Source organism: Faecalibacillus sp. TM498, from assembly GCF_020589955.1.
Lineage (GTDB): Bacteria > Bacillota_I > Bacilli_A > Erysipelotrichales > Coprobacillaceae > Faecalibacillus > Faecalibacillus intestinalis.
Genome location: NZ_JAJDKB010000003.1, coordinates 1 through 57,671, shown reverse-complemented (window position 1 = coordinate 57,671; position 57,671 = coordinate 1). Strand labels below are relative to the sequence as shown.

Sequence of the window (57,671 nt, the reverse complement as noted above, 5' to 3'; positions counted from 1 at the left end):
GTAAATGCCCGATATTTTCTCTAATTCTTTTAATATGGACATCTACTGTACGATCAAACCCATCGTAATCCATACCCCAAATCTTTTCAATCAACTGTTCCCTTGAAAAAATTTGGTTAGGATGTTTAGCAAGTTCAAATAATAATTCAAATTGTTTTAGTGGCAAATGAATACATTCATCTTTATATCTGATTTCATATTTATCCCCATCCAATTCAACTTCATTTAAACGTACAATATGCGATGTATTAATATCATATCTTTTCATAATTGCTTTAACTCTAGCCATTAATTCATTAGGATCAAAAGGTTTAACAACATAGTCATCAACCCCTGAAGAAAAGCCACGTAACTTATCCTTGCTTTCCCCCTTGGCAGTAAGCATAATACAAGGAACATCTTTAAATTCTTTCATACTTTCAACAAGTTCAAAGCCATCCATTTTAGGCATCATGACATCGATAATTCCTAAATCAATATATTCATTTTCAAAAATGGTCAATGCTTCTTCACCATTGGCCGCTTCAATCACTTCATAGCCTTCTTTATTTAAATAAAATTTAAGCAACTCTCTAATATCTTGTTCATCATCAACAACTAAAATCCTTGGTTTCATCTTATACACCTCAATTCAATTCAAAATTATATCATAAAACAATAAAATAATACAATCTACTAGGATTTACTTTCTAAGAAGTTTGTCGATAAAGATACACAAAAAAAATATTTATTGTATAATATATCAGGATTAAAGGAGATGTAAAAATGATATTAGAAAAAATAGACCAAGATTTATTAGCTTTAGCTAAACAATCAGATAATGATTTAAAAGACATTTATGCCCAAGTAGATGAACTTTGCCTTGTTAATTCAAATAAAGTTTTATCTGCTTTTATAGAAAATCAAGTTTCTTATAGTGATTTTACCGATATTAATGGTTATGGTAACTATGATGAAGGAAGAGATAAACTAGAAAGAATTTTTGCTTCTATTTTAGGATGTGAAGATGCTTTAGTAAGACCTCAAATCATGTCAGGAACAAATGCATTATATTTAACTCTTTCTGCTTTATTAAAACATGGTGATACCATGATTTCTATAAGTGGTGAACCTTATGATTCTTTACAAGAAATGATTGGTATAAGTGGTGATTCAAATCAATCATTAAAAGCCTATGGTGTAAATTACGAACAAATCGATTTAATTGATAATGAATTTGATGAAGAAAGTATTGTTGAAAGACTCCAACAAAAAAATGTAAAACTTGTTGAAATTCAACGTTCTCGTGGATATAGTCAACGTTTATCACTTACAATCGATAAAATAGAATCAATTATTCATAAAATTAGAGAAGTTAATCAAGAAGTCATCATTATGGTTGATAACTGTTATGGTGAACTTGTAGAAACAAAAGAACCTGGAGATATTGGCGCTGACATTGTTGTAGGATCATTAATGAAAAACTTAGGTGGTGGAATTGCTCCAACAGGTGGTTATGTTGCCGGTAAAAAAGATTTAGTTTACGAAGTCGCACAAAGACTTACTGCCCCTGGTATTGGTAAAGACTTAGGCGCTAACTTTAATCTTAACAATGCTTTCTTTAAAGGTGTGTTCATGGCTCCTAATGCTGTAAAAAATGCTTTAAAAACAGCTATTTTTACTTCATACATGTTAGAAAAATTAGGATATGAACATGTATCACCACGTTATAACGAAAAAAGAACAGACCTTATCCAAACATTAGATTTACATAGTAAGGAAAAATTAGTGAATTTCACTCAAGGAATCCAATCATCAAGTCCAATTGATTCCTTTGTACGTGTTCTTCCTGCCCCAATGCCTGGTTATCCTTTTGATGAAGTTATGGCTAGTGGAAGTTTTACTCAAGGAAGTACTATTGAATTAAGTGCGGATGCCCCTGTAAAAGAACCTTATACTTTATATATGCAAGGTGGTTTATCAATCGAATATGGTAAGCTTTCTATTTTACTTGCCTTAACGCAAATGAAAAACAAATAAAAAAAAGACTCAATTGTTGATTCAACAATTGAGTCTTTTTTACATACTTCCTATTTGTCCACCATCAATTCGAATAATCGAATTATTGATAAAATTAGCTTCATCACTAATCAAAAACTTCACTAAATAAGCCACTTCTTCAGGTTTGCCATAGCGTTTAACCATAATTTTTTCTTGTTCTTCTTTTAAAAATTCTTCATCATAGCCATCAAGTTCATTTTCTGTACCAATAAATCCTGGAGCAATACAATTTACATGAATATAGGGTCCAAACTCAAACGCCAAATTGTGTGTTAAAGAAATAAGCGCCGCTTTAGAAGCATCATAATCAATACACATAGGATAATATGTATTCATGCCATTTGTCGAGGAGATATTGATAATACGTCCATAGTCTTGTTTAAGCATATGTGCTGAAACACTTTTACTACAATTATAAGCCCCCACAACATTAACATCTAAAGTCTTTCTAAATTCATCCGCCGTTTTTAAATGAAACAAATTAGACAAATCAATTCCTGCATTATTGATTAAAATATCAACACCACCTAATCGTTCATCAATTTCTTGAATCATTTTTTCAACTTGATCTTCTTTAGAAACATCTGCTTTTAAAGCCAAACAACGTACACGATATTGTTGAATAATATGTTCTTTTAAACATTCTGCTTCTTGATTTGACGTTAAATAATTAATAACAATATCATATTGATTCTTCGCTAACTCTAAAGCAATGGCTCTACCAATACCTTTGGCCCCACCTGTAATTAATACAACTTTACCCATGATAAAAAAGAGCTTTATTAAGCTCTTCCTGCGTATTTTCCATCAGCTGAAAAAACAACGATTTTTTCACCTTGTTCAATAAATTGAGGAACTCTAAGAGTTAAACCTGTTTCAGTTTTAGCGTCTTTTGTTTGGTTAGATGGTGCCCCTTTGATAGCTGGATCTGTTTCTACAATAGTTAATTCTACTTTTTCAGAAACAGAAACGTTTAATAATAATCCTTCAAAGAATACTAAATAAACTTCAGTTCCTTCGACAATAAAGTATTTATTATAACCAACTTGTTCTTCAGATAATTCATATGTATCATATGTTTCCATATCCATGAAGTAGAAAGTATTGTCTGCTTCATAAGAAAATTGAGCTGCTTTTTTAGAAATATTAGCTTGATCAAATTTAGTTGAAGCATTGAAGTTCTTTTCTTGAATAGCTCCTGTTTTCAAGTTTCTCATTTTAGTTTTTAAAATAGCTGCTCCTTTACCAGGTTTAACATGTTGGAAATCCAACACTTGGCAAGGATCACCATCAATAATTAAAGTTAATCCTGTTCTAAAATCTCCTGCACTAATTGCCATACATTATCTCTCCTATTAATAATTTTTTACACATCCTATTGTAACAGTTTCAATCAACATTCTCAAGTACTCCTGAAAAACTCTTAGTACTTTGAAAATATTTTATTTTAAATTAATTTTTTAAAACAAAGATACTTTTTCTTTATTTTGATGTTCTTTGATATATCTACTCCATTTAATATATCCATAAGTTGTATTTGTAAAATAACCCAGTTTTAAAGGAAGTAAAACATATTGTCCTGACATTATGTTAATAACTGCTTCTAAAAATGCACATATATACCAAGCAATCCATTGTTCTCTTAATCTAAAGAAAATAAAGAGACCGTTGGCGATTCCAACTGCTGATGCACAAGCGTCAATATAAATAATAGCTGTTTCTAATGTTTTATTGTTATAAAAATCAGTAGCGATATCTAAACCACTAATAAAATAACCTACAACAACTGTCCAAACAATAATACCAATAATAACTAAAACTTCTTGATATCCTTTTAATTTTCTTACCATTGTAAGTTCATCTTCTTCATCATCGCGATGTTTAGACCAGTTAATATAACTAATAATATCAATAGGTAACCAGAAAAATAAAGTTGTTGCCATTGTTGCAAAACGATACATTAAAACAACACAAGAAACAATTTCCACAATTTCTACCAAGACAGAAACCAAGAAATTATACCTTGATTGTTTAGATATCAGTAGTTCACATAAAATATTTAAGAATGTATCTAATAAATAAAGAATCATAATGATAATACCGTTTACACCATTGGCACTATCTTCTGGGAATAACACAGATAAAATCGTAGCTAACACCATAATTGAGATAAACCATGATTTTTCATATGTTGTAAATTGTTTAGAGAATAACATCATAATCGCAACAGATAACATTAAAATAAATGTTGCACTCGCTAAATTGAAAACAGATAATGTTTCTTCTGCCATCATTTCTTTATAAGTATGACTTGCTTCTTGACGACTTACATCTTTATGATCAAAATAAAGATTTTGTCCATTTTCTGTTTTGAATTCATATGCTTTGATTGAATTTTTATTTAATTTAACATAATCTTCATAATCATAAGATACCACAAGTTTTTGATTACCTTTTCGATAAATGACATCACAAACTTTGTTATCCGAATCATAATCTTCTTCATCTTTATCTCTATCCATCATGACAGATTGAACATATTGCAGATCTCCTACGTCTTTATGAATTTGCATCAAACCATAAAAAACTGAACCAATTGAAGTAAAAACAAGTAAACATAAAACAATTATTTCAAATGTTCTTAGTTTTTTATTAGATTCGATATTTTTTTTGAAAAATTGAATCATTATTTAAACCTCTCCCTTATCTTAAAATGCTTTATCATTATAATAAATATTTATAAAAAATACACTCTTTTTTTTCTATTTATTATAATTATTTCATAAAATTACAAAAAATAGGAATAACTCGTATTCCTATTTTAAATTATTTAGCTTTAAATTGACTAATAACCACACTTTGATGTTCATTCGAAATAAATTGAATTTCAACTTCATCGCCAGCTTGTACAAGCGGTAACGAATTAGAAAGGGACAGATCCGCAATATAAATATGATCATCACCCTCTAGTTTAAAATAATAGACACTATTGCCTTCTTTAACAGCACTATTAATTGAAGAAATTTTGCCAGTTAAAGTATTTTCTTCAAATTCTTCATGACTTTTACCATTTTGAGATAAAACCTCATAATAAGCTTTTTCAGCCTCAGATACACTACTTCCTGTTGCTACAATTTGATAATTTTTAACACTGACAAAAGCATACATCTTAACAAGATTACTACTATCTTTTAAAGAAAGGAAATAAGTAGGCTCTCCTCCTGCATTGACTAAAATTGGAAATGTTGCTTTATATTTTAAGTTTTGTACCTTTCCTTCTGCCGAAGACATTGCTGAATATTCTTCTGCTCCAGAAATATGATAATATTTGCCTTCTTTTGTACGTAAATTAATTAATGCAAATCCAACATTACTTGCATCTTTAGAAACACTTGTAAGACCTGTGTACAAATAAACATCATCATCAATAACAATATAATTATATCCATCCGTTGATTGTAACACACCTTTTTGTGAGAAAACAGAATTAATATAACCATGTGTATATTTTCCATAATTTTCTAACTGTTGAATAACTAACTCTGCTGGATAAACACGATCTACCCAATTAGGAATATCTTTAATATCATAATATTTATGCTTACCATCAACAGCATTTACTAAAACTGCTCCTACAATATCTTTTCCACCAAAGGGACCTATTTTATATTCAAATACAGGAGCAATCCAATAAGGAATACCTTCATCGTTAATTTCAAAAGCTAATTCTTCAAACATTTTCGTAGGATAATTCATCCTTAAATGACGATTAATATTTCTACCAAAATGTTCAGATTTTGAATATTTCATGCCTTCTTTCAATTCAACAACTTCAGATTCTTGACTTACCATATTCACTTTAACATAAGCTGGTAAGCCTTCTTTTCGATTTGTTATCCATTTAATTAAATCACTATATTCTAATGGTGTAACTCGATAAGGAGTATCTTGATAATTAATTTGTTCATAAGATTCATCTACTTCAAACTGTGAAACATAATCTATCATTTGTCCCATTTTTCGATCACCTAGTTTAATAGCACTTTCACGATCTACAACAGGAATTGATTGATAAGAAATCGTCTCATTATCTTTATAAAAATCAGCTTTTTTATTTAATTGTAATTGATTTTGATATGTTTTTGCATGAAAAATAGGCAAACTATATACCGAACCAACACCTATATAAACAAATAAGGCAACGACTACAAACATTAAATATTTAGATGTTTTATCAAATGTACCTAATAATATCGCATGTAAAATAACAAAGATAACAATTAAAAAAATCAAATGGAAAATAAATGTTTGAGATTGATAATGAATTGGTAGTAATAAAACATACTCTCCTATAATACCTAAAAGACAAATGACAATCAATGGAATTAAATAGCTCCATTTTTTAGTTGTTTGTATTTTAGATGAAGAAAAATGTCTTTTTATTTCGTCAATGATACTTTGTATAAAATCATTCATTTATTCTCTCCTTGATATCATTTAATAATAAAGGTAATTCATCTAAAGATAAAAGTGTTGCCCCCGAAGCAAACGCATGTCCGCCACCTCGATATTTATTCGCAATTTTATTAACAGGAATATGTCTCGATCTCATTGAAACACGCCAATTATGATCTTTTGTATTTTCTGTTATAGCTAACCATACTTTATATTCATCAACTGAACTTAATAAATTAACAAAATCAGAGCCTCTTTCTCTTGAAATATTTAAATGTTTTAAATCTTCATCTTTTAAAACATAGTAAGCAACACCCTCATCTTCAATATAATGATTTAGGATAAAAGCATTCACTTTTAAATCTTTCACATGTTTCATATACATTCTTTCATAAAGTGCTTGCATATCAAAATCATAATTATATAAATACATTGCCGCTTCAAAAGTACGCTCATCAGTAGCTGAATACATAAATCTATTTGTATCCCCTATAATTCCCATATAAAGAGCCGCAGCTCCAAAGCTTGAAAGTTTTACACGTTTATTTTTTAAAAACAAAGCCACTATTTGACTACATGAAGAAGCTGTACTATCTTCTAAATTTAAATTTCCATAAGAATCAACAACAATATGGTGATCAATTTTTATAATTTCTTTACATAAACTAATATTACCATCAATTCTTTCTTGATTAGCTGTATCTAAAACAATTCCTAAAGTTGGTTTTTCAAAATTCGGTTCATTTATTTCTCCATTAAATTGATATTTAGCCACTAAATCAGAAGAAAAATCACCTGCAAAATAGACTTCTTTATTTTCAAAAGTATTTTGAATTAAATCATACATTCCAAATTGACTCCCAAAAGCATCATAATCCGGATTAACATGACGATATAAACAAATACATTCATATTCTTCTATTTTATTTAAAATCTTTTCTATCATAATTTTCACCCTATTTTATAATAACATACCTTAGACAAAGAAAAAACCTGTTTGCACAGGTTTATAAATCTAACAAACGAACTGTATCTCTTGCAATCATGACTTCTTCATTTGTTGGAATGACCATCACTTTAATTTGAGAATACTGATGTGAAATCACACGATTTTCATCACTTCTAATGCTGTTGAGCTCTTCATCTAAGAAAACACCAAATGCTCTTGAGACATTGTCAATAATTAAACGTCTTAAATAAGCAGCGTTTTCACCAACTCCCGCTGTAAAGCAAATAGCGTCACAACCACCTAATTCAGCGTAATATTGTCCAATATATTTTGAAACAATACGTGCATATAATAAACCAGTTAATAAAGCACGTTCATTTCCTTCGTTAAATAAGGCATTTTCAATATCTCTAGAATCAGAAGAAATGCCTGAAATTCCTAACATTCCAGATTTTTTATTATAGATTTCTAAAACTTCATCTGCTGTTTTATTTAATTTTTTACATAAATAAGGCATAACTGAAGGATCAACATCTCCAGAACGTGTTCCCATCATTACACCTGCAAGTGGTGTAAATCCCATAGATGTATCAATACATTTACCATCTTGAACAGCTGAAACACTTGCTCCATTTCCTAAATGACAAACGATAATTCTTGATTCTTTAGGATTTCCTAACATTTCAATAGCTTGTTGAGAAACATATTTATGACTTGTCCCATGTGCTCCATATTTTCTTACTTTTAAATCTGTATAATATTCAAGTGGTAAAGGATATAAATATCTTTCTTTATCTAATGTTTGATGGAATGCCGTATCAAAAACAAAAACATATCCTACATGATCAGGCAAAGCTTCTTTAAATGCTTTATAACCAATGATATTTGCTGGATTATGTAAAGGAGCTAACTCTGCTAAATCTGCAACTTTTTTTACTGCTTCTTCGTCAACGACTACAGAATCATCAAAATCTTCTCCTCCATGTACAACACGATGTCCCACTGCATCTATTTCTTCCAAACTTTCAACAATATGATGATCAACAAGAGCATTTAATAACAAGTCAACTGCCACTTGATGATCAGGAATTGGTGTTTGTGTTTGTATTTTTTCTCCATTTACTTTAATTACAAAATTTCCAACTTCTTGTCCAATTCTTTCAACTAATCCCAAAGTGATAACTTCTTCACTTGGCATATTGATCAATTGGAATTTTAAAGAGGAACTTCCTGCGTTTACCGCCATTACTTTTACCATAATTTACCTCCTAGCAATATAACTATATTGTACATAATTTAGTACACAAAAACAATATTTCTAAGTGAAATTATCTAAAAAATGTAAGCTCTTTCAATGCTCGTAAAAAAAGAATAGTCCTCTTTTATTAAGAAAACTATTCTCATATTACTATTTGTTATTATATGAAGAACGAGACATTTGTTCTTGTCCCATTTTAACTAATCTTTTAGTAATTTCTCCACCAACAGAGCCATTCGCTCTAGCAGTTGTATCAGGACCTAAATTAACACCAAATTCATTTGCAATTTCATATTTCATTTGGTCGATCGCATTTTGAGCTCCTGGTACAACTAATCTATTGCTATTATTACTTTGTGCCATGTTGTGTCACCTCCTGACACTTTTATTTTGCATCAGGAATAAAAAACTATACGCTTTTTTTAAAAAATATCTTCATCATTTTTATAATTTGCATCAACAACAATTGTTTCAACATTTTCTACACATTCATTAACATATGTTTCATAATCAAAAGTTACTTCAAAAGCTTCAGCCTTATAACTTTTTGGTTTTGTAGCAGGTGCTTTAGGTGTGAAAATTGTACAACAATCCTCATGTGGTCTAATAGAAATATCATAAGTATCTATTTTTTGAGCAATATCAATAATTTCTAATTTATCAAGACATAACACAGGTCTTAATACCGGAATTGAAATAACTTGATTGATTACATTCATACTATCTAATGTTTGTGAAGCCACTTGTCCAATACTTTCACCGTTAACAAGTGCTAAACAATGATTTTTTATAGCAAGTTTTTCTCCAATACGATACATCATTCTACGCATAACTGTCATGGCATAACTTTCATCACAATGATCATAAACTGCAAGTTGTAATTTTGTAAAATTAACAACATGAACTGTAATTTGACCATGTGTATAATGTCTTAATTTATCTACTAAATCAAAAACTTTTTCTCTAGCAAATTCATTTGTGTATGGTGGCGCTGCAAAGTGAACACATTCAATATCGACACCACGTTTTAAAGTTAAGTATCCTGCTACAGGAGAATCAATTCCACCCGATAACATTAACAATGCCTTTCCACCAATACCAACAGGATATCCACCTGCACCTTTGATAATATTTGTCATAACGTAAATAGCGTCATGTCTAATCTCAACTGTAACCAACATTTCTGGATGATGAACATCTACTTTTAACTGTCTATCTACATGATGAAAAACATGTCCTGCAATTTCTCTATTAATGTCTTGTGACTTTTTAGGAAATGTTTTATCACTACGTTTTGTGTTGATTTTAAATGTTGTTTTGGTATCTTCGTTGATCATTTTAGCAATTGCATCTTTAACAACATCTAGATCTTTTTCAAATTTATAGGCATTTGAAAAAGAATGAATACCAAAAACTGTTTTTAATTTTTCATTGACTAACAAATGATTTGCACCATTTAGATAAATGTATAAACGATCATATTGTAATTGATATTGTAATTGTGGAAATTCAAAAAGAATTTCTTTTGTGTTTTTTAATAATTTTTGTGTAAATAATTTTCTATTTTTACCTTTTGTTGTAAGTTCTCCAAAACGAACGACAATATAATTTGCTTCCATATCTTACCTCTGTTTTTTTATTGAATCTAATACTTCTTTCAAACAATAAATAAATTTATCAATTTCTTCTTCTTTTGTCAAATCACTTATACTTACTCTCAAAGCACTTTTTGCAACTTCATCAGGCAAATGCAATTGTTGCATCACCCTAGAAACATCACTTGTTTTAGAACTACACGCACTTCTTGTAGAAATAAGAATATCTTTTTCCTCCAAAGCATGCAAAATAACTTCTGGTTTATAACCAATACATGAAAAATTAACAATATGACTTGACACTTTACCCCCAGTGTTAATAATAACATCTGGAATTGTCTGTAATTCTTTTATTAAATATTTACTTAATTTCGAAACATATTTTTCTTTTTGATCAAAATTTTCTAATGCTAATCTTAAAGTTTTAGCAAGAACAATATACGTACAAGCATTACTAGTTCCTCCACGTAAACCAAACTCTTGCTGTCCTCCATTAATAAGTGGTACTAAAGTAGTAGATTTTCTTTTAAAAAGCAATCCGCTCCCCTTTAAACCATTTATTTTATGTGCAGAAAACGATGCACAGTCGATACCTTTTAAATCTATCTTTATCTTACCTAAAGCTTGCACCATATCAACATGAAACTTAACAAGCGGATGATCTTTGAGTACATTTTTTATTTCCTCAATGGGTTGAATAGATCCAACTTCATTATTAATACACATGACACTCACTAAAATCGTATCATTTCGAAGACTTTTCTTTAAATCATCAATTTGAATATGTCCCGTATGATCAACAGGTAAATAAGTTACTTCAAATCCAAATACTTCTTCTAATTCTTTACATGTTTCATACACTGAAGAATGTTCTATCGAAGTTGTGATAATATGTTTCCCTCTATTTTGATATTGAAAAGCAATTCCTTTAATAGCCATATTGTTTGCTTCACTTCCACAACTTGTAAAAATCATTTCTTCTTCATCAACATCTAACATTTTAGCAAGTAAACCTCTCGATTTTTCTAATAAGCGATTCACTTCAATTCCTTGGCTATAAATACTATCAGCATTATAAAAATATTTTTCTAACAATTGTGTATATGTTTTTAAAACATCCTTATTATAAGGTGTTGTCGCAGCATAATCTAGATATACCATATTTCCCTCCATATTTTATTTTTATTCAATTTTCGATAACATATGACCCTCATGAAAAAAGTCCTATTCAGCCTTAGGACTTTTTTTATTAACCAACATTTCATAAGAATCCGGTTTTATTTTTTCAATAATATCAACAGCTGTTGATAATGCTTTAGTATATTCCCCATTTCTATAAAGTAATTCCGCTTTTGTAAGCTCTGTATTAACTTCTAAAAATGAAGAACGATATCTATTTCCAAAAACAATTGCATCCTCTACCATTTCAGCAGTAACAATCAAATTATGCACATTATCATACAATTTATAAATAACATCTCTTGCAGCATCTACTTGAAGTGATAAACTCTTTAAATCAATTGGTCTTTTTCTAATAAAATTTAAGATGGAATCTGCTTTTTGATAAGAGTCATCAATATAATCTTGATAAGATTCACTAATCATTGGTAAATGTTTATTTCTAATTTCAGATTTAATTTCTAATAAAACAATATTAATATTGTCTAACTCATCCAAAGCTCTCTTTTCTTGAATACGTAATGTTTCTGCTAATTCAATATGTTTAATCAAAGAATCATTATATGGTTTACTTTGTTCAACAATTCTTGAAAAATCATCAATCATTTCTATATAAGAAAAATCCTTAGTTTCAATAATCTTTGTAATTTCCGCTAAATCATCAACAATTGATTGAAATTGATTATAATCATCTTCTATTGTAATCGTATAATCATCTAAAATATAGTTTTTTTCTAACTCATGAATACTTTCTTTAGCCTCTAAAAGTCCACTTTCTATCTTATTAACGAATTTATAACATTCATTTCGTTTTTCTTCGTAGAGTGCATATGCATTCTTTTCTTTTTCAAAATCAGAATACAATAGATTTAACTCATCCGTCATGACTTCTATATTTTGTCCAACGTTTTCCAATTTTAAATTCTTTATATTTTTTTCTGTCTCGTGTAAATCATTATCAATCTTAGAAATACGGATCGTAGCATTCATTCTTTCAACAGAAAAATCTTTTTCTTGCATATCTTGCATAATTGACTTTAGTTCATTTAAGCGTTTTGGTAAATATTGACGAACAACAGAAATATATGTAGGTAAATCACTTAACTGTTGATCTAAAGCATCGATATATTTTGAAATATCTTCTGTATATGTCTTAGCTTCTTCAAATTGTTGATTATTCATATAATTTTCTAATTCAACAAAGCGTTCATCAATATCATGAAATACATCTTGTACTTTAGGAACGTAGTCCTCAACTTTAAAACGAATCTGTGCATAGTTATCATTTGTAGCACGATATTTTTCTTTAACTTTGATAATTTCTAATCTTTGAATATTTTCAATTTCTGTAATAACTTCTATATCTTTTAAAAGTTGTTTTGATTCCTTTGCATAATGAATCACTTTTTCCTCTAAAGAGTTCATCTTTTTTTGAACACCTCGTAATTTTCGATAATAAAGTGCTTCATCAATATCATTAACAAGCGGAATGATTTCATCATTTTGAAGATCTGTTAATTCAGCAAATTTTGCATCATAAGTTTCATATTTTTCTTGCAATTCTGGCATATTTTTAGCAATTCCTTTTACCCTTCCTAGTCGATATTGAATAGGTAAGGATTTAATTGCATTCATTTTATTTTCTAAATCAACAATTTCATTACGATAATGTTTTAATTTTAACAAGCGATATGTCAAAATAATCAATATCAAAACTAAAATACTTACCGAAATAATAATAATTGTTTTCATTCCTAATACATTTATAATTTCATTCAAATATTTCATGTTAACAACCTCTTTTAATCACATTTCTACATATAAGTATATCATGAAGTCATATACTTGTCTAAATCTAATTTTCTTTCTTTGAGATAAAATAAAACGAAGCTGTAAAAATCACTAGAAATCCAATTAAAACAAAAAAATCAAATTTTTCTTTTAATAAAATCAAAGAGAAAAAATAGGTAAAAGCAGGACTAAATGCCATAAAAAAACTTGTTTTTAAAGGACCTATTGAATGAATTGATAAAAAATAAACACATTGAATATAGGCATATCCAATTCCAGAAGTTAAAATAAATAACCATAAAGAAAAAGTGTTTACTGTTTTAAATAAATCATTCTTTTGAAACAACAAAATAACAATAAATTCAAAAAAAGCTATTAATAACATATATAAGTTATAAATGAATGGATTATGTGTAATATCTTTTAATCGATAATTACCAAAATTGTAAATAAACAATGCCGTTATTAAAAAAAAGATTCCCTTTCCTATATTAAAAAGTCGAAAATGAATGGCTATTAAAAATCCTAAAAAACTTATCATAAATGAGATCAGAATTTTCCAATTCCATTTGCACAAAGAAACAGATACAATAAACATCATAACTGGTGCTAAACAATTAATCGTTGCTGTCATCGTCCCTTCTACATATTGCATACCATAATATGTCAACAAAAAATTAATAACATTAATTAAATTTGTTTGCACTATTAATTTTTTTATAGATACTTTTTCAAAAGAAATTTTTTTATAATAAATATAAAACAGCAACGCTAATACAGAAAAAAGTATCTTTAACATTGCTAAAAAAAGAGGATGAAAAGAATCATAATTTAATTTTGTAACAATCACATTTAATCCCCATATTAAATTTGCTAGAAATAAATGAATATAAAGCAATTTTCTTCACCTCTTATATTTTAGACAAAAGAAAAACATATTAATCCAGAAATTGATCAATATGTTTTTTATCTTTTTGTAATTGTTCTTTTAAATGATTTAAAGATTTAAATTTCTTTTCATCTCTTACCCTAAACACAAAATCCACATCCACATCTTCACCATAAATATCTTGATCAAAATCAAAAATATTGACTTCTAAAGATAAGTTATCAATAAGCCCTACTGTAGGATTATAACCAATATTAGCCATTCCTTTATATTGCTTTCCTTTAATAGTTATATAGACCCCATAAACACCTTTTTTTAAAACAACATAGTGTCCATAATCAATATTGGCCGTAGGAAAACCAATCTTTCTCCCATTTTGCAAACCATAAATAACTTGTCCAGAGACACGATAAAATCGTGTCAATAAATGATTTGCTTTTTCAATATTTCCTTCATTTAACAACTTCTTTATGTACGATGAAGATACTTTTAATGCATCCTCACTGTACTCTTCTATGACAGTTACATCAAATGATTTATTTTCTTGTAAAACATGTACATCGCCCATTCCTTTTTTTCCAAAATGAAAATCAAAACCACATACAACATGTTTTATTTGATGATTTATAATATAATTTTGTAAAAAAGTATTGGGTTTTAAATTTGCAACAGTTTGATCAAAATCAATAATATAAAAATAGTCAAATTGCCATTGTTTTAAAATATTTATTTTTTCAGATAATGACATCAAATAATGATAATTATTATTTTCTAAAATTTGTTTAGGATGTACAGAAAATGTCATTATTGCTTTTTTTAGTTCCTTTTCTTTAGCAATATGTTCAACCTCTTTTAAAAGTTGTTGATGTCCTAAATGAACACCATCAAAAAAGCCTAGTGCACAAACAGAATCATGAACTTGCATGGGAGTATCAACTGACAAATGAATGATTTCCATCACCATAGACCTCTAACATTTTTCAAATAGCCTTGTCCCGTACTTTCGTAAATGGCTAATAAATGACTCTGATTATCATAAATCGCTACTTGACCAGTCAAATCACTTTTAATTTGTTTACCATGATAAACTGGCGTTGGATCATCTAATTTTAATTGAGGAAAACCACACAAAGCGTCATCTATTGAATGTAAAGAATAATCATCATTTTCTAACTGTTCTAAAGTAATACAATCAGTAATTAAAAAGCGCCCTGCCTGTCTTCTTTCTAGATGAGACATATGTCCTGGATACCCTAGTTTTTTAGCAATATCAACACATAAAGAACGAATATAGGTTCCTTTAGAACATTTGACATCGAAAACAATCTCATTATTTGAAAAATCAATTAATTCAATCATCATAATCTCTATATCACGTTCTTTAATTTCTACTTTTTCACCATTTCTTGCATACTCATAAAGCTTTTTACCATTTACTTTAATTGCTGAATAAATTGGCGGTTTTTGCTTAGATTTTCCTAAAAATGAATTTAAAACATCAATAACTTGTGCTTTTGATATTTGTCCAACTTCTTTTTCTTCTAATATTTTTCCACTGGCATCATATGTATCTGTACTTTTCCCTAGTGATAAAGTTGCCCTGTATACTTTTGTATCGCTCATCAAAAATTGAATTGCTTTTGTTGCTTTATTGACACATACAACAAGTACACCCGTTGCATCAGGATCTAATGTTCCACAATGTCCTACTTTTTTTGTATGTAATTTTTTTCTTACTATTCCTACAATATCATGGCTTGTATAGCCTGCAGGTTTATTTATTAATAATATTCCATCCATTTATAATCACCTCGTATATTTTAACAAAATCCTTTCTTTTTGAAAAGAAAGGATTTTCAATCACTTATTTAAATATTGAAATTATCCAATTAATAATAAAGATCATAATATTAATAAAAACTACAGTTGCTCCAACAGGAGTTGAAAACAATATTGATAATATAATTCCTACAAATGCTCCAATAACTGATAAAATTGCAGAATAAATAACGACTCCTTTAAAACTATTCATTATTTTCATTGCTGACAAAGCTGGAAAAATAAGTAAAGCTGTAATTAATAATGAACCTACTAAATTCATCGCAAGAACAATAATTACGGCTGTTAAAACAGCAATAATCAAATTATATAATTCTACTTTTTTGCCCGTTGCCTTCATAAATTCTTCATCAAAAGTAACTGCAAAGATTCGATTATAAAATAAAACATAAAACAACACAACAAGCAACGACATAACAATACAAACGACTACTTCAAAATGTGTCAAAGTTAAAATTGTTGTTGACCCAAAAAGCGTTGAACAAACATCTCCAGAAACATTAGCTGAAGTTGAAAAAATGTTCATTACTAAATAACCGATAGCTAAAGCCCCTACAGATAGCATAGCAATAGCCGAATCTCCTTTTATTTTAGTATTTTGCCCCGTCCTTAAAAGAAAAATAGCTGCAATAACTGTAACAATCATGATAAATAAAGTTTGTGATGTAAACTGTAAAACCGTCGCCACAGCCATTGCCCCAAAGGCAACATGTGAAAGACCATCCCCAATAAATGAAAAACGTTTTAAAACAAGTGTTACTCCTAATAATGAAGAACATAAAGCAATTAAAACTCCAACAATTAAAGCATACTGTACAAAAGGATAAGAAAAATAATATTGTAATGTTGCAATAAAATTAGTCATTATAAATCTCCTTTCCATACCTTTCAATAAACATTTCTTTTTCCATAAAAATGGGAACTTTTTTCTTTAAATATAAAACATGTGTTGCATATTTTAATACAGATAAGTCATGAGAAACCATGACAATAGTCATTCCTTGTTCATTTAATGATTTTAATAAGCCATAAAATTCTTGTGTAACCTGAGGATCCAAACCAGTTACTGGTTCATCTAATAATATAATTTTATCTGAAGCACATAAAGCTCTTGCTAATAAAACACGTTGTTGTTGTCCACCAGATAACTGGCGATAACTTTTATTTTGTAAATGCGTAATTCCCAATTTTTCCATTTCTTGTTTTGCATGTTTTTTTTCTTTTTTTGTATAAAAAGGGCGATATTTTAATTGTGACAACATACCTGATAAAACAACTTCATAGACAGTGGCTGGAAAATCTTTTTGAACAACTGTTTGTTGAGGAAGATACCCTATTTCTGATTTTTTTAAATTTTCAGAAAATAAAATCTTACCTGCTTTTTTTTCTTTTAAATCTAAAATTGTCTTGATCAAGGTACTTTTCCCTGCCCCATTTTCTCCTATAATACATAAATAGTCATTTTTATTAATTTCAAAATTTATATTTGAACAAACAATTTCACTATCATATCCCAATGATAAATCTTCTACCTTTATATATGACATAATATCTCCTTATTTTATAATGCCTTTTTAAGCACTTTTAAATTATATTTCATTGCCTTTAAATAACTATAACCATCCTTGATTTTCTGATCATCAACTGACTGTAAAGAATCTAAATACATGATTTTTTGATTTTTCTTTTTTGTATTATCTTTAACTGTTTGTGCAATTTTTAAATTTGTTTGATCAATAACAAAAATACTTTTTAAATCCAATTGATCTATTTTATTTGCTAGAAAAGTAATCGTATAAAAACTTGCTTCGACATCTGCAGAACATCCAGGAAAAGCTGCATAATAATTAAGATCATAATCATCCAGTAAATATCTAAATGGAAAACGATCTGCAAAAAGTAATGTTTTAGTAGTGGCATTTTCTACCACTTGTTCATATTGATGATTTAAATCATCAATATCATTTAAATAGCGTATCGTATTTTCTTCATATGTTTTTTTGTGGACATCATCTAATTTTTGTACTTCATTTGATAGATAGCGAACCACTTCATGTGCATTAATAAGTGAAAGCCAAACATGTTCATCATATTCACTTTCATCTTCATTTTCGTCGTGATCTTCTTTCATTCCTTCCACATGTTCTTCTTCCTTGATTCTCTCTTTTAAAACATCCATCATATCAACAACTAACATATTTTTATTTTTTGCTTCTTTTAACGCATCACTTACCCATTGTTCGGATTCTCCACCAACATATACAAATAAGTCAGCAGATGATACCTTTGCTAAATCTTGAATTGTTGGCTGATAACTATGTAAATCAGCTCCATCTTTAATAAGTAAAGTAAGTTCAAATGTTGAATTATTCTCCCCAATAATTTCTTGTAACCAATTATATTGGGCATACGTTGTACAAACAATACTTTTTTTATCTGTTTCTTTATCTAAAGGTAAACATCCCATCAGCAAAAAACAGCATAATAACATAAATGTGTATTTTAATAATTTGTTCATTTTAACTCCTTTTTCATCTTACATGTTTTGCATAAACCACCAATAGTAGAAATATCACAGTCTAAAAAGAATTTATAATCTTTTTCTAGCATTGCGATGATAGAATCCATCGATTCTTTTTTTATATGAATAATTTTCCCACATTCTTTACATTGTAAATGAAGATGTTCATGACATTGACTAAACTGTTGATTGAGACGATACATCCAAACATCATTATTCCCCGATTTATATTTAATTAATTGTCCTGCTTCAACAAACTGTTCTAAATTCCTATAAACAGTTGAGATATTTACTTTCATTTCATTTGCTACGATATAATCGTAAACATCATGTGCTCGAAAGCATTTATCACAACACGTTTTCAAGTAATTTTCAATCAATTGAAAAGTTTTCGTTTTATAACGCATATTACCACCTCTAATTTGCAATTCATTTGCATTTTACTAGATTCTAGCATTCCTCTTTTATTATGTCAATAAATATGCAATTCATTTGCAAATTAAAAAACCATCTTTCGATGGTTTCTAATCATGTATAAATACCATGTCTCTCATAGAAACAAGATTGTAAATATTTTTAACATCTTCTAATTGTAAATTAACACATCCATGAGAACCTCTTGTTTTATATAATTCAGGCGACCATTTATCCCAATCACTTCGATTCATATAATGATATCCTGTTCCAGTCCATGTAATACGAACCCAATATTTAGTTGGTGTTGTATAATCCGCACCTGTTAAAGTATATTCGAGTTTTTTATCTTTTATATACCAGCATCCTGTTTTAGTAGAACGTGTTGCATCACTTGGAAGTCCTGTTACACATTTTGCACTATAAACAACTTGTCCATTTTGGAAGACATAAACCATTTGCTCTGAAATATCTACTTCACTATATGTTTGAGTATTATAATCTTCTGTTGGATTTTCAAAGTTCATTTTGTAAGCTTTATTTTTATAAATAGGTTCTAACTTCTTAAGTAATTTTTTCTTGTTTGTATTACTTTTATTTTTTACATATGCATCTACATCACTTTGCGTATTATTTTCTGTCAACGCTTTATAAACTTGATCAACAGTTTGACTATAATCAATTTGCCATCCATAATCTCCACCAGATACTTCTAATACTTCACCAGTATGTGACTTGAATTTTCTTGTTTTTCCTACTGTTTTGTATTTCAAACAGAATTTTTCAACCCATTGTGCCATTTTTTCTTGATCAATTGAAACAGAAGCATCATCACCAATAACTATCCAATCTTTAATTTCTTTAGGGGAAATTGTTTCATAGTGTTTTTCACCCATATCAAAACGAACCCAACGACATAAGTAATTATTATACTGGCTTAGCTCATTTAGTACCTCTTTATCAGTTTGTACATATTTTGGTTTTAAATAAACATTTGCCTTATCTAAATTGACTTTTGTCTTTAATTGTTGAATAGACTTTTCAACATAACTATAAAACTTATCTTGATCTAATTGATTTCCTTGTTTTTCTTTAATAATTTTACCACTTTTAGCAACCTTATCATATTCCACATGTGCATCTACTGGTGCTGTAATTGTATAATTATCTCCTGTTATTAAAAATGATTGAGAAAGATTATTTTTAAAGGCCTCTTTATTATAAGAAACATCAAAATTTACATCAAAATCTTCACCTGAAATTATTTTATAAAACGAAAATAATCCATGTGTCTTTTTAAAGCAATCTTCTACTTGTTTTTCATAATTAGCATTCAAATCAATATCCGCGCCTCTTAATTCATATTTTGCATTATTTCTACCTTTAATAACAAGAACATGATTTTTCAAATCCGTTTGAACAGCATTTTTAGCTTCTGACAAAGTCATATTTGAAACATCTATTCCACCTATTGAGGTATTTGGATAAAATTTATCATTATACAAAATAATAATGATAAAAAGAAGCATGATAATGGCTATAAGGAGACTCAAACATATTTTAGCTTGTTTTGTTATTTTTATTTTCTTTAAATCCATAAAATTCACCTACTTGCACATATTCTATAACTTTATTTATAGACTGTCAAAAAAAATATCCTAATCCTTTAGGATATTTTTAACAATCAGATACATCCATATCCAATCCCAATTCACGTGGTAAAAAACGTGGACATACATTTTCTGATGATGTAATAACAGAAGCTGCTAATTTTGTTCCAATTTCAACTGCATCAGAAAGATCTTTTCTATAAGTAAGTCCTATTGTTAACCCTGCACAAAAAGCATCACCAGCACCTGTTGTATCTCTAACAGTTACTTTTTTAGCAGGACAGATTCCTTTATTTCCTAAATGATCGGCATAAATACTTCCTTTGCTTCCCATTGTAACAACCATTGATTTAATAGCTCCTGCAGAAACTTTTTGATAAATGATTTCACATAAATCTTTTGGACTTTTTTTACTATAATTTTCAGCAAAGAAAATACCTGCCTCTAATTCATTGCATACCAAACAATCAAATTGTTGTAATAAGTCTCTTCTATCAACTGCAAGTGTCATATTCGAAATAACACCAAATACTTTTTTGTTATATTTTTTTGAATAATCTAAAACAGTTTTTATAATTTCAGGATCAATATCAGCTTCTAAAACAATTGAATCACAATCTTTGAATATTTCATCGCCCTTTTCATTAATTAAATCCAAAATTGGCATTAAATTTGGACGTTGAGAAATAGAACCTGCCAAATCACCATCATTATCAAATACAGCTAGCCATGTTCCCATTCCCTCAGGAATTTTTTGAACATATTCTGTATTAACTTTATGTCTTTGTAATTTACGAATAACATCTTCTCCCAAAGCACTATCATCAACAATTGATAAAAATGTTGGACGTAATTCAATGTTTGCTATATCTTCTACCACATTTCTACTTACACCACCATGAATATATTTAATATGTCCTGCATTTCTTCCAGTTGGAATATATGCATCTAGTGGAAATCCTTTAATATCTACAAAAACTGCACCAATTACTACAATACCCATATTATCTACTCTCTTTCTTGTTCATCTTTTATAATATAACAAAAAATAAAAAACAAGAAAAGAATCTTTCTTGTTTTTATTGATTATTTTCTTTCATGACACCCACTAATGGATGTGGTTTATAACATTCTTCTAAATATTTCATTTCCTCAACTGTTAATTTTAAATCACAAGCCTTACAAGCTGTATCAATATGACTTAATTTAGTTGCACCAACAACGGGTGAAGTTACTTTAGACATCAACCAAGCTAAAGAAATTTCTGACATTGAACAATTTCTTTTTTTGGCAAGTTCTTCAACTCTTTGAATGATAACAAGATCTTCTTTTTCACTTTCATCATATTTTCCTTTAGCATAGGCATCTTCTTTTAATCTTTTAGATGTTTCTCCTGGATGTCTAGAAAGTCTTCCAGAAGCAAGTGAACTGTATGGTGTCATCGAAACCCCCATTAAATCACAATAAGGTTTCATTTCTCTTTCTTCTTCTCTAAAAATAAGATTGTAATGTCCTTGAATTGATTGGAAAGTTGCCCATCCATTGTTTTTGGCAATTTCATTAGCCCAAGCAATTTGCCAAGCAAAACAGTTAGAAACACCAATGGCTCTTACTTTTTTTGATTTAACAAGATCATTTAAGATTTCCATTGTTTCTTTAATGGATGTTACATTGTCCCATCGATGAAGAATATAAAGATCTACATAATCCATTTGTAACCTTTTTAGACTATTATTTAAACATGTTTCAATATGTTCTCGAGCACTGACTCCTTGGTCAATTTGTACTTGGCTACGTGGCATAAATTTAGTCGCAATAACAACATCTTCTCTTTTTGAAAATTCTTTAATTGCACGTCCTAAATATTCTTCTGATGTTCCACCTTGATAACCCATTGCTGTATCAAAAAAGTTGATTCCTTGATCAAGGGCATGTTTAATGATTTTTTTGGATTCTTCATAAGGAAGTGTCCAAGAATGCATTCCTGCTTGTGGATCACCAAAGCCCATACATCCTAAACATACTTTTGAAACTTTAATATCTGTATTACCTAAATTAACGTATTCCATATTTCCTCCTAGATTTGATGTCTAATTACATCTTTTAATGTAAATGTTCCATTATCGAATTCATAAATAAAAATACAACAGTTTCCAAATCCTTTTTTTAATTCTTCCATAGGATCTTGGAAAGCTCTTAAAAAGTTAAAACAAGCCCCACTGTGACTCACGGCTAAAACACTATGATGGTCTTCTTTATTCATAATTTCTGTTAAAGTTTTTACCATACGGTCTCTTGTCGTATTAGAGGATTCTCCTTTATATTGTAAATAGAATGTTTCACAATCTTTAGGTGTTAAATGAGAATTTAATCTTTCACTTTCTCCTTCTAACTCTCCATAATAGTTTTCTTTTAAACCTTTAGTACGTACATAAGGCATATCTGTCACAAGTTCTAATGTATCACAACATCTTTCACTTGTACTTGAATAAGCATGATCAAAAGTAATATCGTGATCTTTAAACCATTTTCCCGCAACTTTCGCTTGTTTGATTCCTAATTTTGTAAGTGGCGAATCACACCATCCTTGAATCTTATGTTGTAAATTAAATAAGGTTTGTCCATGTCTCATTAAATAAAGTGTCTTTTTCATACATTTCCCTTCTTTCACTCTTATTGTAATACGCTAAAAAAAAAAGAGTAATTTATAATTAAATTACTCTGTCAACAAATTGACAAAAAAGACTATTTGTCAATTTTATAAGGATTTGTTGTACAATCACTTCCTTGAAATAAATCATCCATTCCAAGCCCTCGCATTTGGGTAATCATTTTTGCCATTTCTTCTACAGGGACTTTCATATCCGATAAAATCCATGACAAAGTCATTGCACTTGAAGCATTCGCATGATATATCGTTGCAAATTTTAAGGCGTCTGGCATTAGTTTTTCACCATAAAGTTGTTGATGCCATTTTAAATCAAATTCCTCACAATGTTTAGGAATGTATTCCTTTAAACAATTTTGTCCATCCATTAAGCAAGCCTGTTTTAAAAAGGTTTGATATTGTTTCATATGTTCAAAAGATTCGATAAGTGACTCATAGAAATCAAGATTTGTATTTTGTCCATTAAAATGATTGATAATTTTATGATTGTAAATATATTGAATTAAATCATTTTTATCTAGGAAATGATTATAAAATGTTTGTCTACTAACTCCTGTTGTTTCCAAGAGATCTTTAACTGTTACTTGAGATAAGTCTTTTTTGTGGCATAAGTCTAACAAACCATTTGCAAGTATTTCTTTAATATCAATTGCCATAAAAATACTCCTTTCTTAGCTTGAAAACATTATACCATAAAATCCTGTTTTTAAATAACTTCAAATTTTGTCCAAGCATTTGATTTATAACGATAATAGAAAATAATTGCTCGAATTGTCCAATCTCCACACATCGCAAGGGCAATACCAATAACACCTAAATGAAGTCCTAAAGCAAGAATAATAGATAAGACAAGTCTTCCACCAACAGTTGAAGCAATAGAAACAATCATCGTAAATTTGACATCTCCAGTTGCTCTTAATCCTTGAGATAAAGGTCCAGAAAGCGGGAAAACTACCGTATTGGCAATATTATGAATAATAACAAGAATAATAATCAAATGTTTTGTTTCATCTGCAAGATTATAAAATTGTAGGATAAATGGTGTAATTGCTAAAACAAGCAAATTCCATACAATCGAAAAAACAAGCGACCATTTAATAAGTTTTGAAAAATAGAATTTTGCTTGATCTACATCTTTTGCACCCATGCATTGTCCAATAACGGTAATAAAGACTGGTCCCATTGCTGAACCCACAAGTGCCGCTAATGACCAAATACTTTGTGCAACACCATTAGCTGCAATTTGATAGGTTCCAAACATCGCCACAATTGAACTTAAAGCCACTTTAACAAGTTGGAAAATTCCATTTTCGACCCCATTAGGAATTGCTATATTTAAAATACGTTTGAGCATCTTTCCATCAAATCTAAAAATATCTTTTGAATCATAGTAAGCTTTCAATTTTTTATTAAAACATAAAACTGTGATAATGATTGCTGAAAAAACACGTGAAATAAGTGAAGGATACGCAACCCCTGCAACTCCTGCTTTTAAAACATAAACACCGATAATATTTCCCACAACATTGATAATATTTGCAGCAAATGAAATATACATTGTTACTTTGGTTTTGGCCATTGAACGATATAAAGCGGCTCCTGCATTATAAATAGCAAGTGCTGGATAAGAATATGCTGAAATACGTAAATAAGTTACACACGCCTTCATAACATCTGATTCAACTTTACCAAATAGTAATCCTAAAAGTTGTTTATTAAAAATCAATACAAGAATTGATAAAACAATTGAAAAAACAATGGAAAACATCAATAACTGACTTGATGATAAAACCGTTCTTTTTTCATCTTTATTACCAATATATTGACTGACAACGATTGCTCCTCCTGAAGCAAGTGCTGTAAATAAATAGATAAAAATTGTATTAAATTGGTTAACTAGTGATACTCCCGAAACAGCCGCTTCCCCACAGCTACTTACAACAAAAGTATCAACAATTCCAACAAGCATAACCAGTAATTGTTCAAAAAACAAAGTAATGATCATACTTCTTAATTCTTTATTTGAAAACATTTTCATCTCTCCCCTTGTTTTCATTATAAAAAAAGAAACATTTTGTGTAAAATGCTTCTTTTTTAGCTTCTATCATGCCTTGCAAGCATTATAGATTCCATATCTTTATTTCCTGATACGGATTTGTCTTTACTAATGCAACCTGTATGACTTTCCCATAAAAAGGTTCAAAATAATGATTCAATATCTTAAATGCTTGATTGGTTTGTTGTTCATTTAACTTTCTACTTATAGAAACATGAGGTACAAAGTGGTACGGTAAATAACGATTTTTTTGTGAAATAGATACATATTCATCAAAAGTTTGATAGATTTTTAAAATTAGTTGATTTAAAAATTCATTATATACAGGTAATAAATAAAGCGTCGATTTTTGAAAACAACCTAACGAAACAAAATAGAGCTCTTGACTACTTTCTTTTTCAAAAAGCTGATTTGCCTGTTCAATAAATTTCTTTTCCTCTATTTCTTTATAAGTCGCAATTGTTAGATGAAAAGGAATATGATGATTTTCTAAATAATTTTGATGTAGTTCTTTTTCGACTTTTTTATTTAAAAAAGAAAACTTTTGATTTGTTTTTTCATCAAAATACAAAGCTAAATGAAACATCTTATTTTTCAATATATTCCTTTTCCAAGTTAAAGCCTCTACCTTGAACTTCATGAACATTTGAAATAATCATAAACGCATCTTCATCAATAGATTTTACAAGTCTTTCAACTTGAACAAGTTCTCTTGTCGAAATAACATTAATTAAAACTTCTGTATTTTCTAATAAATAGCCTGTTTGACCATGAAGCATTGTTACTCCACGATCGACATTCGTTAAAATAGCCTTTCTAATTTCTTCATATTTTGAAGAAATGATTTTAACTTCGATTTTTTGAGCACCCATTACTAAAATCTTATCAATAACCATTGTATAAATAAAAATTAACACGATTCCATAAAGACATTGTCTAACATCAGAAAAACCAAATTGCGCTAACACAATTAATGTATCAAAAACATACATTGAAACAGAAACAGGAATTTTAAATAATTTATTTAAAATAAGGGGTGGAATATCCATACCTCCTGTTGAAGCCCCTGCTTTAATAACAATAGCAATAGCAACCCCAACTAAAACACCCGCAAAAAGTGTATTAATTAAAATATCATCGGTTAAATAAAAACCTTGAAAAGAAAGTTCAAACACGCCTAGAATAAATGGATAATAAAATGTTGAAATAAGTGTTTGTAAAGCAAATTTCTTTCCCAAAATAAGCGCTCCAATAATAAAGACAATAAAATTAAAAATAAAAGTAAATAATGAAATTGGTAAATGAAAATAATGATTTAAAAACAAAGAAATACCTGTTGTCCCACCACTTAATAAATGTCCTGGAACAATAAATAAAATAACCGCAAGTGCAAGTAACGTATTTCCAAGTAATATACTAAGAATATCTTTTTTATTTGTTTTCATAAATTCCTCCATAAAAAAACCACACTGTTTTTTCCCTAACAATGTGGATCAAAGCATTCGCTTAATACGTTTGTATTATAGCATATACAAAATTCTTGTCTAGAATTTTGTATAAAAATAAAAATAATAAATCAAGATTTGTATAAATAAAATCAACGGTATACCTATATAAAATTTCACATGTTTCGTTTTATGATGAAAACAATACATACCTAAATAGCTTCCTAAACTTCCACCTATCAAAGCCACAAAAAGCAAAGTATTTTCAGAAATACGATATTTTTGTTTTTTTGCTTTTGCTTTATCAAGACCCATTATCAAAAAGCCTAATACATTTATTATTACTAAATAAATCATTAACAATCTCCTAATGAATACTGACATATTGTTTCTTTGATTACATAATAATTCATTTGTGTAACAACTAAATCATCTAGCGTACAATGAAACAAATAACTTAAAGCACATAAATGTTCTAAATTAGGTAATGACTTTCCTTTTAGCCATTTATAAACACTTTGTTTACAAGAAAGTCCTAGATAAGTCTGAATATCTTGAACACAATAGCCACCTTGATTCATATACTTTTGTATTTGTTTGCCTGTTTTTTCTAAATTGATATAAGGATACATTACTTTTCTCCTTTATAATTTTTTTATTAATCTTCGAATATGACATTCAAAAATAACATACATACCAAAATAAATAGCTTCTGAACATACAGCAATCGAAAACATCAACATAACCAACGCCGCTAACGGACCATAAACGTTGCTATAATCAACAATGGAAAAATAAATAGATAAAATACCTATAATCAATTCAATCAATAATGTTGCAACGACTGTTCCTTTAATTGTATCTAAAAAATCTACATTTTGATCAGGAATGATTTTATATAATAAAAATAAAATAACAAAAATAATGATAAATAAGAATAATACTCTTGTTATAAAATTATGTTGATCAATAAAGATAATCTTAAAAAACGGAAAAATAATCAATAAAGAAATCACTGCAAGTATTAAAATAAAGATAAGAATGGTTTTTAAAAAAGTAATTCCTTGATCAATGAAAAATGGATATTCTTTATCATTAGGAAACATATTTTTAGAAATACGATGTAACTGATAAAAACCTCTACTTACAACAAAGATAGACGCTATTAAAGTGGTTATAGTTGTTATTGATAAAGAACGTGGTTCTATCAGTTGAATAACCATTTTTGTCACATCCGGTCTTAAATAATATGATAAAATTTCTTGTGCTGTTTTAATATCTAAAGGAAAAAACGGTGTAAAAAAAGCCAATAATGTACATATTGGGATAATTGAAAGTATCATATAATAAGCAAAAGACAAAGCAGATGCAGGTGGTACTTTATAGCGGTAATCTAAATAATATCCATATATAAAATTAAAAATACTTCTTAATTTTTCCATAGCCGTCCCTCCTTATTAGATAGTATACCATATTCTTTATGAAAAAAAGCTCCTAAGAGCTTTTATCCATTATATTTTAATACAAAATAATTTTTCTTTCCTCGACGAATAACTGTTTTGCTTTGTCCAAAAGCATCTTCTTTTTTAACAGTAAATTCTAAATCTTTAATACGTTCACCATTGATTAAAACAGATCCCCCATTAACAAATTCTCTCGCTTCTCTTTTACTTTTAGCAGCTCCAACTAAAATTAAAGCGTCTAAAATATTCATTTCATTTTCTTCGGTTTCAACTGTTGGTACACCTTCAAAAGCAACATCAACTTGTTCTAAAGTTAAATTTTGAATTTGACCAGAGAATAATGTTTGTGAAACTTGAACTGCTTCTTCATAAGCTCCTTCACCATGTAAGAATGTAATAACTTCTCTAGCTAAAGCTTTATGTGCTTCTCTTAAATGAGGTTGTGTTTTATTTTTTTCTTCTAATTCCATAATTTCTTCTGGTGTTAAGAAAGTTAAGAATTTTAAGTAATCAATAACTTTATCATCTTCTGAATTAATAAAGAATTGATACATTTCATAAGGAGAAGTTTTTTCTCGATCTAACCAAATCGCTTTACCATTTGTTTTACCAAATTTTGTTCCATCACTTTTAGTTAAAAGTGGCATTGTAAAACCATAGGCTTCTTTTCCAGTTTTCTTTCTAATTAATTCAATACCAGCAGTAATATTTCCCCATTGGTCTTGCCCAGCAACTTGTAATTGACAATTTTTATTTTCATGTAACCAGTAGAAATCCATTGCTTGCATGATCATATAAGAAAATTCAGTATAAGTAATACCTAAATCTAATCTTCTTTTTACAATGTCTTTATTCAACATATAATTGACATTGAAATATTTACCATAATCTCTTAAAAAGTCAATAAAGTTTAAATCTTTTGACCAATCATAGTTATTAACCACTTCAAAACCAAAAATCTTTTGAGCTTGTGCTTTTAAACAGTCAAAGTTATGTTGGACTTGTTCCTTTGTAATCATTGGTCTTTCTGTATCAGGTTTAGGATCACCAATTAATCCTGTTGCTCCTCCAACTAATAAAATTGGATTATGCCCGGCATCTTTTAATCTTTTACTAATTAAAAATGATGAAAAGTGCCCAATGTGCAAACTATCTCCTGTTGGATCAGTTCCAATATAGAAAGTTAATCCTCCATTATTTAATTTTTCTTCAATTTCTGGAGAACTGACATCTTTAATTAATCCTCTCCAAACTAATTCATCATAAATCTTCATAATTTCCTCCTTGAAATAAAAAACTCATTCCCATAGGAACGAGTTGATCGCGGTACCATCCTAAATTCATGTCAAAGACATACACTCAAGTAGATAACGGCTTGCACCGTCTAAGCTTTGCACTTAGAAGCTCCAGAGTGTATTCATATTACCTCTTGGCTTGTTTCCACCAACCACAAGCTCTCTATAACAATTAAGTAATATTACTTGTCTCCTTCATTGCTGTAAATACATCATATTAAATTTCATATTCAAAGTCAAGTGAATATAAAAATAAACCACTTTCGTGGTTTATTGAATAGTTGATTTACGATAAATATTTGTATAGCCTACGCACACTTCTTTTGTTTCTAATTCTTCTTGATTTAAAATTTTAGTAAGTAAACGTACAGCCAACGCACCCATATCATAAATTGGAAGATGAATCGTTGATAGTGATGGTCTACAAATAAGTGAGTAGCTTGTATCCATCATAGCCATAACTTCCATATCATCTGGAATGCTTATGTTATTATCGATTGCTGCATTAACAACTGCAACCCCTTCTTTATCATAACTTGCAAAAACTAAATCATGTTTATGATTTCTAAAATGTTCAACAAATTGTGTATAGCTTTCTTCATAGTGAGTAGAAGTATTAATAACCTGTGTTGACTCATCAAATGGTAATTGATGATCTTGATAAGCTTTTTTCATTCCTTCAATCAAATCAACTGTACGAATAAGATTTTGTTGAGGACTTACAAAAATAATATCATTTTTACCTTTTTCTAAATAATTATTAACAATATCATATGTAATCTTTTGTGCATCAACATAAACAGAACCTATCGATTCATCACTTACTTGCATTCCAATAACAACTGCCGGAATACTATGTTTTTTAACAAGTTCAATTTGTTGATCAATATTATCGTTATTAAATAATATAACTCCATCGGCTCTTGTGCGAATGACTTTTTCCATAACGTCGTCCATTGGACCATTTCCAATATCATCTGTTGTATAAATCGTAATATTGTAATCCAATGTTCTACCAGCATCACCAATACCACCAATCATATCTTTTACATGAGCAAATAATGATTGTGGGAAGATAATTGCAATAGTTGTAGTTTTGTTTGTCGCAAGACCTCGAGCAATTTGATTAGGTTTGAAGTTTAGTTCATCAATAACCTTCATTACCTTTTCTTTAGTTTTTTCACGAACAACTGATGACCCATTAATAACACGAGATACAGTTGCAAGAGAAACGCCTGCTTCTCTTGCAACATCATAAATCGTTGCTTTTTTCATTAGTCTTTTAAATCATCGATAATGACATTTAAATCATCTTCAATGTCATTAATTTCATCTTCTAAATCAGAAAAATCATCAAATTCTTGTTCGCTCATTTTTTCTTTAACTTCATTAATTTTATCATTCACTTGGACAATAACATTATCAACTTGATCTTTTAACTTAGAATATTGGTCGCTATCTTGTAATTTTGTTACAACATCATCAAATTTATCTTTTAATTCATTTAATTTTGCTAAAGAACTATCTTTAAAGTCATCAACATCAAATTCATCAACTGTTTTTTTAATACTATCAATTGTTTCACTAATTAATTTTTGATAGTCTTCAACCGTCATTTCTTTAGCACTATCAAGAGTTTCTTTTCCTTTACCTTTTAATTCTTCTCTTAACTCGCTTCCTTTTTTTGGTGCCAATAACATCCCAGCAAGAGCACCAATTCCTAAAGTTGTTAAAAATCTTCCTAATTTCATATTATCTCACCTTTCTATTTTTTCTTAATAAAGCTCATCATCATTTTCAATGGATTAAACTTTGGTCTTTGAGGATCAAAGAACTTTGCAACTGTTTCTACAGGCGCATTTAATAAGTCTAATTTGTAATTGACATCATCTAAGATTTTATCAACTCTTTTCAATGTATCTTGTGCCATTTCAACAGTATCCCCTGTTTGTTTAATTGCTGTTGATGTACGAATAAACAACACCCCTAAAGCAACTAAACAAAATGCACCTGCTAAAATTAAAACACAGTAACAAATGTCCATTGTTGTCATAAACATCCCTCTACTTTCATTAATAATTGTACCATAATTTACTCTTTTTATATAGATTTTTTGGCTTCAATCAACATTTCTTCAAATTTATAAATATCTTTACTACTCATAAATAAGAATACACAGTTATCATATTGCATTAATTCTTTAACACCTGCTTCATCTTCAGTAATGACTTTAGCACGTGCACTATTTTTTGAAATATCATAGATATCAATATCAATACCGTCTTCATGTTTTGCATTTTCTGGGAATGGACAGAAATATGGGTAATCCGCTTTATCCATTTCTTGAGCAAATTCTTTAGCAAAACGCGCTCCCCTTGAAAAACGATCTGGTTGGAAAATGGCAACGATTTTCTTACCAGGATATCTCACTCTTGTTGCTTCAATAACATATCTGATTGCAGTTGGATGATGTGCATAATCGTCAACAAAAACATTGTTTCCTTGAGTTTTTACAGTATAACGACGTTTTGTTCCTTTGAATGTTTGAAGTTTACTTAAAATATAGTCATAAGACATATCTTCTAAATAACCAAGAGTAATAATAGCTAATGAATTATATAACATATGCATTCCAAATAATGGTATGTTAAAATGTCCAAATAATTCTTGATGAATATAAACATCAAATGATAATCCTTGTGGTGTTTCTAAAACATTAACAGCGCGAACATCATTATTTTCACCTAAACCAAATCTTAAAACGTGTTTTTCAAAATGAATTTTCTTAATGTTAGGGTCATCTCCCCAAACAATAACTGTTTTCTTAACTTGCTTAGCAAATTGTTCAAAAGATTGAATATATCTTTCAAGATTTCCAAAATAATCAACATGGTCTAATTCAATGTTATTAATAATGGCATAATCTGGATGATAATGTAAGAAATGATCTTGGAATTCACACGTTTCTGAAATAAAATATTTACTTCCTACTTGTCCATGTCCAGTTCCATCACCAATTAAAACAGATGTTTTATCAAAATCTTCAAATAAATGGTAAGCCATACCTGTTGTTGTTGTTTTTCCATGTGTTCCTGCAACAGCAATAGAAACATAATGTTCCATAAAATCAGCTAAGAAATCATAATATCTTGTACACTTTACATTTGGATTTTCTAAAGCTGCTTTGACTTCTTCATTGGATTCATCAAAAGCATTACCAATAATTACGTGATAACCATCCTTTATATTATCTTTATTGAATGAATAAATTGGAATATTTCTTTTTCTCAATTCATCTTCAATAAATATATATTTATCAATATCACTTCCAGCAACTTCGTTCCCTAATTCATATAAAATTGTTGCTAGTGGAGCCATTCCTGACCCTTTAATTCCTATAAAATAATACATACTTGTCACCTCGCTAACTATTCTATCACAAATTGATTTCTTTTTCTTTGTTAAGTGTATATTTTTTAAAAAAAACGAGCAAAGCCCGTTTTGAAACATTCTATGTAAGTTTAAACCCCTAAACTAATACGAATACATTTATTAATACGTTCCATTTCTAATGGCGTTAATTCCCCTATTTTTCTAATCAACCGTGATTTATCAATGGTCCTCATTTGTTCAAGCAAGGCAATTGAATTTTCTTTTAAATCATCTCTTGATTTAATAAATGTATGGGTAGGAATATTTTTCTTTTTAGATGATGTCAAAGGTGAAATAATAATAGTTGTACTAAATCTGTTCCCACTATCATTTTGAATAACAACAACAGGTCGAATTCCAGATTGTTCACTTCCTACACCTACACTCAAATCAGCATAAAACAAATCTCCTCTTTTTACTTCCATATAATTCATCCTTTCTTTTGATATTATTATATAATTTCTTGTTGACAAAATTTGTCTATTTAAAGAGGCTTTAAAAATATTTTTTCACTTTAAAAGTTTACTCATTTTTTTCTTTTTTATACAAAAAAAACGAGCACAAGCTCGTTTTTAAATAATATAAATATCTTTTGTAAATGAATTTAAAACCTGACATCCATCTTTTGTCACCATAACTAGATCTTCTACACGTACTCCGAAATTTCCTTCTAAATAAATACCTGGTTCAATTGAAAAAATCATTCCTTCTTCAACTTTCATTTCATTTACCGAAGAGACATCTCCATATTCATGAACATCTCGACCAATAAAATGTCCTAAACGATGTGTAAAATATTTTCCATAGCCTTCATCACTGATGACTTTTCTTGCACACTTATCAATATCTGATAATTTAACTCCTGGTTTGATCATTGCTTCTGCAGCTTCATTTGCTTTTTTTACAATTTCATAAACTTTAATTTCTTCTTCCAAAATACCTTCATAAAAGAATGTACGTGTCATATCAGAACAATACCCTTTATAAACACATCCCATGTCAATCAGTACACAATCACCTTTTCTAAGTAGTGTATCATCATTTTCATGATGTGGATCAGCAGCGTTTTTACCAAATGCAACAATCGCCCCATAACAAGTAGAATGATGCTTGAAAAATAATTCATCTAATTTTTTAGCAAGTTGTTTTTCTGTCACGCCTTCTTGAATGAATGGAATGATTTCTTCCATAACAGCATCATTGATTTTACTTGATTCAATCATTAAAACTTGTTCTTGTAAATCTTTTTTCATGCGTACGAGATCAACACATGGTGAAGCATTGATATACTTTGCATCTGGGAGTTTTTTCATAAGATCTAACAAGAAATGTGAGGCCCAATTTTTATCAATTCCAATTCTTCCTGGAAAATGCATTTCATCAACAATTGTTTGAATAGCATCTTGTCCATCTTTATGCCAAACAATGTTAACATCTAAATCATGATCCAAATAAAATAAATCATTCATGAATAAGGTATGATTTCCATGTTTTGAAATCATGAAAACAAACATTCTTTCATGCGGATCATTATAGTATCCTGTACAATAAGCAATTGATTGAGGATCACTTATTAAAAAGTAATCCAATCTTGCTTCTTCCATTAAATCAAGTATTTCTTGTATACGATCGTTATTCATCTTTTAAAACTCCAATACCTAATTCTTTTAATTGATCTTCTTCTACACTGTTTGGTGCTTTAGACATTGGACATGTTGCACTGGCATTTTTAGGGAAAGCAATAACATCTCTAATAGAATCACTTTCAGTAAGTAACATGGCAAGACGATCTAATCCTAAAGCAAATCCTCCATGTGGTGGTGTCCCATATTTTAATGCATCAACAAACCAACCAAATTTATTTCTTACTTGTTCATCTGTTAAACTTAAAGCTTTGAAAGCTCTTTGTTGTAAGTCTTGTTCGTAAATACGTTGAGAACCTCCACCAAGTTCAAAACCATTTAAGACAATATCATAGGCATCAGCAAGACAATTTGCTGGATCTGTATCTATTTTATCTAAATCTGATTCTTTAGGTCTTGTAAATGGATGATGCATTGCATAATATCTTTGAGTTTCATCATCATATTCAAACATTGGGAAATCAACAACCCATAATAATCCTAATTCTTTTGGATCATATAAATTTAATTCTTTTCCTAAATGATTACGTAAAGCAGCTAAAGCATCACAAACAACCATATATTTTGTATCCGACACAAATAATAATAAGTCGTTATCTTCACCATTCATTGCTTCAATTAATCTTTGCATTTGTTCTTCGCTAAAGAATTTAGCAATTGGCCCTTCACCAACACCATTATTTACTTTTAACCAAGCAAGACCTTTTGCTTTATATGTTTTTGCAAGTTCTGTTAATTGATCAATTTTCTTTCTTGAATAATCACTTGCATGATTTTTAACATTAATTCCTTTAACATATCCATTATTTTCTAAAGCTGATTTAAATACCATAAAATCAACATCTTTAACAACTTCATTTAAGTTAACAAGTTTCATATCAAAACGGATATCTGGTTTATCAATACCATATGTTTCCATCGCTTCATGCCACGTCATACGTGGAAGCGGTAACTTAACATCAACACCTTTTACATCTTTGATGACTTTAGCCACCATATTTTCACCAACTTCGATGATTTCATCTGTAGTCATAAATGACATTTCAACATCAACTTGAGTAAATTCTGGTTGACGATCCGCTCTTAAATCTTCATCTCTGAAACAACGAGCAATTTGGTAATATTTTTCAAAACCAGCAACCATTAATAATTGTTTAAATAATTGAGGTGATTGTGGTAAAGCATAGAAATCACCATGATGTACACGTGAAGGTACTAAGAAATCTCTTGCTCCTTCAGGAGTTGATCTGTTTAAATAAGGTGTTTCAATATCCACAAAATCATGATTATCTAAGTATTCTCTAATACTTCTTGTAATTTTATGTCTTGTTAGAATTTTATTTTGCATAACAGGTCTTCTTAAATCAAGATAACGATATTGCATTCTTGTTTCTTCTAAAGCATCTGTATCATCTGCAACAATAATTGGTGTCGTATTGGCTGTATTGATGATTTTGATTTCTGATGCATCAACTTCAATATCTCCTGTAGGCATATTTGGATTTTTGCTAGAACGTTCTACAACAGTTCCTTTAACATATAAAATATATTCATTTTTAATATCTTTTGAAATGTTTTCCATTTCTTCATTGATAATAATTTGTGTAATTCCATAACGGTCTCTTAAATCAATAAATACAAGAGCTCCTAAATTTCTCTTTTTAGCAACCCATCCTTTTAGTTCAACTGTTTGTCCAACATTTTCTAAACGAAGTTCACCGTTATTATGTGTTCTATTCATGTTCATGTCCTCCACTTAAATGATTTTCAATATGTGCCAAAATATTTTCTAATGGTACTACAACTTGTTCTTTATCATGATTACATTTAATATTAACCACTTCATTTTTTACTTCTTCTTCCCCTAAAATAATAGAGAAATGTGCATTAAAACGATCTGCTGATTTAAATTGTCCTTTTAAGCCACGAGATACATGATCCATTTCACATGTAAAGCCATTTGCTCTTAACATCGCAATAATTTGCATAGCAAGATCTTTTGCTTCTTCGCCTAAAGGCATAATATAACAATCTAAACCATCTTCGTCTTCATCTTCTTCATCATCTAAAGCAAGAAGGAGTCTTTCCATACCAAAAGCAAAGCCAACACCAGGTGTAGCCGGTCCACCAATTTCTTCAATTAAACCATTGTAGCGTCCGCCACCACCAACAGTAGCTCCAGCGCCTAATTTTGGATCATCAGAAATGATTTCAAAAACAGTATGAGAATAATAATCTAATCCTCTTACTAAATTTGTATCAATAACATAATCAATTTCTAAATCATCTAATAAAGAACATACTTTATCAAAATGATTTTTAGCACTTTCGCTTAAATAATCAATTGTTTTCGGTGCTGTTTTCATAGCTGGATGTTTCGCATCCACTTTGCAATCTAAAATACGTAAAGGATTCTTTTCAAAACGTGCTTTACAATCTTCGCATAAGTCATCTAAATGGCCTCTAAAATGATCTTTTAAAGCTTCACGATAAGCATCTCTTGATTCATTATCACCTAAAGAGTTGATATGAAGTGTGACATTTTGAAGTCCTAATGCTTCAACAACAGTCACTGCCATAAGCATACATTCAACATCTACATAAGGTGATTCAACACCTAACATTTCTACCCCAAATTGGTGGAATTGTCTTTGTCGACCATTTTGAGGCCTTTCATATCTAAACATTGGTCCCATATAATAAACTTTTTGTAGTTTTTCTGGTAAACCATACATTTTATTTTCTACATAAGCTCTTGCAATACCAGCAGTTCCTTCTGGTCTAAGTGAAATATATCTTCCTTTTTTATCTTGAAAAGTATACATTTCTTTAGAAACAACATCACTTGTATCCCCAACAGCTCTGTTAAATAATTCAGCATGTTCGAAAATTGGTGTTCTCATTTCTTTGACATTATAATTAGCGGCAATCGTTCTTAACAATTGTTCTAATTTAATCCATTTTTCACTTTGTCCTGGTAAAATATCTACCGTACCTCTTGGTGCACTATATCCCATTATTTTTCCTCCTTAAAATATAAAAACGCCCTCATAAGGACGTTTCAACGCGGTACCACCTTAATTCGTATTTTCATACGCACTTTCATCTTAACGCGATTAACGATTACTCTTTTCAAGTAATTCCTCACAAGTGTCCCATAGCTTCCATACAAAGATTTTCACCAACCATCTTCTCTCTAACTATTTCCACTATTTAATCTTGCTCAATGGATTACAAAGATTATATAAAATAATGACTAAAAAATCAATTCCTATTTCTAGCATCTATAGTATACCACGTTTTTTAATCATTTATGTCTCAAATTTGTCTCATTTTTGTTCCATTTTTGAAAGACGATACTCTTCTACAATAAATTGTGACAAATCTTCTTTTAAACTATGGTTATCATAATAAACAAGACGTGTTTTCTTCTTTCTAGCAATATCATTCAATTTTAAAAGATAACTTTCAACAGGTTTTATTTTTTCATTTTGACTATAAACAACAAGAAGCTGATAGAAGTTTTCTACCAGCTTTTTGCCAACTTGATCATTATATAAAATATTTATTGCACGACGATCAATCATTATAAATCAATATCACATAAGTTAGAAGCATATCCAATATAACTTGCAGGTGTCATATCTAATAAAGTTTGACGATCTTCATCTGATAAAACATCTAATCCTTTCGCAAATTCCATAATTGCTTCTTGTGAAATATTTTTACCTCTTGTAAGTTCTTTTAATTGATCATAGGCATCAGAAATACCATATTTTCTAAGCATTGTTTGAATTGGTTCAGCAAGAACTTCCCATTTTTCATTTAAGTCAGCTGCAAGTTTATCTTTATTAACAACACATTTAGCTAAACCATTTGTTGTTTCACTAATTGCTTGTAAAGAATAACCAAAAGCTAAACCAATATTTCTTTGACTTGAACTATCTGATAAATCTCTTTGCATACGTGATCTAGGTAATTTGTTTGATAAACCAACACAAATATTATTAGACATATCAACATTTGCTTCTGAGTTTTCAAAACGAATTGGATTGACTTTATGAGGCATTGTACTACTTCCTACTTCTCCTTTTACAGGAATTTGTTTGAAGTATTCCATTGAAATGTATAACCACATATCAACATCAAAATCCACTAACACATTATTGAAATGACGAATACCATCTAAAATATGACATGTATAATCATGGCTTTCAATTTGTGTTGTTAAAGGATTGTAAGTTAACCCTAAATATTCTTCTACAAATTTTTTATTAAGAGTTTGCCAATCTAATTGAGGAAATGCTGTTAAAATAGCACTATAGTTTCCTGTTGCCCCATTAAATTTAGCTTTAATTTTAATATTTTCAATATTTTCAATGCTTGAAGTAAAACGATAAGCATAAACTTTAAATTCCTTACCAATTGTTGTTGGTGTGGCAGGTTGACCATGAGTATGAGCTAACATCGCATCATTTTTATGTTCAACAGCCCATTTATTAATAACAGCAGTAAATTCTTTTGCTTTCTTTAACCAAACATCATTTAAACCATGTTTGATCATACAAGCATAAGATGTATTATTAATATCTTCTGAAGTACATCCAATATGAACAAAACTGATTAAATAATCATAACCCATATCTTTTAATTGATTTCCAATGAAATATTCTACTGCTTTAACATCATGTCTTGTAACAGCTTCAATATCTTTGATTGCTTTAAAAGAATCATAATTGAAATCTTTTGAAATAGCTTCGATTTGTCCTAAGTTATCTTTGTCAAATTTAGAAAGAACATCACTTTCTACATTTTCAATTAAAAATTTTAACCATTGAATTTCAACAAAAACACGATATTTCACTAAAGCATATTCAGAAAAATATTCACCTAAAGCATCTTTAATACCTGCATAACGTCCATCTAAAGGACTTAATGTAAAACATTCAAATTGTTGTTTATCCATTCTATTTACCACCTCTAAAATAATTTACACCAGCTTCAAATAATTTTTGATCCATTTCACCATAAACATTTTTAAAACGGTTTTCTCCTTGACGTTCACTATGTCCCATCTTACCAAGAACACGACCATCACGAGAAACAATACCTTCAATAGCATACATTGAACCATTAGGATTGTATGGTGTTTGCATTGTGACTTTACGATTAGGATCAACATATTGAGAGAATACTTGTCCATTAGCGAATAATTCATCAATAACTTCTTTAGGAGCAACAAAACGTCCTTCTCCATGAGAAATAGGAATAACATGAACATCCCCCACATTAACATTAGCAAGCCATGGTGATTTAACAGAACCAATACGTGTATCTACAAATTGAGATAAGTGACGACCAATCGTATTGAATGTAAGAGTAGCGTCATTTTCCGACATATCTCTAATTTCACCATATGGAAGTAATCCTAATTTAATAAGTGCTTGGAATCCATTACAAATACCAATCATTAAACCATCTCTATTATCTAATAAATCACTAATTGCTGCTTTTAATCTTGGATTTCTTAAAACTGTTGCAATAAATTTACCTGAACCTTCAGGTTCATCACCAGCAGAGAATCCTCCTGGTAGCATCACAATATTAGCACGTTTGATAGCATTTTCCAATTCATCAATCGATGTTTTTAACATTTCTTCTGTTTTATTTCTAATTAAGACAAGTTCAACCTTTGCCCCTGCTTTTTCAAAAGCACGTTTTGAATCATATTCACAGTTTGTTCCTGGGAATACTGGAATAACAACTAAAGGTGTTTCAATATATTGTTTTGCTTTTAAAGTTGATCTTGTTTTACATTCAGCAACTTTAATTTCTTGTGTAGGTGCTTTTTCTCTTGTTGGATAAACACTTTCTAATGGTGCTTTATTGATTGCGTAAGCTTCTTGAATAGAAATTGTATCCATTCCATAAGAGAATTTTTCACTATCATTTAAAGTAGCCACTACTCTATAATCTAAACCTACTAGATCTTTTTCAGATTTCACTTCAACAATAATATTTCCATAATTCTTTTCAACATAAGAAGCAAGAGTATGATCTGTATTGAAAGCAGCTCCTAAACCATTACCAAAAGCCATTTTACAAACAGCTTCGAGTACACCACCATCTTTAACTGTATATGCAGAATAAATTTTCTTTTGTTTCATTAAATCTTGAATAGCATCATATTGTTTTTGTAAATGATCAAAATCAAAGACTCTAAATTGATCTTTTTTAATTTGAACTTCCGCTAAAATATGTCCTGCTTCTTTTGCTTCTGGTGTCATAACATCATGAACATCACTTGCTGTAATAGCAAAAGAAACAAGTGTTGGTGGAACTGAAATATTTTCAAATGTTCCTGACATTGAATCTTTACCACCAATTGATGGAAGTTTTAATTCTTGTTGAACACGATTAGCTCCAAGTAAAGCAGCTAATGGTTTACCCCAACGTTTTGGATCATCTAATAATTTTTCAAAATATTCTTGGAATGAAAAACGAATTGTATGATAGTTTCCACCCATGGCAACGATCTTAGCAACACTTTCAACAACAGCATACATAGCTCCATGATATGGTGACCATTTAAAAATCTTAGGATTATACCCATAAGCCATTAATGAAGCAGTTGTTGTTTCTTTTCCTAAAACAGGAATTAAAGCAGCCATACCTTCTGTTTCTGTGTGATATGTACGTCCACCATAAGGAGATAAAACTGTACCATTTCCAATAGATGAGTCAAATCTTTCAACAAGACCTTTTTGTGAAGCAACAGATAATCTTGATAATACTTCTTTTGTTGTACCAACAAAATCATTTCTTTCTTCTTCATCAAAAGGTGTACTTTCAAAGTTTGGTAATTCAACTTCAATATTTTGATAACGTTTTGCCCCTGCAGCATCTAAAAAATCACGAGAAATATTAACAATATCTTTACCCATGTGCTTCATTACTAAACGATTTGTATCTGTAACAGTTGCCACTTGAACAACTTCTAAGTTTTCTTTTGTACATTCTTCTTTAATGAAATCAACATCATAGTCATTGACAACAATGGCCATACGTTCTTGTGATTCACTAATAGCAAGTTCTGTCCCTGTTAAACCATCATATTTTTTCAAAACAGCGTCTAAATCAATATCAAGCCCTGGAGCAAGTTCACCAACGGCAACACAAACTCCACCAGCTCCAAAGTCATTACATCTAACAACTTTTTCTGAGACCGCTTTATTTCTAAATAATCTTTGAATTTTTCTTTCTTCAACAGGATTTCCTTTTTGAACTTCAGCACCTGCTGTTTCAATAGATTTTACGTCATGTGATTTTGAAGAACCGGTAGCACCACCGATACCATCACGTCCTGTACGTCCCCCAATTAATAAGACGATTTGTCCATTTTGTGGTTCTAAACGTTTTACTTGTTCTTTTGGTGCAGCAGCCACAACAGCTCCTACTTCCATACGTTTAGCGATATAACCTTCATCGTATATTTCATGAACATAACCTGTTGTTAAACCGATTTGGTTACCATAACTTGAAAAACCATGAGCGGCTTCTTGACAAATTTTTCTTTGTGGTAATTTACCTGGCGTTGTTTCTGCCAATGTTTTTCTTGGATCACCTGCTCCAGTAATACGCATTGATTGGTAAACATAAGCACGTCCTGAAAGTGGGTCACGAATAGCTCCACCTAAACATGTAGCAGCTCCCCCAAAGGGTTCGATTTCTGTAGGATGGTTATGTGTTTCATTTTTAAACATTAATAACCATTGTTCATCTCCTTGATTTGTATGAACAGTGATTTCAATAGAACATGCATTAATTTCTTCAGAAACTTCCATATCATCAAGATATCCTTTTTTACGAAGTTCTTTCATTGAAATAGTTGCAAGATCCATTAAAGTAAGAGGTCTTGTTGTATTTACCCCATAAACTGCATGTCTACTTGTTTTATAGCTTTCAATATCTTTTTCTAAGATTTCTTTAAAAGCACCATTTTGAATATCAATATCTGTAATAACTGTCGCAAATGTTGTATGACGACAGTGATCTGACCAATATGTATCTAATACTTTAATTTCTGTTTCAGTAGGATCTCTATGTTCTTCATTTTTAAAGTAATCTTGTGTTACTTTTAAATCATCAAGATTCATAGCCATTCCATTATCTTTTAAGAATTGATTTAATCCTGTTTCATCTAAATCATTAAATCCAGTTAAAGTTGGTACAGATTTAATATCAGGTGTTTCATCATTTAAATGTTCTGGTTTTTCTAAAGAAGCAATTCTTTGATCAACAGGGTTAATTAAATAATGTTTGATTTGATTTAAAACATCTTCATTTTTATCAATGTCTACTACAATAAGTTTGGCACATCTTACTTTTGTTGAAGATGTTCCTGTTAGAATTTGGAAACATTGTTCGCATGAATCAGCACGTTGATCATATTGACCTGGTAAAAATTCAATTGCGAAAACAGATTCTTTTTCACTCATTGGAAATGTTTCATCATAAACATGATCCACCATTGGTTCAGCAAGAATTGTATTAATTCCTTGTTGTAAGATTTCTTCACTAATTCCTTGTACATCATAACGATGAACAATACGAAGTGAATGAATCGTTAAACCTAATTGTTCAACGAGGTTGGTTTGAATTTCATGCGCTTCTGTTGCGTATTCTTTTCTTTTTTCTACATAAATTCTTCTTACATTTGTCATAGAGTTCTCTCCTATCTAAGTCCAATATCATGACGATAGTACATACCATCGAATGTAATAATTGTAGCAGTTTCATAGACTTTCGCAAGTGCTTCTTGTAAATTTGCTCCTCTTGCACACACATTTAAAACACGTCCACCATTTGTGACAAGTTTACCATCTTTTAAAGCTGTTCCCGCATGGAAAACAACAATATCATCACTTACTTTGTCAATATTTTTAATTTCAATTCCTTTTTCATATTTACCTGGATATCCACCACTCGCTAGAACAAGACAAGCCACGTGGTCATCTGACCATTTGACATCTACTTGATCTAAAGTATAAGTCGCACAAGCATCCATAATTTCATAAAGATCACTTTCTAAACGAAGAAGGATTGATTGTGTTTCAGGATCACCAAAACGGACATTAAATTCAAGTACTTTCGCTTGATTATTTTCAATCATTAAACCAATGAAAACAACTCCACGATAGTCCATTTGATCTTCTTTAAGTCCTTGCATAAATGGATCAAGAATATCTTTTTTTAAGACTTCATCCATACCTTCTGGTAAAAATGGATTTGGAGAAACAGTTCCCATACCACCTGTATTAGGTCCTTTATTTCCATCAAAGATTTGTTTATGATCTTTTGCTGAAACCATTGGTACAATTGTTTTACCATCAGTAAAACAAAGTAAAGAACATTCAAATCCTGTTAAGAATTCTTCTAATACAACTTTACTTCCGGCACCATCTAAAGCACCATCAACCATCATGTCTTTTAAAGTAGATATGGCATCTTCTTTATTTTCAACAATGACAACACCTTTTCCAGCAGCTAAACCATCTGCTTTGATTACTAATGGAAAATCAAAGTGATCAACTTCTTTACAAGCTTTTTCAAAGTCTGTGACTTCAACATATTTTGCTGTAGGAATATGATGTCTGACCATAAAATCTTTAGAGTAAGCTTTGCTTCCTTCTAAAGTTGCCGCCTTTTTTTGAGGACCAAAAGCTTTATAACCCGCTTTTTCAATATCATCAGCAAGCCCTTTACATAAAGGAACTTCTGGACCGATGACAGTTAAATCAATTTGATTTTTTTTAATAAAATCAACAATAAATTCATTATCTTCTACTGAACCAGGTACACATGTACCTAAACTTGCAATACCAGGATTTCCTGGTATTGCATAAAGTTCAGTTACTTTTGGACTTTGTTTTAATTTATAAGCAATCGCATGTTCACGACCACCACTACCGATTACAAGAACTTTCATATAAGCCTCCTAGTGTCTAAAGTGTCTATATCCGCTAAATACCATAGGGATATTTTTTTCATTACATAAATCAATTGAATCTTGATCTCTAATTGAACCACCTGGTTGAATAATTGCTTGAACACCTGCATCTGCAGCCACTTGAACACAGTCATTGAATGGGAAGAAAGCATCTGAAGCAAGTACTGAACCATTGAAATCTTTATCTGGATTATTATGAATAGCATTTTCTAAAGCCCATACTCTTGATGTTTGTCCTCCACCAATAGCAAGTGTTACACCATTTTTAACAATACAGATTGCATTTGATTTTACATATTTAACAACTTTCATACCAAATTCCATATCTGTAAGTTGTTCTTTTGTAGGTTGTGCATTTGTCACAACTTTCATTTCATCAATCATTTTTGTATTTAATTCTTGAACTAATACTTTTCCTTCAAGATATTTAATATCATATTTAGCACCACGTGCATCTAAGTTTTTAAGTTTTAAAATACGTAAGTTTTTCTTTTTCTTTAAGATTTCTAAAGCATCATCATCAAAATCTGGTGCAGCTACGATTTCTAAGAAAATCTTATGCATTTGTTCAGCTGTTGCTTTATCGATTTTATAGTTAACAGCAACGATTCCACCAAAGATAGATTGAGGATCAGCTTCATAGGCTTTCATATAAGAATCATAACCTGTATTTCCAATAGCAACACCACAAGGAGTTGAATGTTTGATAGCTGCTGTAACGATTTGATCTTCAAATTCTCTAACAAGTGCAACAGCTCCATACAAATCGTTTACATTGTTAAATGAAATTTCTTTACCATGAAGTTGTTCATAATCTAATAAAGATTTTTGAACATAGCTATCTTCATATTTATTAGCTGCTTGTTGAGAGTTTTCACCATAACGTAAATGTTCTACTTTCTTTAATGAAAGATTTAATGTATCTGGGAATTGATCTCCAACTTGATCTGCAAAGTATCTTGAAATCATTGCATCATAAGCACCTGTCATAGAGAATGCTTTATAAGCAAGATTCATTCTGAAATCAAAATCAGTTGTATCATTTTTAATCGCATCTAAAACATTGTCATAATCTTTTGGATCTGTAACAATTAAAACATCTTTAAAGTTTTTAGCTGCTGAACGAATCATTGATGGTCCACCAATATCAATATTTTCAATCATATCTGGTAAATCTTTACCAGCTTTTAAAGCTTTTTCAAATTCATATAAGTTGACACATACTAAATCAATTGGATGAATGCCGTGTTTTTTAATTGTTTCAACATGACTAGGTAAATCACGACGATATAAAAGTCCTCCATGTACCATTGGATGAAGTGTTTTAACACGTCCATCTAACATTTCAGGAAATCCTGTCACATCATCAATTGCAATACAAGAAACCCCATTTTCTTGTAAAACTTTCATTGTACCTCCTGTTGATACAATTTCAAAACCTAATTCTACTAATCCTTTAGCAAAATCAACAACCCCATCTTTATTTGTAACTGAAATTAAAGCTCTTTTCATTTAAATTACCTTTGCCTTTCCATCAATAATTTTTATCTTATTATCACAATATAACCCTACAACTTCAGGTAATAATTTATGTTCAATCTCTAACACCCTTTTTTGAATATCATCCGCTGTATCTAAATCCGATATATCACAAGCAACTTGTTTAATAATCGGTCCCCCATCGACAATATTTGAAACAAAGTGCACGGTTGCCCCCGAAACCTTTGCACCACGTTGTAATACAGCTTCATGAACATGCATTCCATACATTCCTGGTCCACAAAAAGAAGGAATAAGGGAAGGATGAATGTTCATAATTTTATTTGGATATGCATCAATTAACTCGTCCGTTAAAATTGCTAGATAACCCGCTAAGACAATAAAATCAATATTTCTTTCTTTTAACATCTTTACAATCAAAGCATCATCTTTTTTGACAACCGCTGTTTCAATCCCAGCATCTTTAGCTCTTTGTAAGCCATAAGCCTTTTGACGATTAGAAAGAACAAGAGCGATTTCGCCATTGATCTTTCCTTCGTTTTTGGCATCAATAATAGATTGTAAATCTGTTCCTCCACCAGAAACAAAGACCGCAAATTTTAGCATAGATCCACGCCCTTATCTCCTTCAACGATATTTCCAACAACATAGCATTTGTCTCCTGCATCTTCAATAGCTTTCATTGTTGCATCAACATCTTTTGGATTAACTGCAATTACCATACCAAGACCCATATTGAATGTGTTATACATCATATGTTCTTCAATATTTCCATTTTTTTGAATTAAATCAAATAAAGCTGGTACTGGATAACTATCTTTTTTAATAACTGCTCTTACATTTTCAGGAAGCATTCTTGGAACATTTTCAAAGAAACCTCCACCTGTAATATGAGAGCATCCTTTAATTCTAACACCCGCATTTTTTACATTTTTTAAAGCTTTTACATAAATACGTGTTGGTTCAATTAAAGCTTCTCCTAAAGTTTTTCCTAATTCATCATAGTATGCATCTAATGATTCTTTTGTCATTTCAAACACTTTTCTAACAAGTGAAAAACCATTTGAATGAACACCACTTGAAGCAATACCAATAAGTGTATCTCCTGCTTTAATTGTTGAACCATCAATAATATCTTTTTTATCAACAACACCTACAGCAAAACCAGCTAAATCATAATCATCTTCAGGCATTAAACCTGGATGTTCAGCAGTTTCACCACCAACTAAAGCACATTCAGATTGTAAACATCCTTCAGCAACACCACTTACAATTGAAGCAATCTTTTCAGGATAGTTTTTACCACAAGCAATATAATCTAAGAAGAAAAGTGGTTCTCCTCCAGAACAAGCAATATCATTGACACACATCGCTACAGCGTCAATACCAATTGTATCGTGTTTATCCATCACAAAAGCAAGTTTTACTTTTGTTCCACAACCATCTGTTCCTGATAATAAAACCGGTTCTTCCATATTTTTAATTCCGCTTAAATCAAAAGCACCTGCAAAACCACCAAGTCCTCCTAAGACTTCAGGACGCATTGTTTTTTTAACATGTTCTTTCATTAATTCTACTGATTTATAACCTGCTTCAATATCGACTCCAGCTTTTTTGTAATCCATCTTTATTCTCCTTAATTATTTATTTTGCATTCTTGCTAGAACTGCTTTATAAGTTTCAATTAAATCTCCAATATCTTGTCTAAATACATCTTTATCATATTTTTGGTTTGTATCAACATCCCATAAACGACATGAATCTGGTGAAATTTCATCAGCTAATAAAATTGTACCGTCAGCTGTTTTACCAAATTCAATTTTAAAATCAACAAGTTTTAAATTCATTGATAAGAAGAATTCTTTTAATAATTCATTGATTTTTAATGTTGTTTCTTTGATGTATGCTAATTCTTCTCTTGTTGCAAGTTTTAAAGCAACAGCGTGATCATCATTGATTAATGGATCACCATATTCATCATTTTTATAACTCATTTCAAAGATTGGTTCATCTAAAACAATTCCTTCAGGTGCTCCTAATCTTCTACAGAAAGATCCAGTTGTAATATTTCTAATAATAACTTCTAATGGGAAGATATCTACTTTTTTAACTAAGATATCTCTTTCATTTAATTTTTTAATCATGTGTGTTTTGATTCCAGCTTCTTCTAACATATCAAAGATAATACAAGAGATTGTATTATTTAAAACACCTTTACCTTCAAACTTATCATGCTTAACACCATTTCCTGCTGTTGCATCATCTTTATAATGAATTAAATATTCATCTTCCTTTTCAGTTTTGTAAACTTGTTTTGCTTTTCCTTCATACAATAATTCTGCCATTTTTCTTTTCCCCCTATTTGTATTTTTCTATGACTTCATCGTTAGCTTTCATTGCGTCAGCTTCCATTTGTTTTCTTTCTTTAAGTAGCTCTTCTTTGATTTCACTATGTTTAATAGCCATAATTTGAAGTGCTAAATAAGCTGCATTTTTACTTCCATTAATAGCAACAGTCGCTACTGGAATACCCGAAGGCATTTGAACAATGGATAATAAAGCATCCATTCCATCTAAATTACTTCCTGCAATCGGAACACCAATAACTGGTAAAACTGTTTGACTAGCCACCACACCTGGAAGGGCTGCTGCCATTCCTGCAGCAGTAATAATAACTTCTGTGCCATCCGTTTCTGTTTCTTTAATAAAACTTGAAAGTCCTAAATGTGCTCTATGAGCAGATAAACAACGAACATTCACTTCAACACCATAATTTTTCAAAATCGAAATAGCTGGTTCAACTTTAGGTAAATCAGAAGTTGAACCCATGATAATAGCAACTTTCATCTTTCTCTCCTTTTTAGAATAATCCTATAATTTTTCCATCTTCATCAATATCCATATTGACAGCGGCTGGACGTTTTGGAAGTCCTGGCATACGCATAATATCACCAGAAATAGCAACCAAGAATCCTGCTCCAGCAGATGGAATAATATCATTGATTTTAACAGTAAATCCTGTTGGTCGACCAAGTAAAGAAGCTTGGTCAGATAATGAGTATTGTGTTTTAGCAACACAAATTGGTAATTGACTTAATCCTTGTTCTGTATATTTTTTAATTTTATTTTTTGCTTTCTTTGTAAATTCAACACCATCTCCACCATAGATTTCTTTAACAATTGTTTCAATCTTTTCTTCAATTGATAAATCTAAATCATAAAGTGGATGATAATTAGCTTCTTTTGTTTCTAAAATATTTAATAACTTTTCAGCAAGTTCGATTCCACCATCAGCACCTTTTTCCCAAACTTTACTAATAGCTACTTCAACACCAAGTTTCTTGCAACATTCATTTAATAATTGAAGTTCCGCTTCTGTGTCTGTTGAAAAAGCATTAATAGCAACGATACAAGGTAAATCGAATTTTGCAATGTTTTCAATATGCTTTTCTAAGTTTCCTAAACCAGCTTTTAAAGCTTCCAAATTTTCATTTCCTAAATCTTTTTTAGCAACACCACCATGCATTTTTAAAGCTCGAACAGTTGCAACAATAACAACTGCTTCAGGATTTAAATTTGCTTGACGACATTTAATATCCAAGAATTTTTCAGCTCCTAAATCAGCACCAAATCCAGCTTCAGTAATCGCATAATCCCCTAACTTGATAGCAAGTTGAGTGGCCATAACAGAGTTACATCCATGGGCAATATTTGCAAATGGACCCCCATGAACAAATACTGGTGTGTGATCTAAAGTTTGAACTAAATTTGGTTTAATCGCATCTTTTAATAAAAGTGTTACCGCTCCTGTTGCTTCAATATCATCAACAGTAACTGGTTTTCCATCATAAGTATAAGCGACAATCATTTTTGCAGCTCTTTGTTTTAAATCTTCTAAAGAAGTCGCTAAACAAAGAATTGCCATAACTTCACTAGCAACGGTAATATCAAATCCATCTTCACGAGGAACCCCGTTTACTTTACCACCAAGTCCACAAACAGTATGACGTAATGCACGATCGTTTAAATCGACCACACGTTTCCAAACGATTTGTCTTACATCGATATTAAGTGGATTTCCTTGATGAATGGAATTATCAAGCATCGCTGCAATTAAGTTGTTTGCAGCAGTGATTGCATGAATATCTCCTGTAAAATGAAGGTTGATATCTTCCATTGGAACAACTTGCGCATATCCTCCACCAGCAGCTCCACCTTTGATTCCAAAACATGGACCTAGCGATGGCTCACGCATTGCAACTACAGATTTCTTTCCTAATTTGTTAAGTGCTTGTGATAATCCAATCATTGTTGTGGTTTTTCCTTCACCTGCAGGTGTTGGATTAATTGCTGTTACTAAGATCAATTTTCCATCTTCGTTTTGATCTAGTTTTTTAATAGCTTCAAGAGAAATCTTTGCTTTATATTTTCCATATAATTCTAGATCATCCTCATCTAAACCAACTTTTTGAGCAACTTCAACAATTGGTTTCATCTTTGCACTTTGTGCAATTTCTACATCAGTTAACATTGTCGTTCATCCTTTCTTTTTTTCTTTTTGATTGATTCTATTAACCACTTTCATTATATTACAAGACAATATGTGAAACTAGTTTTTTTACTCTACCAACCAAAAAAAGAGCCCACTCATCCAGACTATTATTAGCCCAGACGGTCGACTCTTTTACACGATTATACTCCCTGTGGTTTATTCCACTTCCGTCAGTCGTATAACTTAACTGCATAATATCAAAAATTATTCCTTTTAGCAACACCAAAATATTTTTTATTTTACCTAAAAATCAATTTTCCAACAATCTATCATTCTTTTTAATCATTTAATAATTTTTCAAAACCTTTTTTATTTAACAAAATATGTGAAACATATTTTCCATTTTTAAAAACTGCCCAATTATTAAAAATACATGGTATGTTTTTTGCTTTTTCCAAAGTATCAACTTTAATAAAATCAACTTGTATATTACAATCTTTCATGTATTCTTTAATTTCGTATATACAATTTAATGTAAAAGGACATTGTGGTGAATAATATATTGTTATATGATTTGAATCAATCATCATTTGTTTAACATTTTTACAAAAAGAGGGTTTTTGATGATTAAAAGATAACGATAATAATTCATAATCTTCAATTTGATCAACAACTTCAAATCCATATTTTAAAAAGAATTTTTTATCTGCCAGATAAGATTTCTTCTTTTTAGAAGATATTACACAAACACCTTGTTTTCCTTTCTTTTTAGCATCATTAATAACATATTCCAATAATTGCTTACCATAACCATGACCTTTAAATTTTCCCGAAACCCATAAACAATAAATATATAGAAAACCATTACCTTCGATAGGAACCCATGCTTTTTCTAGAGGTGCATATTCAACAAATACTTTTCCTTGAACATTAAGTTTTCTAAAAACATGACCTTCTGTTATTCTCTTTTTTAACCATTCCTTTTTATTAAAAACACCTTCAAAATGTTTTTTATCACTTATAGCACAACAAATATGTTCTTGATCAATATTATCTAAAGTGATATTTATGTATTCTTCCACCTATTTCCCCTCCATATTTTTCACACCATTGATTAAAATGTTTAATGAAAAATCAAAACTTTTTTGAATAGAAAGAGGATGTCCAAAAGCTTGGTGATTCACAAGTAGAACATAGCCTTCTAAAAAAACTCTAAGTGTTCTAATAAAATGGTTTATCGTTTCATCACTTAAATTTTGCTTCCTAAGTATTTTAAAAAGTATATCAAAAGTATTATGTGTTACTTGATTTCCCTCTTCTATCATATATTTATTGTACCAAAGCATGGCTTCGAAAATTCCTTTATTTTCTGTTGCATAATCATAAAAAGCATATGCCATACATTTTATGGCTTCATAGCCACTTTCCTCAATAATAGAAAGAAACATTTTTTCTTCTAATTGTTTCCAAGCATAGAGACTAATTTTATTTTTTAAATCTTCTAAATTAGAAATACGATTATATAAAGATGGAGATTTTATTTTTAATTTTTTAGCCACTAAGATAAATTGGCAAACCCTTCTTGATTGATAATTTCTATAGTTACTTCTATAATCCTTGTTTCAGTCATAGTATCCTCCTTAACTAACTATATTAGTATTATAACTAATTGAATTAGTTAAAGCCATTTTTAAACAAAAAGATACTATTTTTATAAATAGCGTATCAATTATATTTGTTTACATTCTAACAATTTTTCTAACCGTGTTAGCCGTTCTAATTGTTAGCTTTTTACTAACATTTGTATTTGTTGTTTTAGGCCACCAGTTTGTTTTTTGATAATCTTTTCGACTAAATGACCAAAAAATAACATCTTTATAATTTTGAATTTTTTCCAATCCTTCTTTAGCTTCACCAATTTCTTCAAAAACTTCTTTAAAAGTGACTGGAGGAATCATAAATATTAAATTATCATAGATTATTTTATCATCACTGCCCCACCAAATTGGTGCATGTTCTAAAATAACTTTTAGCTTACCTTGTTCTAAAACAAAAACAGGTATTTTAAAATCATAGTTTTTCTTTAACATCTCCTCAATTTGTTTTGTAATCTTTTCAATATTTTCTCGACTTGAAAAAATAACATTTCCACTATTTAAATAAGTTTTAACATCTTCAAACTTTAAACTTTCAAACTCTTTTTTAACTCTGCCATCACTACTTTATTTTTACCACTGATATTAATCCCTCTAAGCAAAGCCATATATCTTTTCATATAACCACTCCTTATCTAGCTCTATTTTAACATATAAATAAAGACTACAAACGTAGCCTCTATCATTATAATCCAAAGATAATATTTTAAGATTTTCTTCCAAATCCTCATATAAAACAGCACCCTTTTGAGATAAACACTTAACTTCTTCATTGCCAAAACCATCTATGGTCTTTCCCATCATCTTTGAAACAATTTCTTGAGTAATCGTTAAAGATATGTCTTCATATTTTATTCCTTTTTATTTCATTCTTGATAAGAATCATCTGGATCTCCATATTTTTGAATAGCATCTTTTAATTCTTTTTTATTTAAATTTCTTTTTAAGCAAGATATTTTCTTCATATTGATAATGTGGATAGCAAAACGTGACCTTACAAAAATATTATCTACATAGAGTACAATATGTTGATCATATTTTTCTACCTTTTCATCAAAATCAAGACTGTACATTATATAACTTTTACCTATTTCTAAAACAATTCCCGTTGTCAATACAACAGAAATAAGTGCTATACTTTTCTTTTTCCACCCCATTAACGAGACTTTCAATTTCTTTTGTAATTTATAAGCAAATATAATCAATAAAACCCGCTAAATAAAACATATTATGAAGGCTATTTTGATTGCTGAGGAAGGGATATAAGACCATCTTTCAGCTAAAAGCTTTCACCATTAAAGAAAAGAATCGTTATAAAAATAAATAACAATATAATTATTTATTTCCTTTATTTTTCACAATTTTTATTTTTTTCATAACAACTTATTTATATCTACACATATTTTAACATAGATAGCTTGACATATAATTTTATAACATTTGTAAATTAAAAAAGCTTAAAGAATACTCTTTAGCTCATTTAAATTATTTAATCTTCAATTGTTCAAAACGATAACGTGGTTTGCCAACACTTTTCTTTCCATATTCAATTGCCTCTTGCGGACAATAACAAATACAAGCCATACAGTGTGTACAATTCTTTCCCCAAACAGGTTTTCCATCAATAAGTTGAATATTATTCATTGGACATTTCTTAACACATTGATTGCAACCAGTACATGTATCCTTGACTTTAAAAGCAGCTGCTTTAACAAAGAAATGATAAAAAAGAGGATTAACAAGTCCGCTCATAAAACGATCATAAAGATTATGACATGGTTTCAAAAAAGATTTTCCTTCTCTAATATATTTAATAGTTTCCTTTATATTTATTTCTGCTTTTTCTACGATTCCTTTTGCCTCTTCTAATTGTGGAGCATTAAACATCGCAATATAGTTTTCCGGCATAAGGATTTGTTTTGTTCCCATATAGTCTAAATGTTTATCATTTGCAAGCATTAAGTTATACTTTGTAGCATTTCCTATCTCACTACCACAATTCATAACAAACCAAATACGTTTTGCACCAATGAATTTAGTTTTATAAAGCCAATTGGAAACAATTTTTGGAATACGCCAAGCATAAGTTGGAACAACAAGGATAACATCGTCTCCTGTTTCTATTGACGAATAATTATTCGTTTTTATTTTTTTATTTAAATCTATTATATTATCTTGCAATTCATCTGCAATTCTTTGGGCTATATAGCGACTATTTCCTGTTCCTGAATAACACAAAATCATCTATTACACTCCTTTTTACATAATAATTCCTGATTTGAAATATTTTTCTTGAAATTCAACTTGCTTTTTTATTTCTTCTTTTGTATATGACTTATTTAGAGGGACAACAACCCATTTTTCTTCTATATCATCATCTCTATGAATAATAGCAATTATTTTCCCAACAAACTCTTTTACAGGAACGTCAACGCCTAAAATATAAGCATCTTGTTCTTCTTCATCTTCCGCCATGATTCCTTCAACAAAACCATAATTTATAGGATAATATGTTTCTTTATATTGAGGATGTTGGCTTCCAAGTGGTCGATCAACGATGACTTTAACGATATCTCCAATCATATTATTTTTCCCCCCCTTTATATATGTGCAACTACTCTTAATCGACGATAATCTGCAATCCATTCATTTTCTTTCCAAAGTTTATCCTTTGTCAAAGTTTCTACTTCTTTAATAATTTTGCTTTGGATATCTTTTGACATTTTTTCCAATTCAAAAGCAAAGAATTGTCTCATCCAATTTTCTAATCCTCTTTCATGATCTTTTAAGGGTGTTGGTCAATCATAATCATAAATTTTATCAATGATAAAACCTTTCTTTGTTAATAAATCCGCAAAATGTTTAGTTGTTGGAAAATTAAATTTTGACAAACTTTTATAAAAGCATTTTCAATCGTCGCAATATTACCACTCGTACCAAATTCACAAATCAATAATCCTTTAGGTTTTAGTACTTTATAGATATAATCTAATAAAGTTTCATGATTTTTTATCCAATGAAATACCGCATTTGAAAAACAACATCAAATTGATTTTCAAATGGTAACTCTAGTGCATCACATACCCTAAACTCTATATTGGAATACTGTTCTTGAGCCTTTTTAATCATACTTTAAGATTGGTCCACACCAATGACTGTTTTTGCTAAATTATTAAGTTGAACAATAAGTGTTCCTATTCCACATCCTAAATCTAAAATACATTGATTTTTATTTTGAGGAATATATTCTAAAAGACCTTTCCCATATTCAGCAACAAAATCATGTTTATTATCATACAGCGTTGCATTCCATTCACTCATAAATTTACCTCCAAAACTATTTAGTCTATTACCTGATAACCTGCAGCTTCTAAAACTTCTAATCCTTTTTGATAGTTTTCTTTTTTTAGAAAAATATAATCTGTATTATATGTAGAAACAGCATAAATTGAAATATGATGATCTGCAAGAATTGATACTATCTTTGATAATATTCCAATTAAAGAAAATTCCAAAATACCTTGTATGCAAAATGCCCTCCAGCCATCGTCTCGACGAATAACATTTGATGGTACTTCATTTGTAAGGCATACCAAAGATTTTTCTTCATCTGTTTTTTCAATAAAACAATATTTAGATTCTAAATTGACAAGTGAATAGTCCTCAACTTGACATATCGAAAAATCTTGATGAATCCTTTGTATTTTCATGATCAATCCTCCCACCCCCTCAATTTTATTTATATTTACTATATCTAAAATCACAATAGCCTGCACCTTCAGCAATTGTCTTTGTTCTTACTAATTTCATATGCATAATATCCGCTAATACATAATCCATTTGACATAAATAAGCGGCAAGATGGGGGCATCCTTCATCTTGACAAAGTTTACATATTCCACATTCATGATAATCATATCCTAAATCATATTCATCATTACCTGGTAAAATATCAACGACCCAATCATTTTCATAAATGTGTTCATGACTTTCTTTTGACCATTGTAGTCTCCCTGCCATTTTCTTAGAATCTAAATAACTCTCAGCATCTCCCATAACTTTATGAAATAATTTAGAGGCATAAAGTCCATCACGAAATATTTCATAATTTTCTTTTGGCGGTTTCCCTGTGCTTCGATTCATTGCAATAAAATAACTTCCCATAATATATGAACTTAATAATCTTGAATTTCCAATATCTTTTGCACGTTGAATAATTTTATGATGCTCTTCACCTATTTTTCTTGCAACATCTTTCGGAAAGCCTCTTCTTTTCAATTCAGCTTTTACCACATGATGATAAAAATGGTAGATTATTTTTACATTTAATATTTCTTTCATTTTCTTCATTCCTTTCAATACTTTTATATCAGTTAAATTATAATTCTATTTTAGCACAAAAAAAGAAAAACTAAGAAACCTTCATACCTCTTATATTTTTCTATTTTACTGTTTCAAAACAATAGTGTTTTATTTCTCTACCACACAATAACAAACACCTTCAGGTGCCTTTATAGGATCATCTTTATAATAGGCATTATAATTAGATATGTATTTTTCTGTTACTGTTTGATGATTTTCATGTTGAATAATTGTGAGATGACATTGATTTAATATCTCTTTAAGTTCAGCAAAACTGTATTTTGCTTTCATTGATTCATCAGCTTCTTTTGCCAACATTTCATTGATTTTTGTTTCTTTACTTTCTTGAATACTTGGATAATCAAAAACAAGACGACTACCTTTTAAGAGATATTTAGATAATTGTTTTAACATCTTTTTAAATTCATCTTTTGTAAGATAATAGCTTAGTCCTAACATACTACTGATTGAAAGCTGGTCTTCTTGATAATCACTTTGTAATAAAGTATTAATCCAATTTTCTTGACTTAAATCAATTGATAAGAATTGAATATTTTCAATATCAACATCTTTACATCTTTGTCTTTTATCTTCAATTACTTCTTTTTTATCAATTTCAAAAACATGCATTTGATTTTGATAATAATATGCAAACGAATCATAACCCGATGCAAAATCTAAATATTGTTGACATCCCTTTTCTTTCATCTCTTCAATTGCTTCTTTACAAAAAGCACTTCTTACTAAAACAGAAGGTGATAGTTGATGATCAACAATCCATTTTAAAGCTTCTTCTTTACTTCCTTTAAAAGTGGGATTAAAAAATGAAATTCCCTGTGACATATTTAACCCAATCATTTCATACTCTTTTTCTGTAATTAATTTTGTTGAAAGAAGATCATCAAAAATTTTAATATCCTTATTTTTTTGATGATATGCTCTTGCAAACAAACTTACTAATGCTGTCATATTTTGTTCCATAAAATTACCTCCATATATTTAATACAAGACTTTTACAGCTAAAGTGAAAAGTTAAATTCCACTTTAAAAAAATGAAAAATAAAAGTAGAATTTACTCTTTCAGAAAGCAGATTTTATAAGAATATTAGGT

The 57,671-nt window shown here is 29.7% G+C and carries 59 protein-coding genes, 2 pseudogenes, 1 riboswitch and 1 other annotated feature (1 of these 63 running past the window's edge); of the genes and pseudogenes, 1 reads left to right on the top strand and 60 read right to left on the bottom strand.

Going from position 1 to position 57,671, the window contains the following annotated elements; genetic code table 11:
• On the bottom strand, positions 1-616 hold the 5' portion of the coding sequence (locus LJD32_RS01875) for a response regulator transcription factor (RefSeq protein ID WP_032090107.1). Its footprint begins 56 nt before the window's first position; only the first 616 of its 672 coding nucleotides appear in the window; it begins with the start codon at positions 614-616; its stop codon lies beyond the left edge, outside the window.
• A gap of 149 nt (positions 617-765) precedes the next feature.
• Here LJD32_RS01875 and LJD32_RS01870 point away from each other — a divergent pair, with 149 nt between their 5' ends.
• Complete coding sequence (locus LJD32_RS01870) at positions 766-2,019, top strand: aminotransferase class I/II-fold pyridoxal phosphate-dependent enzyme (RefSeq protein ID WP_032090108.1); 1,254 nt, start codon at positions 766-768, stop codon at positions 2,017-2,019.
• A 39-nt stretch (positions 2,020-2,058) separates the two neighbouring features.
• Here the strand turns inward: LJD32_RS01870 and LJD32_RS01865 are convergent, their stop codons facing one another.
• From LJD32_RS01865 to LJD32_RS01575, 59 genes and pseudogenes are all read right to left on the bottom strand, one after another.
• A complete protein-coding gene (locus LJD32_RS01865) occupies positions 2,059-2,805 on the bottom strand; it encodes an SDR family NAD(P)-dependent oxidoreductase (RefSeq protein ID WP_227391644.1) in 747 nt (248 codons plus the stop codon).
• 17 nt (positions 2,806-2,822) lie between these two features.
• The gene (gene efp / locus LJD32_RS01860) at positions 2,823-3,380 is read right to left on the bottom strand and encodes an elongation factor P (protein ID WP_022001501.1); all 558 of its coding nucleotides are present in this window, start codon (positions 3,378-3,380) and stop codon (positions 2,823-2,825) included.
• Between the two features lie 120 nt (positions 3,381-3,500).
• Positions 3,501-4,727 (bottom strand): nicotinamide riboside transporter PnuC, encoded by a 1,227-nt coding sequence (pnuC, locus tag LJD32_RS01855; protein WP_227391643.1) that lies wholly within the window; start codon positions 4,725-4,727, stop codon positions 3,501-3,503.
• Between the two features lie 139 nt (positions 4,728-4,866).
• Complete coding sequence (locus tag LJD32_RS01850; RefSeq protein ID WP_032090111.1) at positions 4,867-6,516, bottom strand: CPBP family intramembrane glutamic endopeptidase; 1,650 nt, start codon at positions 6,514-6,516, stop codon at positions 4,867-4,869.
• Positions 6,509-7,441: a DHH family phosphoesterase gene (locus tag LJD32_RS01845; protein WP_227391642.1), complete on the bottom strand. Its 933-nt coding sequence runs from the start codon at positions 7,439-7,441 to the stop codon at positions 6,509-6,511. Before LJD32_RS01845 ends, LJD32_RS01850 begins: the two co-directional genes overlap by 8 nt.
• A 61-nt stretch (positions 7,442-7,502) precedes the next feature.
• A complete protein-coding gene (locus LJD32_RS01840; protein ID WP_227403794.1) occupies positions 7,503-8,702 on the bottom strand; it encodes an acetate/propionate family kinase in 1,200 nt (399 codons plus the stop codon).
• A 150-nt stretch (positions 8,703-8,852) separates the two neighbouring features.
• Positions 8,853-9,065 carry an alpha/beta-type small acid-soluble spore protein gene (locus LJD32_RS01835; protein ID WP_022001496.1) on the bottom strand — a complete coding sequence of 71 codons (213 nt, stop codon included), beginning with the start codon at positions 9,063-9,065 and terminating at the stop codon, positions 8,853-8,855.
• 59 nt (positions 9,066-9,124) lie between these two features.
• Positions 9,125-10,321 (bottom strand): tRNA uracil 4-sulfurtransferase ThiI, encoded by a 1,197-nt coding sequence (thiI, locus tag LJD32_RS01830; protein WP_119363426.1) that lies wholly within the window; start codon positions 10,319-10,321, stop codon positions 9,125-9,127.
• Between the two features lie 3 nt (positions 10,322-10,324).
• The gene (locus tag LJD32_RS01825; protein ID WP_227391641.1) at positions 10,325-11,458 is read right to left on the bottom strand and encodes a cysteine desulfurase family protein; all 1,134 of its coding nucleotides are present in this window, start codon (positions 11,456-11,458) and stop codon (positions 10,325-10,327) included.
• A gap of 63 nt (positions 11,459-11,521) precedes the next feature.
• On the bottom strand, positions 11,522-13,264 hold the full coding sequence (locus LJD32_RS01820; protein WP_227391640.1) for a septation ring formation regulator EzrA: 1,743 nt from the start codon (positions 13,262-13,264) through the stop codon (positions 11,522-11,524).
• 67 nt (positions 13,265-13,331) lie between these two features.
• Positions 13,332-14,165 (bottom strand): DMT family transporter, encoded by an 834-nt coding sequence (locus tag LJD32_RS01815; RefSeq protein WP_227391639.1) that lies wholly within the window; start codon positions 14,163-14,165, stop codon positions 13,332-13,334.
• Positions 14,166-14,205: 40 nt separating this feature from the next.
• Positions 14,206-15,114, bottom strand: a complete 909-nt coding sequence (gene ribF / locus LJD32_RS01810) for a riboflavin biosynthesis protein RibF (RefSeq protein ID WP_227391638.1) — start codon at positions 15,112-15,114, stop codon at positions 14,206-14,208.
• Positions 15,114-15,956 carry a tRNA pseudouridine(55) synthase TruB gene (gene truB / locus LJD32_RS01805; RefSeq protein ID WP_227391637.1) on the bottom strand — a complete coding sequence of 281 codons (843 nt, stop codon included), beginning with the start codon at positions 15,954-15,956 and terminating at the stop codon, positions 15,114-15,116. Before truB ends, ribF begins: the two co-directional genes overlap by 1 nt.
• A gap of 64 nt (positions 15,957-16,020) precedes the next feature.
• Complete coding sequence (locus LJD32_RS01800; protein ID WP_032090119.1) at positions 16,021-16,860, bottom strand: metal ABC transporter permease; 840 nt, start codon at positions 16,858-16,860, stop codon at positions 16,021-16,023.
• Positions 16,853-17,542: a metal ABC transporter ATP-binding protein gene (locus tag LJD32_RS01795; protein ID WP_022001488.1), complete on the bottom strand. Its 690-nt coding sequence runs from the start codon at positions 17,540-17,542 to the stop codon at positions 16,853-16,855. The genes LJD32_RS01800 and LJD32_RS01795 overlap by 8 nt, the downstream gene beginning before the upstream one ends.
• 14 nt (positions 17,543-17,556) lie before the next feature.
• Entirely contained in the window at positions 17,557-18,513 is a 957-nt protein-coding gene (locus tag LJD32_RS01790) for a metal ABC transporter substrate-binding protein (RefSeq protein WP_052010865.1), read from the bottom strand.
• A complete protein-coding gene (locus tag LJD32_RS01785; protein ID WP_227391636.1) occupies positions 18,510-18,923 on the bottom strand; it encodes a Fur family transcriptional regulator in 414 nt (137 codons plus the stop codon). Before LJD32_RS01785 ends, LJD32_RS01790 begins: the two co-directional genes overlap by 4 nt.
• A 117-nt stretch (positions 18,924-19,040) precedes the next feature.
• Entirely contained in the window at positions 19,041-20,528 is a 1,488-nt protein-coding gene (locus LJD32_RS01780) for a L,D-transpeptidase family protein (protein ID WP_032090121.1), read from the bottom strand.
• Positions 20,529-20,607: 79 nt separating this feature from the next.
• Positions 20,608-21,543 carry a carbohydrate kinase family protein gene (locus LJD32_RS01775; protein WP_032090122.1) on the bottom strand — a complete coding sequence of 312 codons (936 nt, stop codon included), beginning with the start codon at positions 21,541-21,543 and terminating at the stop codon, positions 20,608-20,610.
• Between the two features lie 76 nt (positions 21,544-21,619).
• Positions 21,620-22,609: an aldo/keto reductase gene (locus LJD32_RS01770; RefSeq protein ID WP_227391635.1), complete on the bottom strand. Its 990-nt coding sequence runs from the start codon at positions 22,607-22,609 to the stop codon at positions 21,620-21,622.
• Positions 22,610-22,617: 8 nt separating this feature from the next.
• A complete protein-coding gene (locus LJD32_RS01765) occupies positions 22,618-23,193 on the bottom strand; it encodes a histidine phosphatase family protein (RefSeq protein WP_227391634.1) in 576 nt (191 codons plus the stop codon).
• A gap of 92 nt (positions 23,194-23,285) precedes the next feature.
• On the bottom strand, positions 23,286-23,864 hold the full coding sequence (locus LJD32_RS01760; protein ID WP_147580225.1) for a TetR/AcrR family transcriptional regulator C-terminal domain-containing protein: 579 nt from the start codon (positions 23,862-23,864) through the stop codon (positions 23,286-23,288).
• 50 nt (positions 23,865-23,914) lie between these two features.
• Positions 23,915-25,240, bottom strand: a complete 1,326-nt coding sequence (locus LJD32_RS01755; RefSeq protein ID WP_227391633.1) for an MATE family efflux transporter — start codon at positions 25,238-25,240, stop codon at positions 23,915-23,917.
• Between the two features lie 88 nt (positions 25,241-25,328).
• Positions 25,329-25,862 carry a 2'-5' RNA ligase family protein gene (locus tag LJD32_RS01750; RefSeq protein ID WP_158548241.1) on the bottom strand — a complete coding sequence of 178 codons (534 nt, stop codon included), beginning with the start codon at positions 25,860-25,862 and terminating at the stop codon, positions 25,329-25,331.
• A complete protein-coding gene (locus LJD32_RS01745; RefSeq protein ID WP_147580222.1) occupies positions 25,852-26,709 on the bottom strand; it encodes a YitT family protein in 858 nt (285 codons plus the stop codon). The genes LJD32_RS01750 and LJD32_RS01745 overlap by 11 nt, the downstream gene beginning before the upstream one ends.
• A gap of 99 nt (positions 26,710-26,808) precedes the next feature.
• Positions 26,809-27,066 (bottom strand): DUF1294 domain-containing protein, encoded by a 258-nt coding sequence (locus LJD32_RS01740; protein ID WP_227391632.1) that lies wholly within the window; start codon positions 27,064-27,066, stop codon positions 26,809-26,811.
• Positions 27,066-27,341 carry a helix-turn-helix transcriptional regulator gene (locus LJD32_RS01735; protein ID WP_052010867.1) on the bottom strand — a complete coding sequence of 92 codons (276 nt, stop codon included), beginning with the start codon at positions 27,339-27,341 and terminating at the stop codon, positions 27,066-27,068. Before LJD32_RS01735 ends, LJD32_RS01740 begins: the two co-directional genes overlap by 1 nt.
• A gap of 12 nt (positions 27,342-27,353) precedes the next feature.
• The gene (locus tag LJD32_RS01730; protein WP_032090129.1) at positions 27,354-28,151 is read right to left on the bottom strand and encodes a YihY/virulence factor BrkB family protein; all 798 of its coding nucleotides are present in this window, start codon (positions 28,149-28,151) and stop codon (positions 27,354-27,356) included.
• A gap of 62 nt (positions 28,152-28,213) precedes the next feature.
• Positions 28,214-29,446, bottom strand: coding sequence for a tyrosine--tRNA ligase (tyrS, locus tag LJD32_RS01725; RefSeq protein WP_032090130.1), 1,233 nt, complete (start codon positions 29,444-29,446; stop codon positions 28,214-28,216).
• Between the two features lie 31 nt (positions 29,447-29,477).
• Positions 29,478-29,675 (bottom strand) — a binding site (T-box leader).
• 62 nt (positions 29,676-29,737) lie between these two features.
• The gene (locus LJD32_RS01720) at positions 29,738-30,742 is read right to left on the bottom strand and encodes a LacI family DNA-binding transcriptional regulator (RefSeq protein WP_032090131.1); all 1,005 of its coding nucleotides are present in this window, start codon (positions 30,740-30,742) and stop codon (positions 29,738-29,740) included.
• Positions 30,742-31,218, bottom strand: a complete 477-nt coding sequence (locus LJD32_RS01715) for a YtxH domain-containing protein (protein ID WP_227391631.1) — start codon at positions 31,216-31,218, stop codon at positions 30,742-30,744. The genes LJD32_RS01720 and LJD32_RS01715 overlap by 1 nt, the downstream gene beginning before the upstream one ends.
• A gap of 14 nt (positions 31,219-31,232) precedes the next feature.
• Positions 31,233-31,520 (bottom strand): DUF948 domain-containing protein, encoded by a 288-nt coding sequence (locus tag LJD32_RS01710; protein WP_032090133.1) that lies wholly within the window; start codon positions 31,518-31,520, stop codon positions 31,233-31,235.
• 47 nt (positions 31,521-31,567) lie between these two features.
• The gene (locus LJD32_RS01705) at positions 31,568-32,878 is read right to left on the bottom strand and encodes a UDP-N-acetylmuramate--L-alanine ligase (RefSeq protein ID WP_032090134.1); all 1,311 of its coding nucleotides are present in this window, start codon (positions 32,876-32,878) and stop codon (positions 31,568-31,570) included.
• A 110-nt stretch (positions 32,879-32,988) separates the two neighbouring features.
• Positions 32,989-33,324: a type II toxin-antitoxin system PemK/MazF family toxin gene (locus tag LJD32_RS01700; RefSeq protein WP_022001469.1), complete on the bottom strand. Its 336-nt coding sequence runs from the start codon at positions 33,322-33,324 to the stop codon at positions 32,989-32,991.
• Positions 33,325-33,471: 147 nt separating this feature from the next.
• Complete coding sequence (locus LJD32_RS01695; protein ID WP_227391630.1) at positions 33,472-34,539, bottom strand: M24 family metallopeptidase; 1,068 nt, start codon at positions 34,537-34,539, stop codon at positions 33,472-33,474.
• Positions 34,532-36,283, bottom strand: a complete 1,752-nt coding sequence (aspS, locus tag LJD32_RS01690; RefSeq protein WP_227359043.1) for an aspartate--tRNA ligase — start codon at positions 36,281-36,283, stop codon at positions 34,532-34,534. Before aspS ends, LJD32_RS01695 begins: the two co-directional genes overlap by 8 nt.
• Positions 36,276-37,559, bottom strand: coding sequence for a histidine--tRNA ligase (hisS, locus tag LJD32_RS01685; RefSeq protein WP_032090137.1), 1,284 nt, complete (start codon positions 37,557-37,559; stop codon positions 36,276-36,278). Before hisS ends, aspS begins: the two co-directional genes overlap by 8 nt.
• A gap of 312 nt (positions 37,560-37,871) precedes the next feature.
• Complete coding sequence (locus tag LJD32_RS01680; RefSeq protein WP_227391629.1) at positions 37,872-38,129, bottom strand: hypothetical protein; 258 nt, start codon at positions 38,127-38,129, stop codon at positions 37,872-37,874.
• Complete coding sequence (purB, locus tag LJD32_RS01675) at positions 38,129-39,508, bottom strand: adenylosuccinate lyase (protein ID WP_032090139.1); 1,380 nt, start codon at positions 39,506-39,508, stop codon at positions 38,129-38,131. Before purB ends, LJD32_RS01680 begins: the two co-directional genes overlap by 1 nt.
• A gap of 1 nt (position 39,509) precedes the next feature.
• Entirely contained in the window at positions 39,510-43,265 is a 3,756-nt protein-coding gene (locus LJD32_RS01670) for a phosphoribosylformylglycinamidine synthase (protein ID WP_227391628.1), read from the bottom strand.
• A gap of 11 nt (positions 43,266-43,276) precedes the next feature.
• Positions 43,277-44,530, bottom strand: coding sequence for a phosphoribosylamine--glycine ligase (gene purD / locus LJD32_RS01665; RefSeq protein WP_175300938.1), 1,254 nt, complete (start codon positions 44,528-44,530; stop codon positions 43,277-43,279).
• Between the two features lie 9 nt (positions 44,531-44,539).
• Positions 44,540-46,063: a bifunctional phosphoribosylaminoimidazolecarboxamide formyltransferase/IMP cyclohydrolase gene (gene purH / locus LJD32_RS01660; protein ID WP_227391627.1), complete on the bottom strand. Its 1,524-nt coding sequence runs from the start codon at positions 46,061-46,063 to the stop codon at positions 44,540-44,542.
• Positions 46,064-46,657 (bottom strand): phosphoribosylglycinamide formyltransferase, encoded by a 594-nt coding sequence (purN, locus tag LJD32_RS01655; protein WP_032090143.1) that lies wholly within the window; start codon positions 46,655-46,657, stop codon positions 46,064-46,066.
• Positions 46,651-47,676, bottom strand: coding sequence for a phosphoribosylformylglycinamidine cyclo-ligase (gene purM / locus LJD32_RS01650; protein WP_032090144.1), 1,026 nt, complete (start codon positions 47,674-47,676; stop codon positions 46,651-46,653). Before purM ends, purN begins: the two co-directional genes overlap by 7 nt.
• Positions 47,677-47,691: 15 nt before the next feature.
• A complete protein-coding gene (purC, locus tag LJD32_RS01645) occupies positions 47,692-48,396 on the bottom strand; it encodes a phosphoribosylaminoimidazolesuccinocarboxamide synthase (protein ID WP_032090145.1) in 705 nt (234 codons plus the stop codon).
• Positions 48,397-48,409: 13 nt separating this feature from the next.
• Positions 48,410-48,898: a 5-(carboxyamino)imidazole ribonucleotide mutase gene (purE, locus tag LJD32_RS01640; protein WP_119363455.1), complete on the bottom strand. Its 489-nt coding sequence runs from the start codon at positions 48,896-48,898 to the stop codon at positions 48,410-48,412.
• A 13-nt stretch (positions 48,899-48,911) separates the two neighbouring features.
• On the bottom strand, positions 48,912-50,582 hold the full coding sequence (locus tag LJD32_RS01635; protein WP_227391626.1) for a formate--tetrahydrofolate ligase: 1,671 nt from the start codon (positions 50,580-50,582) through the stop codon (positions 48,912-48,914).
• Between the two features lie 127 nt (positions 50,583-50,709).
• Positions 50,710-50,791: riboswitch (ZMP/ZTP riboswitch) on the bottom strand.
• A 90-nt stretch (positions 50,792-50,881) separates the two neighbouring features.
• Positions 50,882-51,625, bottom strand: coding sequence for a GNAT family N-acetyltransferase (locus tag LJD32_RS15440; RefSeq protein WP_227391625.1), 744 nt, complete (start codon positions 51,623-51,625; stop codon positions 50,882-50,884).
• Complete coding sequence (locus tag LJD32_RS01625) at positions 51,626-52,102, bottom strand: TetR-like C-terminal domain-containing protein (RefSeq protein WP_227391624.1); 477 nt, start codon at positions 52,100-52,102, stop codon at positions 51,626-51,628. It lies immediately after the preceding gene.
• A 180-nt stretch (positions 52,103-52,282) separates the two neighbouring features.
• Positions 52,283-52,758, bottom strand: a pseudogene (locus tag LJD32_RS01620) (DUF1697 domain-containing protein).
• A gap of 306 nt (positions 52,759-53,064) precedes the next feature.
• Positions 53,065-53,403, bottom strand: a complete 339-nt coding sequence (locus LJD32_RS01615) for a hypothetical protein (protein WP_227391623.1) — start codon at positions 53,401-53,403, stop codon at positions 53,065-53,067.
• 280 nt (positions 53,404-53,683) lie between these two features.
• The gene (locus LJD32_RS01610) at positions 53,684-54,442 is read right to left on the bottom strand and encodes an EFR1 family ferrodoxin (protein WP_227391622.1); all 759 of its coding nucleotides are present in this window, start codon (positions 54,440-54,442) and stop codon (positions 53,684-53,686) included.
• A 15-nt stretch (positions 54,443-54,457) separates the two neighbouring features.
• On the bottom strand, positions 54,458-54,781 hold the full coding sequence (locus LJD32_RS01605) for an inorganic diphosphatase (protein WP_227391621.1): 324 nt from the start codon (positions 54,779-54,781) through the stop codon (positions 54,458-54,460).
• A gap of 17 nt (positions 54,782-54,798) precedes the next feature.
• Positions 54,799-54,954, bottom strand: a complete 156-nt coding sequence (locus LJD32_RS01600) for a hypothetical protein (protein ID WP_217498397.1) — start codon at positions 54,952-54,954, stop codon at positions 54,799-54,801.
• An 86-nt stretch (positions 54,955-55,040) separates the two neighbouring features.
• Positions 55,041-55,327: pseudogene (locus LJD32_RS15590) on the bottom strand (class I SAM-dependent methyltransferase).
• A 3-nt stretch (positions 55,328-55,330) separates the two neighbouring features.
• Positions 55,331-55,519 (bottom strand): class I SAM-dependent methyltransferase, encoded by a 189-nt coding sequence (locus LJD32_RS01590; protein ID WP_217498398.1) that lies wholly within the window; start codon positions 55,517-55,519, stop codon positions 55,331-55,333.
• A gap of 20 nt (positions 55,520-55,539) precedes the next feature.
• Positions 55,540-55,908, bottom strand: a complete 369-nt coding sequence (locus LJD32_RS01585) for an ACT domain-containing protein (protein ID WP_175300946.1) — start codon at positions 55,906-55,908, stop codon at positions 55,540-55,542.
• A 25-nt stretch (positions 55,909-55,933) separates the two neighbouring features.
• Positions 55,934-56,539 carry an L-2-amino-thiazoline-4-carboxylic acid hydrolase gene (locus tag LJD32_RS01580; RefSeq protein ID WP_227391620.1) on the bottom strand — a complete coding sequence of 202 codons (606 nt, stop codon included), beginning with the start codon at positions 56,537-56,539 and terminating at the stop codon, positions 55,934-55,936.
• Positions 56,540-56,668: 129 nt separating this feature from the next.
• Complete coding sequence (locus tag LJD32_RS01575; RefSeq protein ID WP_227391619.1) at positions 56,669-57,541, bottom strand: class I SAM-dependent methyltransferase; 873 nt, start codon at positions 57,539-57,541, stop codon at positions 56,669-56,671.
• Positions 57,542-57,671: the final 130 nt, after the last annotated feature.

Coding starts and splice junctions, on each gene's coding strand:
- LJD32_RS01870 (WP_032090108.1), top strand. CDS start 766: ATGATATTAGAAAAAATAGACCAAGATTTATTAGCTTTAGCTAAACAA.
- LJD32_RS01865 (WP_227391644.1), bottom strand. CDS start 2,805: ATGGGTAAAGTTGTATTAATTACAGGTGGGGCCAAAGGTATTGGTAGA.
- efp (WP_022001501.1), bottom strand. CDS start 3,380: ATGGCAATTAGTGCAGGAGATTTTAGAACAGGATTAACTTTAATTATT.
- pnuC (WP_227391643.1), bottom strand. CDS start 4,727: ATGATTCAATTTTTCAAAAAAAATATCGAATCTAATAAAAAACTAAGA.
- LJD32_RS01850 (WP_032090111.1), bottom strand. CDS start 6,516: ATGAATGATTTTATACAAAGTATCATTGACGAAATAAAAAGACATTTT.
- LJD32_RS01845 (WP_227391642.1), bottom strand. CDS start 7,441: ATGATAGAAAAGATTTTAAATAAAATAGAAGAATATGAATGTATTTGT.
- LJD32_RS01840 (WP_227403794.1), bottom strand. CDS start 8,702: ATGGTAAAAGTAATGGCGGTAAACGCAGGAAGTTCCTCTTTAAAATTC.
- LJD32_RS01835 (WP_022001496.1), bottom strand. CDS start 9,065: ATGGCACAAAGTAATAATAGCAATAGATTAGTTGTACCAGGAGCTCAA.
- thiI (WP_119363426.1), bottom strand. CDS start 10,321: ATGGAAGCAAATTATATTGTCGTTCGTTTTGGAGAACTTACAACAAAA.
- LJD32_RS01825 (WP_227391641.1), bottom strand. CDS start 11,458: ATGGTATATCTAGATTATGCTGCGACAACACCTTATAATAAGGATGTT.
- LJD32_RS01820 (WP_227391640.1), bottom strand. CDS start 13,264: ATGAAATATTTGAATGAAATTATAAATGTATTAGGAATGAAAACAATT.
- ribF (WP_227391638.1), bottom strand. CDS start 15,114: ATGGAAATCATTCATTTGTCAGTTGATACTCCCATGCAAGTTCATGAT.
- truB (WP_227391637.1), bottom strand. CDS start 15,956: ATGGATGGAATATTATTAATAAATAAACCTGCAGGCTATACAAGCCAT.
- LJD32_RS01800 (WP_032090119.1), bottom strand. CDS start 16,860: ATGACTAATTTTATTGCAACATTACAATATTATTTTTCTTATCCTTTT.
- LJD32_RS01795 (WP_022001488.1), bottom strand. CDS start 17,542: ATGTCATATATAAAGGTAGAAGATTTATCATTGGGATATGATAGTGAA.
- LJD32_RS01790 (WP_052010865.1), bottom strand. CDS start 18,513: ATGAACAAATTATTAAAATACACATTTATGTTATTATGCTGTTTTTTG.
- LJD32_RS01785 (WP_227391636.1), bottom strand. CDS start 18,923: ATGCGTTATAAAACGAAAACTTTTCAATTGATTGAAAATTACTTGAAA.
- LJD32_RS01780 (WP_032090121.1), bottom strand. CDS start 20,528: ATGGATTTAAAGAAAATAAAAATAACAAAACAAGCTAAAATATGTTTG.
- LJD32_RS01775 (WP_032090122.1), bottom strand. CDS start 21,543: ATGGGTATTGTAGTAATTGGTGCAGTTTTTGTAGATATTAAAGGATTT.
- LJD32_RS01770 (WP_227391635.1), bottom strand. CDS start 22,609: ATGGAATACGTTAATTTAGGTAATACAGATATTAAAGTTTCAAAAGTA.
- LJD32_RS01765 (WP_227391634.1), bottom strand. CDS start 23,193: ATGAAAAAGACACTTTATTTAATGAGACATGGACAAACCTTATTTAAT.
- LJD32_RS01760 (WP_147580225.1), bottom strand. CDS start 23,864: ATGGCAATTGATATTAAAGAAATACTTGCAAATGGTTTGTTAGACTTA.
- LJD32_RS01755 (WP_227391633.1), bottom strand. CDS start 25,240: ATGTTTTCAAATAAAGAATTAAGAAGTATGATCATTACTTTGTTTTTT.
- LJD32_RS01745 (WP_147580222.1), bottom strand. CDS start 26,709: ATGAAAACAAATAAAAAAGATATTCTTAGTATATTACTTGGAAATACG.
- LJD32_RS01740 (WP_227391632.1), bottom strand. CDS start 27,066: ATGATTTATTTAGTAATAATAAATGTATTAGGCTTTTTGATAATGGGT.
- LJD32_RS01735 (WP_052010867.1), bottom strand. CDS start 27,341: ATGTATCCTTATATCAATTTAGAAAAAACAGGCAAACAAATACAAAAG.
- LJD32_RS01730 (WP_032090129.1), bottom strand. CDS start 28,151: ATGGAAAAATTAAGAAGTATTTTTAATTTTATATATGGATATTATTTA.
- tyrS (WP_032090130.1), bottom strand. CDS start 29,446: ATGAAGATTTATGATGAATTAGTTTGGAGAGGATTAATTAAAGATGTC.
- LJD32_RS01720 (WP_032090131.1), bottom strand. CDS start 30,742: ATGAAAAAAGCAACGATTTATGATGTTGCAAGAGAAGCAGGCGTTTCT.
- LJD32_RS01715 (WP_227391631.1), bottom strand. CDS start 31,218: ATGAAATTAGGAAGATTTTTAACAACTTTAGGAATTGGTGCTCTTGCT.
- LJD32_RS01710 (WP_032090133.1), bottom strand. CDS start 31,520: ATGACAACAATGGACATTTGTTACTGTGTTTTAATTTTAGCAGGTGCA.
- LJD32_RS01705 (WP_032090134.1), bottom strand. CDS start 32,878: ATGTATTATTTTATAGGAATTAAAGGGTCAGGAATGGCTCCACTAGCA.
- LJD32_RS01700 (WP_022001469.1), bottom strand. CDS start 33,324: ATGGAAGTAAAAAGAGGAGATTTGTTTTATGCTGATTTGAGTGTAGGT.
- LJD32_RS01695 (WP_227391630.1), bottom strand. CDS start 34,539: ATGAATAACGATCGTATACAAGAAATACTTGATTTAATGGAAGAAGCA.
- aspS (WP_227359043.1), bottom strand. CDS start 36,283: ATGAATAGAACACATAATAACGGTGAACTTCGTTTAGAAAATGTTGGA.
- hisS (WP_032090137.1), bottom strand. CDS start 37,559: ATGGGATATAGTGCACCAAGAGGTACGGTAGATATTTTACCAGGACAA.
- LJD32_RS01680 (WP_227391629.1), bottom strand. CDS start 38,129: ATGATTGATCGTCGTGCAATAAATATTTTATATAATGATCAAGTTGGC.
- purB (WP_032090139.1), bottom strand. CDS start 39,508: ATGGATAAACAACAATTTGAATGTTTTACATTAAGTCCTTTAGATGGA.
- LJD32_RS01670 (WP_227391628.1), bottom strand. CDS start 43,265: ATGACAAATGTAAGAAGAATTTATGTAGAAAAAAGAAAAGAATACGCA.
- purD (WP_175300938.1), bottom strand. CDS start 44,530: ATGAAAGTTCTTGTAATCGGTAGTGGTGGTCGTGAACATGCGATTGCT.
- purH (WP_227391627.1), bottom strand. CDS start 46,063: ATGAAAAGAGCTTTAATTTCAGTTACAAATAAAGATGGGGTTGTTGAT.
- purN (WP_032090143.1), bottom strand. CDS start 46,657: ATGCTAAAATTTGCGGTCTTTGTTTCTGGTGGAGGAACAGATTTACAA.
- purM (WP_032090144.1), bottom strand. CDS start 47,676: ATGGATTACAAAAAAGCTGGAGTCGATATTGAAGCAGGTTATAAATCA.
- purC (WP_032090145.1), bottom strand. CDS start 48,396: ATGGCAGAATTATTGTATGAAGGAAAAGCAAAACAAGTTTACAAAACT.
- purE (WP_119363455.1), bottom strand. CDS start 48,898: ATGAAAGTTGCTATTATCATGGGTTCAACTTCTGATTTACCTAAAGTT.
- LJD32_RS01635 (WP_227391626.1), bottom strand. CDS start 50,582: ATGTTAACTGATGTAGAAATTGCACAAAGTGCAAAGATGAAACCAATT.
- LJD32_RS01610 (WP_227391622.1), bottom strand. CDS start 54,442: ATGATTTTGTGTTATTCAGGAACAGGAAATAGTCGCTATATAGCCCAA.
- LJD32_RS01605 (WP_227391621.1), bottom strand. CDS start 54,781: ATGATTGGAGATATCGTTAAAGTCATCGTTGATCGACCACTTGGAAGC.
- LJD32_RS01600 (WP_217498397.1), bottom strand. CDS start 54,954: ATGAGACAATTCTTTGCTTTTGAATTGGAAAAAATGTCAAAAGATATC.
- LJD32_RS01590 (WP_217498398.1), bottom strand. CDS start 55,519: ATGAGTGAATGGAATGCAACGCTGTATGATAATAAACATGATTTTGTT.
- LJD32_RS01585 (WP_175300946.1), bottom strand. CDS start 55,908: ATGAAAATACAAAGGATTCATCAAGATTTTTCGATATGTCAAGTTGAG.
- LJD32_RS01580 (WP_227391620.1), bottom strand. CDS start 56,539: ATGAAAGAAATATTAAATGTAAAAATAATCTACCATTTTTATCATCAT.
- LJD32_RS01575 (WP_227391619.1), bottom strand. CDS start 57,541: ATGGAACAAAATATGACAGCATTAGTAAGTTTGTTTGCAAGAGCATAT.